This is a genomic window from Sphingomonas sp. SP6 (assembly GCF_058313435.1).
Genome location: NZ_JBZFLG010000002.1, coordinates 1 through 57,671, shown reverse-complemented (window position 1 = coordinate 57,671; position 57,671 = coordinate 1). Strand labels below are relative to the sequence as shown.

The following is a 57,671-nucleotide window of genomic DNA, read 5'->3' as shown; positions in this document are numbered from 1 at the left end:
AAGGCGGCAAGGACCGCGACGACACGTTCGCGGGCGGCGCGCGCGCAGACACCTTCTGGTTCGATCCCCTCGACCTCAACGGCGGCGACAGCATCGTCGGCGGGGATGGGAAAGCGATCGACACGCTGCGGTTCACGACCGCGGGCGCGATCGGCGTCTCCACGCTCCTGCACGTCTCCGGGATCGAGCGGATCCAGCTGGCGGACGGGAGCGCGAACAGCCTGGTGCTGACCGACGCCTTCGTGTCGACCGCCAACGGCGGCCGCGTCCAGGTGCTGGGCGGCGCGAGCGACGACTTCGTCTATGCGCCTGGCCTGGCCGGCGCCGATGCGCTCGACTTCGTCTCAAACGGCGGCATCGACAGTGTCTTCACGGGGAGCGGCGACGACACCTTCACCTTCGATCTCGGGAACCTTGACGCGGACGACACGGTGGTCGCCACGTCCGGCGACGACATGGTGCGGCTGACCGGCGCGGGTGCGGTCACCGCCGCCATGCTGGCCGGTATGCGCGGGATCGATGCCATCGTGCTCGGCGACGGCGGTGTGTCGGTGACGCTGAACGACGCGGTGGTGCTCGCATCCGATGATCGCGCGATGACGGTGACCGGCGGCGCGGCGGCCGACCGGATCGACGCCAGCACCGCAGCGGGCTTCGGGGTGGGGGGCCTTAACGCCTTGATCCTTTCCGGTGGTGCGGGGGATGACGTGATCCTGGGCGGGATCGCCTACACCCAGGTGATCGACGGGGGGGCGGGGTCGGACACGATCGTCGCTCCGGTCGGCTCGGTGGTCTATGATGCGTTCGACGTCTCGGCGACCTCGTCGGGCGGCGCGCTCCTGATCCGCGCCGCGGCGTCGGTCGACCTCACGCGCGACGACGACCAGACGCTCGGGGACGCCAACGTCGTCACCGGCTTCGCGACGGCCGACGCCTCGGCGAGCAAGGGATCCGTTTCGTTGACCGGCGGAGCGGGCGACACGCTGATCGGCGGCGCGGGACGCGACACGATCACGGGCGGGAGCGTCATCGCGGGAGGGCGCGGCGCCGACACGTTGACCGGCGTCAGCGGCACGAGGTTCATCCTCCAGGACAGCGATTACGCGCGCGGCGAAGTGATCCGGGGCGATCACAGCCTGCTCCAGGCGTTCGGCACGAACGATCTGCGCCTCGGCACCATCGCAGGCGTCACCGGCATCTCGTTCGGTGATTTCGGCCATCAAGGCGGCCACCACCTCACCGCCTTCTCCTCGCAACTCGCGGACGTGACGGCGATCTTCGGCTATGGCGGGCTGTTGACCGTGATCATGGACAAGCCGGGCACGGTCCTGCCGCTGTTCACCTACGACGGGGGCAGCACGGTCTCGATCGACGTCACCGGCACGAAGGGGAACGACACGATCGCGGGCCACTTCCGCGAGGTCCACGCCGGCGCCGGCAACGACATCGTCGCGGCGGCGGGTTCCGTCTATGGCGAGGACGGGAACGACCGGATCACCAGCCACCTGTCGACGATCGGGACACTCTCCGGCGGCGCCGGCGCCGACACGCTGATCGCGACCACCGATTATTACGATTATTTCTACAGCAAGGAGGTCGTGATCGACCTCTCGCACGCGAGCAACCAGATCAAGTACGGCGCGCTGGTCATGACGGGGTTCGAGAACGTCGATCTGAGCGGCGTGTTCGCTTATTACGACATGTCGGTGACGCTGCGCGGCAACGATGACGCCAACCTGCTGACCGGATCGGGGAACGGCGACGTGATCAGCGGCGGCGGCGGTGATGACGTGATCGACGGCGGCGCAAATGGCGACAAGCTGATCGGCGGCGCGGGTGCGGACCATTTCGTCTGGTCGGCGCTCCTCGGCCAGTTCGACGATGGCATTCCCGATCTGCTCGCCGATTTCACCTCCGGTGAGGACACGCTCGTGTTCGCCCGGAAGGATGGCTACGGCAACGCCGCCTTCGACTTCAACGGCGCGCATTTCGACACACTGGTCGAAGCCGACAGCGCGTCGACCGACCTGAAGGGCGCCGATCTGGTGCTTTATACCGCCGGGAAGCTTGGCGGCGTCGACCAGCTGGCGACCTGGCTTGAGGCCAACGGAACAGCGGCGGCGGGTGAGGGGCTGTTCGTGGTCGCCGAGAACGACGCGCACCACAGCGTGCTTTATTTCGTTCCGGACCCGACTGCTTGGGACGTCCTCTATTCCACCGTCGCCGTCGCGGACCTGGGGGCGATCGCTCCCACCCAGGTCTCGCTTTCCGACTTCGCTTTCATCTAAGCGACAGCATCGGCTAGGCAGGCGGGCGGTGCGGGGGTCTCCCGCGTCGTCCGCTTCGCCAAGGATGCCTTCTCCCGATGCTCCGTTTCCCCGTCGCGCTGCTCGCCGCCACCGCCTTCGTCTCGCCCGCGCTCGCCCAGGTGGCGCCCAGGCCCGCGCCGGTCGCCGAACTGGTCAAGGCGATCGACATCCCGTTCGAGACCTTCACGCTGGCGAACGGGCTGCGCGTCGTGGTCCATACCGATCGCAAGGCTCCCGTCGTCGCGGTCAGCGTGTGGTACGACGTCGGCTCGAAGAACGAGCCCGCGGGCAAGACCGGGTTCGCGCACCTGTTCGAGCATCTGATGTTCAACGGCAGCGAGAATGCGCCGGGCGACTTCTTCCAGCCGCTCAAGGAGGTCGGCGCGACCGACCTCAACGGCTCGACCTATTTCGATCGCACCAATTACTATGAGACGGTGCCGACCGCCGCGCTCGACCGCGCGCTGTTCCTCGAGAGCGACCGGATGGGGCATCTGACCGGCGCGATCACGCAGGCCGTGCTCGACGAGCAGCGCGGCGTCGTCCAGAACGAGAAGCGGCAGGGCGACAATCAGCCCTACGGCCTGCTCCAGTACAAGCTGATCGAGGGACTGTTCCCCAAGGGTCATCCCTACGGCCACACGACGATCGGCTCGATGGCCGATCTCGACAAGGCGAGCCTGGCGGACGTGAAGGGCTGGTTCCGCGACCATTACGGGCCGAACAACGCGGTGCTCGTCCTTGCCGGAGACATCGACGCGCGAACCGCCAGACCGCTGGTCGAGAGGTATTTCGGCGCGATCCCGCGCGGAGCCAAGAACGCGCTGCCCGCCGCGCCCGTCCCGACGCTGCCCGCGCCGGTGAACGACGTGATGAAGGACCGCGTCGCGGCGACCTTGGTGATGCGCGCCTGGGCGGTGCCGGGGATGAAGAGCGACGACGCGAACGCGCTCGACGTCGCCGCCTCCGTGCTGGGCGGGCTCGCCAGTTCGCGGCTCGACAATGCGCTGGTCAAGCGGGACAAGCTCGCGGTCCAGGTGTCGGCGGAGAACGAGACCTTCTCGCAGCTCGGCATGTTCTCGGTGACGATGATCGTCCGCCCCGGCGTTGACGTCGCGACCGCGACGCGGCGGCTCGACGCGGTGATCGCCGACCTCGTCGCCAAGGGCCCCACCGCGGACGAGGTCCAGCGCGCGCTCACGACGCAGGTGTCGCGGAATCTGTCGGGGCTCGAGTCGGTCGGCGGCGGCGGGGGCAAGGCGGTCGCGCTCGCCGAGGGCGAACTCTATGCGGACGATCCGGGCTTCTACAAGAAGGAGCTGGCCGAGACCGCCGCGCAGACGCCCGCGACCGTCACCGCGGCGCTCAGGCGCTGGCTGTCGCGCCCGGCCTACGGCCTGACGATCGTGCCGGGCGAGCGCGACCGATACGACGAGGCGATCGCGCCGGCCGCCGCGGCGGTGACCGCGGCGCCCGAGCCGACGGTCAAGGGCACGCGCGGCGCGATTCCCGGGGTCGGCGCGCCGTCGTCGCTCAGCTTCCCCAAGGTCGAGCGCGCGCGGCTGTCGAACGGGATCGAACTCGTCTATGCCCGCCGCGCCGTGGTGCCGCAGACGCAATTGGTCGTGAGCTTCGATGCCGGCACGGCGGCGGACGTGCGGGGCAGGCTCGGCACCCAGGCGTTGACGCTGGCGATGCTCGACGAGGGGACCGGCCCGCTCAACTCGGTCCAGATCGCGGAGGCGAAGGAACGGCTCGGTGCGGACATCGGCACCAGCTCGTCGCAGGACCGGACCACCGTGTCGCTGCGCACTCCGAGCGCCAATCTCGCGGGCGCGCTGGCACTGTTCGCCGACATCGTCCGCCGTCCCGCCTTTCCCGACGCCGAGCTGGCGCGCGTCCGCGATCAGCAGCTCGCCGGCATCGCGCAGGAGCTGACCGACCCCGAGGAACTCGCCGCGCGCGTGCTGCCGCCGCTGATCTACGGCGCGAACAGCCCCTACGCCAAGGCGTCCGGCAGCGGCGATCCGGCGGCGGTCGCCAAGCTGACCCGCGCCGATCTGATCGCGTTCCAGCAGGCGTGGCTGCGTCCCGACAAGGCGAAGGTGTTCGTCGTCAGCGACCGTCCGCTCGCCGAGGTGCAGGCGGCGTTGGAGCGAGCGTTCGGCGACTGGACGGGCGTCGGCGCGGCGGGGACCAAGCGCTTCGCCGATCCGGGCGCGCCGTCGGCCCCCAAGATCGTGCTGGTCGACCGGCCCGATTCGCCCCAGTCGCTGATCCTGGCGGGCGCGCCGACGCCGCTGGTGGGCACCGACGATCTGCTGGCGGCGCTGACCGCCAACGACGCGCTCGGCGGCGACTTCACCGCGCGGATCAACATGGACCTGCGCGAGGCGCGGCACTGGTCTTACGGCGCCTACGGCGTGTTCCGCCGCGCCGAGCAGGCGACGCCCTATTGGATCAGCGCACCCGTGCAGGCGGACAAGACCGGCGCGTCGATCGCGTCGCTGCGCGACGACATCGCCGGGTTCGTCGGCGCGAAGCCGATGACGCAGGCCGAATACACGCTGAGCGTCGAGGGTTCCGTCCGCGAACTCGCCGGTCAGTTCGAGACATCGGGCGCCGTGCTCCAGGCGATGCAGACCAACGATCTCTACCGCCGCCCCGACGATTATTACGCCACGCTGGCGGCGAGATACCGGATGCTGACGCGACCCGCGGTCGACGCCGCGGCCAAGGCGGCGATCGACCCCGGACGGTTCGTGTGGGTGGTGGTCGGCGACGCGAAGGTGGTGCGGCCCCAGCTTGACTCGCTCGGGCTCCCGGTCGAGGTCGTGCCCGCGGCGTCCGTGGCGGGCGCCTCTCAGGAGAGCAAGTGATGGCCGATGTCGACGGCACCTACGACGTGGTGGTGAAGAGCCCGCTTGGCGACCAGAAGTCGACGCTGACGGTGCGCAGCGACGGTTCGAACTTCTCGGGCACGAACGCGGGGGCGACCGGATCGGACGACGTCTCCGGCCAGGTTTCGGGCAACACGCTGACTTGGAAGCAGTCGATCACCGTGCCGATGCCGATGACGCTCGACATGACCGCGACGGTCGAGGGCGATTCGATCAGCGGCACGGTCGGCGCGGGCGCGTTCGGCAGCTTTCCGCTGACGGGAACGCGCGTCGCGTGAGCCTTTCTCCCCTTCCGCTTGCGGGAGGGGAGCCTATTCCGCCGCGATCTGCGCGGGCGGCGCGACGGCGTCCGCCATCGCCTCCGCGATCGCGCGTTCCAGACCGACGAGCGTGTAGGGCTTGCGCAGGACATGGCGGCCGCCGAAGTCGCCGCCTTCCCCCGCGAACCCGGTGACGTAGAGCACGCCGACATGCGCGTGGCGGGGATCGAGCGCGGCGATCATCTCCGGGCCGGTGCAGCTGGGCATCAGCACGTCGGTCACGATCAGGTCGATCGCCGGTCCGGAATCGAGCAGCGCGGGGGCGGCGAGCGGATCGTCGCAGGCGACGACGGCGTGGCCGAGCTCCTCGAGCGCGCCGACCGTCGCCGCCAACACGCGGGGATCGTCTTCGACCACCAGCACCGACAGCGGCCCGCTCGCGACCGCGACCGGCGCCGCGGCGGGCACCAGCTCAAGCGCCGGCGCGGCGGCGAGGTCGCGCGGCAGGACGAGGGTGATGGTGCTGCCGACCCCGGGAGTCGATTCGATGCGGACGTCGCCGCCCTGCTGACGGACGAAGCCGAAGATCTGGCTGAGGCCGAGCCCGGTGCCCTTGCCGATCGCCTTGGTGGTGAAGAACGGTTCGAATGCCCGCTCGATCACCTCGGGGGCCATGCCGCAGCCGGTGTCGGTGACCGCGAGCGTCAGATAGTCGCCGGCGCCGCATCCGCCCCGATCGTCCTCGCCCAGCGTCGCCGCGGCCGCCGCGATCGTCAGCACGCCGCGCCCGTCCATCGCGTCGCGCGCATTGACCGCGAGGTTGAGGACGGTGTTCTCGAGCTGGACGCGATCGGCCCGGACGTGCCAGCCCCGGCTCTCGTCGACGACCTCGACCACCACGCCGTCCCCGAGCGTGCGATCGAGCAGATCGCGCATCCCGGCGATCAGGTCGCTCAGCGCGATCGGTTCGGGATTGATCGCCTCCTCGCGGGCGAAGGCGAGCAGGCGGCGGGTGAGCGCGGCGGCGCGGTTCGCGCCCTCGGTCGCGCTCTCGATGTGGCGGACGACATCGGCCGATCCGGCGCGGGCGCCGCGCTGCGCCAGCTCCAGCCCGCCGATCACGACCGCGAGCATGTTGTTGAAGTCGTGCGCGATGCCGCCGGTCAGCTGGCCGACCGCCTCCATCTTCTGGACCTGTCGCAGCCGCGCCTCCTGGGTCCGCAGCGTCTCGGTCGCCTCGGCGACGGCGCGGGCGAGGTCCTCGGCGCGCTCGCGCTCGGAATCGGCCTCGGCCTGGGCGATGGCGCGCTCGCGGGTGGCGTGGACCGTCAGCCAGCCGAGCACGATCGCGGCGAGCGCGAGCGCAGCGCCGAAGATCGACAGCACCCGCGCCGCGCGGGTCGAGCTCGCGACCGTCCCCATCGCCACCGCGGTGCGGGCGTTGAGCAGGGTCCGCTCGCGGTCGCCGATCGCGTCGAGGAGGCCGTTGAGCTCGACCAGCACCGGCGCCTTGCCCGCGGCGTAATAGAGCGACAGCGCCTGGTTGTTCTTGCCGTAGTTGGTCGAGAGCGCGGTGAGCGACAGCTCCTTGCCGCGCGTCTCATAGGCGCGGCGCAGCCGATCGATCCGGCGCTGCTGCTCGGGGCTGTCGAACGTCAGTTGGTCGAGCCGGTCGATCTGGTCGCCGGCGAGTTGCCAGTCGTCATAGTAGAGCCGCCCGAGCTGCCGATCCCCCGAGATGACGTACCGCCCGAGCGACGCCTCCGAGCGCGCGATCGTCCCCGACAGCGTGCGCGCGAGCACCATCACGTCGTAGCTGTGGCTCTGCAGGCGAAGCGCGCGGTCGCGCTGGCGGTTCGCCTCGCCCAGGGTCGTCATCAGCGCCACGAGCACCGCGACGCCGAGCAGCGCCACCACCACGAGCGTGATGGTGCGCCAGGCCGCCGCCAGGCCCCCACGGGGCGTCGCGCCCTCGATACCGTCCACGCGCGAAAGGTAGCTCACCAAACGACTCGTGAAAAGGTGCGGTTACAAAAGCGTTATCGGATCACCCCGGTGGCGCGTCCCGCCGCCGCGAACATCGCGATCACCCGCTCGATCTGCTCGGGCGTATGCTCGGCGCAGACCGAACAGCGCAGCAGGAAGACGCCGGTCGGGGTGGCCGGCGGACGCGCGACGTTGACGTACAAGCCGCCTTCCAAGAGCGCCTGCCACATGCGGACGGCCTGGTCCTGATCGTCGAGCAGCACCGCGACGATCGCCGATTGCGGCTCCTCGGTCGACAGGCTGAAGCCCAGCGCCTTGAGCCCGGCGTGAAGCCGGCGGACGTTCGCCCACAGCCGCGTGCGCTTGTCGGTCGCGGTCATGAGCTTGCGGATCGAGGCCGTCGCGGTCGCGACCACGGCGGGCGGCAGGCTGGCGGTGAAGATATAGGGGCGACAGACGAAGCGCAGAATTTCGAATTGCGGATGGTTCGAGACGCAGAACCCGCCGACCGTGCCGACCGATTTGGAGAAGGTGCCGACGACGAAGTCGACCTCCGCCTCCAGCCCCTGCTCCTCGTACACGCCGCGGCCATGCTCGCCGAAGAAGCCCATCGAGTGCGCCTCGTCGACCAGCACCATGCAGCCGTGTTTCTTCGCGACCGCGACCATCTCGCGTAAGGGCGCGACGTCGCCGAGCATCGAATAGACGCCTTCGAGCACGACGAGCTTGCCCGGCTCCTTGGGCAGCCGGCCGAGGCGCTTGTCGAGGTCCTTGACCGAATTGTGGCGGAAGCGCACGACTTCGGCATTGCCCATCGCGCAGCCGTCGTAGATCGAGGCGTGGCTGTCGGCGTCGAGGATGATGTACTCGCCGCGCCCGGCGATCGCCGAGATGATCCCCAGGTTCGCCTGATAGCCGGTCGAGAAGACGATCGCGCCCGCCATGCCGTAGAAGTCGCGCAGCGCCGCCTCGACCTCGACGTGGTCGTGGAAGGTGCCGTTGAGCGCGCGGCTGCCGTTGGTGCCGGTGCCGAAGCGGTCGTAGGCCGCCTTGCCGGCGGCGATCACGTCGGCGTCAAACGTCATTCCCATGTAATTGTAGGTGCCGAGCAGGATCGTCTCGCGGCCCTTGATGACGGCGAGGGTCGGAGACTTCACTTCCTCCATCACGATCCCGAACGGATCGCGCGCGCCGCTGTCGAGCAGCGCCTGGCGCTCGGCGACCAATGGCGCGAACTTGTCGAACAGATCGCGCTCGGGCGCGATCGCCGGCGGATCGAGCGGGAGCGCTTCGGGCTGGAGGCCGGTTTCGGTCATGGGGTCAGGGTTCCAAATCCCGTTGGTGTCGAGCGCAGTCGAGACACAGGATCCCTCGACGTCGCTCGGGACGAACGGATTACGCCTTCAACTTCGCCACGGCGTCGGCGAGCTGGCCGACGGTCTCGATCTCGGCCTGCATGTTCATCGTGATGATGATGTCGAACTCGTCCTCGATCGCCGCGACGAAATCCATGACCGTCAGCGAATCCCATTCCAGATCGCGCTGGAAGCTGGTCGCCTCGGTGATCGCCACGCCCTTCTTGTTGAACGGTTCGATCTGGCGCGTGATCGTGTCGAGGATGGAGGCGCGGTCGCTCATGGGACAGTCCTTGGCCGGAGAATGCGGCGGGACCGGGGCTATAGCAGGCCGTTCGCGCGATACCATGCGGCCGTGGCGGCGAGACCGTCGTCGAGGGCGATACGGGGACGCCAGAGCGCCGCGGGCGGGCGCTTGGCGGGATCGGCGGTCCAGTCCGGGTGCGAGAGGTAGCCGACGCGGTCGAGCGTCAGCTTCGCGCGCGCCCCCCGAAGCCGCATGTCGGCGCGCGCGGCAAGACGGAGCGCCGCCTTGGGAACGTGCGCCGCCCGCACCCGCCGCCCGACGGCGCGGCCGATCGCCTGCGCGAGCTCGGCATGGGTGACGCCGCGACCGCCGTCGTCCGCTTCCAGGATCGTCTTCGGCCCGCCCTCGGTCGCGAGCGTCAGCAGCAGGCGGGCGAGGTCCTCCACCGCGATCAGCGACACTTGGCCCCGCGGCGGCAGGAGCATGACGCCGCGGCTCGCCATCCTGAACATCTCGCGGAACTCGGTGTCGCGCGGGCCATAGACGCCGGTCGGACGGACGATCGTCCAGTCGGCGGCGCTCGCCTCGACCAGCCGCTCGCCCTGCGCTTTCGACCAGCCATAGGCGGAGAGCTGCGGCTCGCGCGCGGCGAGCGAGGAGACGTGGACGAACCGGCGCGGTCCGCTCGCCGCGAGGATCGCGCGGGTGCCCGCGATGTTGGCGTCGGCGAAGCCTTTCCGCGATGCGTTCACGGACCCCGCGACGTGAACCACCGCGTCGCTGCCTGCGACGAGTTCGGCGAGCGCGGCGTCGTCCGACAGCGCGCCCGCGATCCAGGTCACCCCCGCGCGTTCGCGCTGCGGGCGTCGCGCGAGGGCACGGACCGCGTGCCCCGCCGCCAGCGCCTGATCGAGCAGGTGGCTGCCGACGAACCCGGTGGCGCCGGTCACCGCCAGGATCATACGAGCACCATGTGGTTGCGGTGGACCAGCGCGGTGCGCGGCGCGTGGCCGAGGATCGCGGCCTGTTCGTCGCTGCGCCGACCGAGGAGTCGGCGGACGTCGGCGGCGTCATATTCGGAAAGGCCCCGCGCCACCGCGCCGTCGGGGCCGGCGAGCGTGACCAGATCGCCGCGCGCGAACCGTCCCTCGACCGCGGTCGCCCCGGCCGCGAGCAGGCTGGCGCCGCTTCGGAGCGCGGCGGCAGCGCCGGCGTCGACGGTGATCGTGCCTTTGGCGGCCAGCCGCCCCGCCAGCCAGGCCTGACGAGCCGGCGAGACCCGGCCGGGGGCGAACAGCGTGTGCCGTGCCTCGGCCGAGAGAGGACGGTCGATGCGGCCGTTCGCGATCGCCAGCGCGATCCCGGCGTCCGCCGCGATCCGCGCCGCGGCGAGCTTCGACGCCATCCCGCCCGATCCCATCCCCGAAGCCGAGCCCGTATCCGCCATCGCCAGCGTCGCCGCGTCGACCCGCACGACATGCGGGACGTGGACCGCGCCGGGCAGTGCGGGATTGCGGTCGTACAGGCCGTCGACGTCGGACAGCAGCACGACGCCGTTCGCGCCCGCTGCCTGCGCGACGCGGGCGGCGAGGCGATCATTGTCGCCGAAGCGGATCTCCTCGGTCGCGACGCTGTCGTTCTCGTTGAGGATCGGCGCGACGCCCAGCGTCAGCAGCCGATCGAGCGTGGCGGCGGCGTTGAGGTAGCGGCGGCGGTCCTCGAGGTCGTCGAGCGTGACCAGCATCTGCGCGGCGGTCAGCCCCTCGCCGCCGAGCACCTCCGCCCAGGTGCGGGCGAGCGCGATCTGGCCGACGGCGGCCGCCGCCTGCGCGTCCTCCAGGCTCGCCCGTCCGCCCTTCGCCAGCGCCAGCCGCCGCGCACCGAGCGCGATCGCGCCCGAGGAGACGATGGCGACCTGCTGTCCCTTGCGGCTGCGGGCGGCGATGTCGCGCGCCACCCCCTCCAACCAGCCTCGCCGAACCGCGCCGTCCGGATCGACGAGCAGCGCCGAGCCGATCTTCACGATCAGCCGCGGGCAGGAGGCGGGCGGGAACAGCATCCGCTGGAGCGTTAGCCCGGAGCCGCTCGGCGGAACAAGCTGCCCCCTGGTGCTTGCAGCCGGCGAAGTGTTGCGCCGCAGCAACGGCTGCGTCTGTCACACGGCTGTCACCGAAGTGTCGCCGATCCTTCGCGTAATTAAATTAGGTGGGTGCCGGGTCCGGTCAGAGACCGCCATTTAGGGAAACAGCATGTTGTACCGCGTCACGGCGAGTTCGCTCGCCGCGCTTTCGTTCGCCCTCGCCTCCAGCGCCTTCGCGCAGGATGCCGCCGCGCCGCAGCCGACCACCGACGCCGCCGCTCCGGCCGCGACCGCCGATGCGAGCGAGTCCGGCATCCAGGACGTCGTCGTCACCGCGCTCCGCCGCGAGACCAACCTCCAGAAGACGCCGATCGCGATTTCGGTGATCACGCCCGAGACGATCAAGGATCGCCACGTCCAGAGCCTGCTCGATCTTGCGGACGGCGCGGTGCCGTCGCTCCGGGTCGCGACGTTCGAGGCGCGCCAGTCGGCGCTGACGGTCGGGATCCGCGGCATCGTGCCGTTCGACGCCAACCAGACCGCGCGCGACCAGGGCGTCGGCGTCTATATCGACGGCGTCTATCTGGGCCGCCAGCAGGGCCTCAACGCGGCGCTGTTCGACGTCCAGCGGATCGAGGTGCTGCGCGGGCCGCAGGGCACGCTGTTCGGCCGCAACACCGAGGGCGGCGCGGTCAGCATCACCACGGTGCAGCCGTCGAACGAGTTCAGCGCGCGCGTACTGGGCGGGATCGCCAATTACGGCGGCTACAACGGCGAGGGGCACATCAACCTGCCGATCACCGACACGCTGGCGGTGAAGTTCGACGGCGTCGTCCAGCATCAGGGCGCGCTGGTCGACAACCCGCTCGACGGCAATGAGGGCTGGGGATATTATCACCGCGTCGGCGGCCGCGTGTCGGCGAAGTGGGAGCCGATCGACGGCCTCACGATCACCGGCTCGTACGACCGCTCGCGCGACGAGAACACGCCGTTCTACAGCCAGCTGATCGACTACAACCCGCGCGGTCTGCCGGTCGCGACGCTGGCGCAGATCAACGCGAACGGCGGCAAGCTGCCGTCGGGCACGATCGCCCCGCTGTCGCCGCTGGTGGTGGTGAGCGGCGACAAGCGGATGGACACGGCCGATATCGGCGTGCCGCAGCAGCTCTCCGTCGATGACGCCGAGGGCTATTCGGCGACGATCAAGTACAAGGTGTCACCCGCGCTCGAGCTGCGCTCGATCACCGCATGGCGCGGCGTCAACACCGCGCAGTGGGACAATTCGGGCGGCGCGCACCGCACCGTGTTCCTGCCCAATGCGAAGTTCAGCCGCTATTCGCTGTCCGATCTGGTCCAGAACCAGTTCAGCCAGGAGTTCCAGGCGGTCGGCAGCATCCCCCAGCTCGATTACGTCGCGGGGCTCTACTATTTGAACGAGCATGCGTTCGAGGCTGCGGCGACGCCGTCGAGCAATCAGTGGAATGCGGACGGCAGCGCCTACACCGTGCTGAGCCCCAGCGTCACCGGGCCGATCACCTCGTCGAACCAGGGCTGGGATCGCGATTCGCGCTTCGTCCAGCGCGCCAGCCGCGCCAAGGCGAAGAGCTACGCCGCGTTCGCGCAGGCGACCTTCACGCCCGATGCGTTCGACACGCTGCACCTGACGGTCGGCGGGCGGTACACCAAGGACAAGCGCGACGGTGTGCTGTTCACCGTCCAGGGCAAGCCCACCGATTTCGGCTTCAAGTACGACGCCGACCGGTTCGATCCGATGGTGACGCTGGCCTATGACGCGGCGCCGGGGATCAACCTCTACGCCAAGTACGCGACGGGCTACCGCGCGGGCGGCGCCAACGACCGGTCGCAGACCTTCGCCTCGTTCGGCGCGGAGACGGTGAAGTCCTACGAGATCGGGGCCAAGACCGAGTTCCTCGACCGCCGCGTCCGGCTGAACCTCGCGGGCTATATCATGGACCGCAAGGGCACCCAGATCGACTTCGACAACGTCGACACCAACCCGAACAGCCCGACCTTCAACCTCCACACCGAAGAGACCCGCAACGCGCCGGGCACCTCGCGCATCCGCGGCGTCGAGGCCGAGCTGACCGTCCGGGCGACCGACGCGCTGACGCTGGGGGCGGGCTATGCCTACACCTACACCCACGTGCCGGCGACGCCGAACCCGTTCCTGAACAATGCGCTGTACCAGGTGTACGTCGTCTATACGCCGCCGAGCGCGGCGAACGCCTACCTCGACTACGTGCTGCCGATCGCGTTCCGCGACGGGAAGGTGCGGTTCCACATCGACGGCAACTATGCCGACGCGCAGTACAGCTTCCAGAACGAGCCGGTGAAGACCGAGAGTTCGTTCATCGTCAACGGCCGCCTCGCGCTCGCCGACTTCTCGATGACCGACAGCGCCAAGGCGACCGTGTCGGTGTGGACGCGCAACCTGTTCGACGAGACGCACATCTACCGCCGCTCGAACGCGAACGCGCTGGTGCTGGGCGACTACGCCAACTTCAACCCGCCGCGGACCTTCGGCCTGGAGGTCAGCGTCGCGATGTGACGTGAGGGGCGGGCGGGTGCGAAAGCGCCGGCCCGCTCAGCGCGCGAATATTTCTGCATGCGGTAGCGTGACGCCGAGGGACGGCAAGGTGACGTCGACCGCCTCGTCATAAGCCTGCTCGTTCCAGCCGTTCGGACCAGTCCGCTGAACGATACGCACCCGCTCGGTCGCGCTATCTACGAACACGATGGTGTCAACGCTAGGCAGCGCCTTGTACTCGGGCAGTTTGGTCCGCAGGTCGGTGCGCGCGGTCCCTGCTGAGAAGACTTCGAAAAGGACGCGAGGATCGTCGAACGCCTTGCGTTCGTCGTCTTCGGGCCCGTCGTGCCCACAGAAGACGGTCACGTCCGGATAGCGGATCGAGAGGTCGTGTGTCTGCGTCGCCATGTCCGCGTTGTACGGAGTGCAGCCCGATCCCTCCAACCGATTGCCAAGCGCGCGATAGATGTTGCCGGCAACGCGGTTATGCCGCGCTCTCGCGCCCGCCATCATGCGGATGACGCCGTTGTCGAGCTCCGCCTTCTTGTCCCCGAAGTCGATCTCCAAGAACTCCTTGGCGGTCAGCAGCGGGTATTCGGGTTGAGTCGCCATGCAGCGACCCGTACCATATCCTCACACCGGCGACCATTCGACGACGTCCTCGCCCTCGTCGTCCTCCGCGACGTGGCCCGGCTCGGGCGGGAGCGCTTCGAGGAGCCGGTCGAGCACCCAGTCGACGCCGGTGCCGCCCACGCCCGACAACGGGATGACCTCGGCGCCGCTCGCCTCCTCCAGCTCGGCGGACAGAGCGGCGATCAGTTCGTCGTCGAGCGTGTCGATCTTGTTGAGGCCGACGACGACGGGCTTGTCGACCAGCCCGGCGCCATATGCCTCCAGCTCGTCGCGCACGATGCGGTAGCTTTCGGCGACGTCCTCGTCGTTGGCGTCGACGAGGTGGAGCAGCACGCGGCAGCGCTCGATATGGCCGAGGAAGCGATCGCCGACGCCCGCGCCGTCGGCCGCGCCCTCGATCAGCCCGGGGATGTCGGCGACGACGAACTCGCGGCCCTTGTGGCGCACCACGCCCAATTGCGGACGCAGCGTGGTGAAGGCGTAGGCACCGACCTTGGCCTGGGCGTTGGTGACTCCGTTGATGAAGGTCGACTTGCCGGCATTGGGCAGCCCGACCAGCCCGGCGTCGGCGAGCAGCTTGAGCCGGAGCCACACCCAGGCTTCCTCGCTCGGCCAGCCGGGGCCGTGCTGGCGCGGCGCGCGGTTGGTCGACGTCTTGTAGCTGGCGTTCCCGCGCCCGCCGTCGCCGCCCTTGAGGAACAGCTCGCGCTGACCGGGCTGCGTGAGGTCGAGGAGCAGGGTCCGCTCCTCGTCGTCGGCGAGGACCTGGGTGCCGACCGGGACCCGGATGACGAGATCGTCGCCGCCCCCGCCCGTGCGGTTCGATCCCGAGCCGCCCTGACCGCGCGGCGCGCGAAAATGCTGGGTGTAGCGGAAGTCGATCAGCGTGTTCAGCCCGGCGACGGCCTCGAAGATGACGTCGCCGCCCTTGCCGCCGTTGCCGCCGTCCGGCCCGCCATATTCGATGAACTTCTCGCGGCGAAACGAGACCGCACCGGGGCCGCCGGCGCCCGAGCGGCAGAAGATCTTGGCCTGATCGAGAAAATGCATGGCGCGCTGGTAACGCTTTCGCGCAGCTAAAGCGACCATCGCGCGCGCGCACCCCGCCCTCGGGCCAGGACCGGCGGTGCGGCCTCGCCGCGGCGCCCGCGTTGACTCCGGCCGATCCGACTCCTAGCCTCAAGTCAGTCGATCGACTTAGCGTCGTCGCCGCGACGGGAGAGGGCGAATGGCCCAGGACACCTACGACGTCATCATCATCGGCGGCGGCATCGGCGGGTCCGCGCTTGCCGCCGTCCTCGCCGGCGCAGGGCGATCGGTGCTGCTGCTCGAGCGATCGACCGCGTACGAGGACCGGGTGCGGGGCGAGTGGATCGCTCCGTGGGGCGTGGCCGAGACCAAGCGGCTGGGGCTGTACGAGGCGCTGGTCGCCGCCGGGGGCCATCACCTGACGAGCCACGTCACCTACGACGAGACGCGCGATCCCGGCGCGGCGGAAGCGACGGCGCTGGCGCTCGGCATCTTCGTCGCCGACGTGCCCGGGCCCTTGTGCATCCGGCATCCGGTCCACTGCCAGACGCTGTTCGACACGGCGGTCACGGCCGGCGTGACCGCGCTGCGCGGGATCGAGGTCGAGACGATCGAGCTGGGAGCCGCGCCGCGCGTCGCGTACCGTCACGAGGGCAGGCGGCACGTCGCCCGCGCGCCGCTGGTCGTCGGGGCGGAGGGGCGGCAGTCGGCGGTGCGCCGCGCCGCCGGGCTGACGCTTCACCAGGACAAGCCGCATCACTGGTTCGCCGGGCTGCTGGTCGACGGCGTGGAGGGCTGGGACGAGCAGCGGCAGGCCATCGGCACCGAGGACGATTTCGCCTTTCTCGCGTTCCCGCAAGGCGGCAGCCGGGTGCGCGTCTATGGCGGCTGGTCGCTTGCCGAGACGCGGCGTTTCGCGGGCGCGGACGGGTCCGCGCGGTTCCTGGAGGCGTTCCGGATGCGGTCTGCGCCGGACAACCACCGCATCGCGGGCGGCGCGCCCGCGGGGCCGCTGTTCGCCTACCACAACAATTCCAGCGTGGTGGCGCGGCCCCATGCGCCGGGCGTGGTGCTGGTCGGCGACGCGGCCGGGTGGAACGATCCGATCCTCGGGCTGGGGCTGTCGATCACCTACCGCGACGTGCGGCTCGTCTCGGACATCCTGCTCGCGACGCCGCCGGGTGCGACCCCGGACTTCGCGCCTTATGCCGAGGAGCGGGCCGAGCGGATGCGGCGGCTGAAGATCGCCGCCGAGATGCAGGCGGCGCTCGACATGGAGTTCGGGGAGGCGGCGCGCGCTCGCCGCCGCCGCTATCACGAGGCCGGGGCGGCCGATCCGACACTGGGCATGCACGGCGTCGCGACGCTGGCCGGGCCGGAGATGGTTCCGGCGGAGACCTTCGAGGCGGCGCATGTCGCCCGGGTGCTGGGGTGACTATGGAGATCGAACGCTACAACGCCGACTGGCTCGCCGCCTGGACCGCGAAGGACGTACCCGCGCTGCTCGGTTACTATGCCGAGGACTGCACCTTCCAGGACCCGCAGAACCCCGCCGGGATCACCGGCCATGCGGCGCTCGAGGCGTATCTCACCCACCTGTTCGCCTCGATGCCGGCGATGACCTACACCCCGGACACGGTGTGGCCGATCCCCGGCGGCTTCTGCGGACGCTGGTATTGTGACGTCGAGGGCGGGGGGCGGCTGCGCGGGTTCGACCTGGTGCTGCTGACCGGTGAGCGGATCGCCCACAACGAGGTGTATCTGCACCAGCTGTGAGGGGGCATCGCCTGCGCGGACCGCGCAGGCGATATCCGGTACGCCGTCCGCCGTATGCCCAGCCCCCGTGGCTCTCACCTCAGAGCCGCAGGCCCGCTTTCTATCCCGCGCGGTCCTTCAGCAGCATCGCCCGCGCCAGTTCGCGTGCGCGCCCCTGCGGCAGCCCCAGCGCGCGCGCCATCGGTGCGCCGAGGAGCGCGTCGCCCAGCGCCATCAGCACCAGCTGAAGCGTCTCGTCATGGATCGGCGCGTCGGGGAGGTCGCGGGCGTGGACCTCGTCGGCGAGCTCCTCGACGAGATCGTGGATCGCGGTCAGGATCGGATCGAGCGAATCCTCGTCGCCGTTCAGGATCATCCAACCGGCGAGCGCCCCCGCGCCGCCGCGGCCGAAGGCGTCGAAGGTCAGATCGACCACCTCGGCGGGGTCCTGCGCTTCCCGGCTGCGGATCACCGCGTCCTTGATCGTGCCGACGATCCCCGCCGCCATGCGGGCGATCAGCGCCTTCTGCAGCCCGGCGGCCGAGCCGAAGTGGTGAAGCAGATTGGCGTGGGTGCGCCCGATCCGCGCGCCGACGGCCTTGAGCGTCACCGCCTGCGGGCCTTCCTCGACGAGGAGCGCGCGTGCGGCGTCGAGCGCGGCCTCGCGCGATTCCTCGGGGGACAGGCGGCGGCGGACGGGGAGGGGGGTGACGGACACGCGCGACCTTTCTTCCAGCCTCGCTACGCTGGGCGACCCTGTCCCGGCAAGCGGTGAGAGGGACTTGGCGCGACGGGCGGCGAACGGTGGAATACCGCTACGCCGCCATCGCCTGGGCGCAGTCGCCGTCCAGCGCCAGCGCCATCACCGCGCACTCGACGTCGCGGCCCTGCGCCAGGCTGAAACGGGGCTCGCGCCCGACCTCGCGGAAGCCGAGCTTGGTCAGCACGCGACGCGACGCGGCGTTGTCGAGGTGGTGACTGGCCTCGACGCGGCGTGCGGGGAGCGCATGGCGCGCCATCTCGATCACCACCCGTCCCGCCTCGGTCGCATAGCCGCGGCCCCAGGCGCCGGGAGTGAGCCAATAGCCCAGCTCGTAGACGCCGCGCCCGAGCGGACGGAGCCCGATGCCGCCGATCATGTCGGGGATGCGCGTCTCGTGCGACAGGATCAGGAAGCGCGCGTCCTCGGCCCCGCGCGGCACGGCGAGGAACGCCTCGGCGTCGCCGACCGCATAGGGCCACGGCAGGCGCGCGAGCGTCATCGCCACCGCCTCGTGCGCGATCGTGTCGGTCAGGACCGCTGCGTCCTCCGGCCAGCCGGGGCGCAGCGTCAGTCTCTTGGTGCGAGCGAACATCCCTTTGCCTCCCATCGCGGGCGAACCGCCGCCGTGTGGCCCACGGCGACGACGCTGGTGTGAAGGGAGCAAAGAAAAAGGGAGCCGGGACGGGCCCGGCTCCCTTGTCTGACTGGGCCTCCTTCGCGGAGGCACCGGGCTCGCCCTGTGGGCGACCCGGCTGGTCACCCGATGTTATTCGGCGGCAATCGCCTGCATGTCGACCGAACAGAACTTTCGCCCGAGCTTGCCGTCGTGGAACACGACCTGGCCGTCGATCAGTGCGAAGAGCGTGTGGTCCTTGCCGATGCCGACGTTACGGCCCGGGTAGAACTTGGTCCCGCGCTGGCGCACGAGGATGTTGCCGGCGACACACGCCTGGCCGCCGGCCTTCTTCACGCCGAGACGACGCCCTGCCGAATCGCGACCGTTGCGCGACGAGCCGCCTGCTTTCTTATGTGCCATGGTTCAGCTGCTCCTTACGCCTGGGCGCCGATGGAGTTGATCTTGAGGATGGTGTGCTGCTGCCGGTGGCCGTTGCGACGGCGGTAGTTGTGGCGGCGGCGCTTCTTGAAGACGATGACCTTCTCGCCCTTCTGCTGCGCGACGATCTCGGCGGCGACGGTCAGTCCCTCGACCGAGCGAAGCTCGGAGCCCTCGCCCGCGAGCAGGATATCGCCGAGCGTGACGGCGGCGCCCGCCTCACCCTCGATCTTCTCGACGACGATCTTGTCTCCGGCGGCGACGCGATACTGCTTGCCGCCGGTGCGCACGATTGCGAACATGGCTCGGTCAACTTCCCAATGGTTCTTGGCCCCGCACGGGGGCGGACCCCGGCAGGAAGAACGGCGCGCCTACCCAGCGGGGCCGCGGCTGTCAACCGGCGTCAGTGCCGATAATGGCCCTTGAGCGCGTAGCGGGACCCCTCGCGGTGGGTGAACATGCCCGAGATCGCGGGATGATCGACCTCCTCGTCGCTGTCGTCCACCACCAGGTTCTGCTGGCTGACATAGGCGACGTAGGTCGATTCCATGTTCTCGGCGAGCAGATGGTAGAAGGGCTGATCCTTGCGAGGGCGGATCTTCTCGGGGATCGCTTCATACCATTCGTCGGAGTTGTTGAAGACCGGATCGACGTCGAAGATCACTCCGCGGAAATCGAACATGCGGTGGCGCACGACGTCGCCGATCGCGAAGCGCGCGGTGGCGACCGGCGGTGCGACCGGATCGCCTGAGTCGGTGACGGTGGGAAGGGTGGTCATGCACCCGAATCTAATGGCTCCGGCGGCGCGCACAAGCGCGGGGTTGCACGGCGCTGGCAAGATCGGTAGGAGCGCGCGCTCGACCGGCCGGGGACGCCCATCAGGGCGTCGTTTCGACCTTCTGCGGAGAGGTGGCAGAGTTGGTCGATTGTACCGCACTCGAAATGCGGCGTGCCCTCGCGGGCACCGTGGGTTCGAATCCCACCCTCTCCGCCAGAACCTTCCTAACCGATTGTTCGCCCTCAACTCTCCCGCGAATCGTCGCCTTTTCACCGTCCGGGTGCTACGAAGTGCTGCTACAAAATGCGCTCGATGGCGCATGTCCGAAGGACAAGTGACGGCGGGTTCGAGGTTCGGCCGACTTTGCTCGTCTGTGTCGTCGATCATGCTCGTCCCTTCGTTCAGCGGGCTGATCGCTACGGTCGTCGGTCGTCTCAAGGTCGGGCGGTGTAGAGCGCGTGGTGCGTGAGGATCAGCAGCGTCCGACCGTCCTCGCCGCCGAACAGCAGCTGAAGCGGACGATCGGGGACGAGGATGCGTCCGATCTCGCCGCCGTCGGCGGCATAGACGAACACGTCGCCGTTGGCGACGAAGACGCGCCCGTCCGGCCCGGCGACCACGCTCTCGCCGCCGCGCGGGGCGAACACCCGCAGGTCGGTGATGACGCCGCGCGGGCCGACGACGCCGCTGTAGGTCCGGTTCTCCGAGGCGTTGGCGACGTACACCCGCTCGCCGATCCGCGCGCCTACGAGGCCGTAGGCATCCAGCGTATCGGAGAAGCGCCAGCCGCGATGATCGGCAGGACCCTGCGACCACACGCGGACCGCGGGAAGCACCAGGCTGCCGTCGGGAGAGGCATATTCGCGCGCCTTCGGCGCGCCGACGGCGCGGGCGAACATGTCGGCGAGGGTCGTGAAGCGGTCGGTCGCGGGGTCGTACTGATCTTGGAACTCACCGTTCACCCAGATGCTTGCAGGCAGGAGCACCCGGCCGTCCTCGCCCGCAACTGCCGGACGCGGCTCCAGCACCCGGATCGCCGACGGCAACTTAAGATCGAGGCTGTAGACGGTCGCGGCAGGCCCCGCTGACGACAGCACGAGAAGTTTACCGGAGGCGTCGACGGCCAGGTTGACGGGGTCGGTCGGCGCATCGGCGATCACCGTCACCCCGCCGCGCGCGCTCCAGGCGTGGATGCGCGCCATCGGCCGGTCGACGAAATAGAGCTTTCCCTCGCGATCGACCGCTCCGCCGCCGAGCGCCTGGAAGCCGTCGGCGACGCGCGTGACGGGGGCGAGCGTCGACGGTGCGACGGACGAACCGTCCGTCACATCCAGGACGGCGAACTCGCGCTCGCGCACGTCCGCTCGCCGGGTCACGTCGCGGACGGCGTTCTCGAACGGATATTTGCTCGCGCGCAGATAGGTGCCGCAGCCTTCGTCGTCGCAGGCTGCGAACCCGCTTTCTGCGTTTACGTGGACGTTGCGGAAGCGGATGTTCGTCGAAGCGGTGAGCGTGATCGCGGCGGAAGCGACGCCGCGCGAGCGGGTGACGCGGTAATAATGGCCGTTGGCGAACAGGATGTCACGCGAGTTGCGCACCTCGACCGCGACCGCGTCGCGGCTTTCGCCCGCCTCCTCCTCCGTCTGCGGAGCGAGGAAATCCCAGTTCCGGACGCCGTCGAGGACGATCTCGGCGCGGCGATGATGTTCCGCCGACAGCTGATAGACGTGCCCCGGGGTCGCGGTGTCGGTCACCATCAGTCCTGCCTGTGCGTAGGTGTTCGGGGTCCACAGGCCGTTGAACGTCCCGCCGCCGCCGTCCGTGACCCACAGACTCGCGTACTGGCCGTCCCATCGCCGTGCCGGATCGGCATCGCCGGTCTGGTCGGCGTCGTAGGGGTGGGTCGGCGCGCCGTCCGCGAGGAAGGTCCCGTGGCCGCCCTGGAACTTGACGTCGTCAACCAGCGAGCGTGCGCCCGCGCGCCACAGCAACGCGGTCGCGCGCGGATTGCGGCCCCCCGTGGCAAGACCAAGCCCCGAGACGATCGCGTCGCCGCCGCGCGCGCTTTCGATCAGCGCGCGCGGCGCGCCGACGCCGCGGAAGGCCGGGCTGTCGTCGACCAGGACGATCTGGGTCAGGCTGGGATGCAGCCCGATCAGCACGCTGTCCGCACGGAGTCTGAGCGTGTCGGTGACGCGGTAGAAGCCCGCCGGGAAATAGAGGACGGGGTGCGCGTCGATCGCACGCTGGAGCGCGGCGGTGTCGTCGGCGGCGTCGTCGCCCTTCACGCCGAGGGCGCGGACATCGACCCATTGCGAGACCGGCGGCAGGGCGCGGATCGCGGGCAGCGCGACGGGCGCGGGTCGGCCGAGCGGCGCCGCGTCGATCCGCGTCTCGAAGCGGCCCGCGGGCAAGGTCAGCCCATAGGTGAAGCTGCGGACGCGGTAACGCGCTCCGGCGCCGGCCACGGTGCGACCGCTGTCGCGGAAGCGCGCGAACACCGGCGTGCGATCGGCCACCGCGTCCTCGAAGCCGATCTGGGTGTAGGTGCTGCCTTCGTTGCTGACGATCACCCCTGCGTGCGTCACGCTTTCGAACCGGACGCCCTTGCCCCACAGCCAGTCGCCGTAGCCGCGGTCGATCTCGATGCCGACCGGGACGTTGCGGATGGTCGTGTTGACGAGCGTGAGCCCGGCCTCGTGCTCCCGGATCGCGGCCACGCGCTGGCCGTCGAACGTCGAATCGAGCAGGGTATATTGCCAAGCGGGCGAGGTCTTCTCGGTCAGGATGCCGTAGCGGCCGCCGAAGAAGCGCAGGCGGCGCCCGAGATTGCCGACCTGATAGATGCCGGCGAGCGCCGAGCCGAGCCGGAAGTCGATGTGGCTGAGATAGGCGTGCTGGGCGACGTGGGCGCGCACCGCGGCCGCGCCGGAATTGCCGTCGCCGATCTCGAAATCGACGTTGGCGAGTGCCGAGTAGAAGGTGCTCGAGGTCGCATCGGCGATGGCGGGATCGAACGGGACGCTGGTGGGCGGCGGCACCGGCACCCGCGGCCCCGGCGCATCCCCCGGCCGGACCGGCAGGGTCGCGGTGAAGAACACGAGGGTCGCGACGCCGCGGTCGAAACCCGGGGTGTTCGGCGCAAGATAGAGCACCGGGCGCGTGCGACCCACGCCGAACAGCCGGACGCCCGGGCGGATGTAGAGCGTGCGGGTGAGACGATATCGGCCCGACGGGAGGAACACGAGGCCGCCGCCACCCTGCGCCGCGATCCGGTCGATCGCCGTCTGGAGCGCCGGGCCGTCATCGGCGATGCCATCGCCGCGCGCGCCGGCGACGGTCACCGCGCGGGGGTCAAGCGGCGCGGTGGCGTAGAGCGAGGCGGCCGGGGACGCGGCGAGCGCCGGCCCTGCCACCAACAGTAGCGCCGCCAACGTCGCCGCACGGCCGATACCGGTGAACGCGGCCATCGTTCGAACTCCTCCATTCGTTTGCGCCCGCCGCGCGGGCCGCCCGCGCGGTACGGGAGCGGCGGACGCGCGCCGACCGCGACAAAGGTCGTATGGCCAAGCGGACGGCCGGGCCATAGCGTTCGGCGACCGGCTTGACGGGGACACGGATGCAGCGGCCATTGGGGATCGTCGTCATGGGCGTGAGCGGCAGCGGCAAGTCGACGCTATCGGCGCGACTCGGCGCGGCGCTCGGCTGCGAGGTGCTGGAAGGCGACGCCTTCCACTCGGCGGCGAACGTCGCCAAGATGCGGGGCGGACAGCCGCTGACCGACGAGGATCGCTGGCCGTGGCTCGACCTCGTCGGATTCGCCACGGGCACGGCGGCGGAGCGCGACGGCGTCGCCGTGGCGGCCTGTTCGGCGCTCAGGCGCAGCTATCGCGAGCGGCTGGCTGCGGCGTCGCCGGCTCCGCTTGTGTTCGTGCTGCTCGAGACCGGCGAGGCCGAGATCGCGCGTCGGATGCGGGCGCGTGCAGGACATTACATGCCGCCCAGCCTGCTCGCGAGCCAGCTCGCGACGCTCGAGCGGCCCGCGTGCGACGAGCCGGCGTTGGTGCTGGACGCGGCGCTCCCCGTCGACACGCTGGTCGCGCGGACGCTGGCCTGGCTGGACGCCCCGAACGGCTGACCGTCACGGCATCAGCCGCTTGCGCCCTTGCGACAAGTGCCAGCGCATCGCCAGTGCCGCTCCGTCGGCGTCATGCGCGCGGATCGCGTCCACGATCGCGTCATGCTCCTCCATCATCGCGCCGATGACGTGCGGCGGCCGGGCCCGCGAGATGTCGACGCCCGCGCGCAGGATTCGCATCACCTCCTCGCCGAGCTGATCGTAGACCGGCGGGAACGCGGAATTGCCCGTTGCCTCGGCGATGGTGCGGTGGAGCCGCCAGTCCTCCTCATGCGCGGGCGCGCTGGAGAGCAGCGCCCGGCGCAGCTCCTCGAGTGCATGCTCGATACGGCCGAGTTGCTCCTCGGAGCGCCGGAGCGCGGCCAGCCGCGCCGCTTCCGCCTCCAGCACGAACCGCACCTCGTAGGTGCCGAGCGTTCCTGCCAGCGAGGCGAGCGGCATGTGCGAGCCGAGCCGGTCGGAAGGCCGGCGCTTCACGTAGGAACCGGCGCCGCGGCGCGCCTCGGTGATCCCATCCGAGGCCAGCCGGGCCAGCGCCTCGCGGACGATGGTGCGCGATATGCCGAACGACGTCGCCAATTGCGCCTCCGCCGGCAGCCGGTCGCCGGCGGCGAGGCCGCGTTCGGTGATAATCTGTACGATCGCGGTATAGGCGCGGTCCGCGAGACGACCTTCCATGCTGCCGCCTCCCTTCGGATCAGACCAGGTAGCTGAGCGCCACGATCAGCGCGAGGGCCACCACCGAGATCGCGGTCTCGAGCAGCGACCATGTCCGGAACGTGTCTGCGGTGCTCGTGCCGACATAGCTTTTGACCAGCCAGAAGCCGGGATCGTTGACGTGGCTGAAGAACACCGATCCCGCGCCGATCGCCAGCACCACCAGTTCGGGCGACACGCCCGAGCGGGCGACCACCGCCGGCATGATCCCGACCGCGGTGATCGTGGCGACGGTGGCGGAGCCCGCGGCCAGCCGGATGCCGACCGCGACCAGCCAGCCGAGGAGCAGCGGCGAGATCTGATAGGCCATCGCCAGCCGGGCAAGCAAATCGGACAGTCCCGCACCGACCAGCACCTGCTTCAGCGCGCCGCCCGCGCCGATCGCGAGCAACACCGCGCCCGCCGCGCCGGTCGTCTGGCTCCAGATCGCGTCCTGCACGTCGGCGTCGCGCAGCCGGCGTCCGAACAGCAGCGGCAGCGCGAGCAGGTTGGTGAGAAGCAGGGCGATCACCGGATTGCTCGCGGCGACGAGCCAGGCCGAATCGGCGTAAGCCGTCCGCCCGAGCTCCCCGGTCGCGATCAGCAAGACCGGCAGCAGGACGATCGCCAGCGACACGCCGCGCCCGGGCGTCGGCAGCGTGAACCGCTCGCGGATCGTCACGGCGGGGGTGAGGCGGACGCCAGGAGTCACGACGCGCGCGAGCAGCGGGCCGGCGACGATCGCGGTCGGGATCGCGACGGCCAGGCCGTAAAGCATCGTGCGACCGAGGTTCGCGTCCAGCGCCGCCACCGCGAGCAGCGGGCCGGGATGCGGCGGCACGAGCGCGTGGACCACGCCGAGCCCGGCGAGGGCGGGCATGATCAGCCGCAGCTTGGTCGCATCGCGCGCCGCTTCGTCCTCGCCGGCGGCCATCGCCTCGGCGGCGGCGACGACGATCGGCAACAGCAGCACCAGCCCGGTCTCGAAGAACAGTGGCAGGCCGATCACGATCGCGATCGCCAGCGTCGCCCAGGGCGCGCCGCGGGCGCCGGACAGGCCGAGGGCTCCTGCCGCCAGCGTGGCTGCGGCTCCCGAGAGGTGGAGCATCGCGCCGAGCGAGAGACCCAGCGTCACCACCAGCCCGGTGCCGCCGATGATGTCGCCCACGCCCTTGGTCACCGCCGCCGCGGTCTCGGCGAGGGGCAGCCCGGCGAGGAGGCCGACGGCGAACGCGCCGCACAGGAGCCCCATGAACGGGTGGAGCCGACCCCGCACGATCATCAGCACCGCCAGCGCGATCCCCGCCAGCGCGGCGGCGACGAGCCTCAGGTCCGCGCCCGTCATGCCGCTCCCTTGCGCAGTCGCATCCCGCTCTCCCCATGCCGTCGCAACGGTGATCGAAAGTTGTAGGACAGGTTTCGCCGAAAGCAACAAAAGAGGGCTTGATGTTCGGCGCGCGTCGCGATCATACTCCAAACCTGTCCAACCGGCGTACCGCAGATGGTGGGCAAGGGAATGGGGACGGGGTGTCGGCACAAGCCGGCGTTCGCCCGTTCGGACACAGAGGGGATCTCATGGACGCCGCTTCGACGATCGTGGGCCCGGCGGTGCCGGCATTGACCCCGGCCCAGCTCAAGGTCCTGCACGGGGTCCGGTCCGGACTGCTCAACAAGCAGATCGCCTTCGACCTCGGCATCGCGGAGGCGACGGTGAAGGCGCACATGACGGCGTTGATGCGCAAGCTCAACGTCCGCAACCGCACGCAGGTCGCGCTCAAGGCGCAGTCGCTGACATCGCACGCCCGCTGATGTGCTCGCTCGTCGAGCAGACGACGCGATGAGGTGGTTGCCGCCGTTCGTCGCCGCAGCCGTGCCAAGCCCAAGGTCCGCGACGGCCGGCGCGGCGGCCGAGCGGAGCGCCTCGGAAACGGGCGCTGCTCCGCACGGCCCGCCACCTCGCGATGTGGGCGCGGTGGGGTGGCCTCGGCGCGCCGTCCTGAGCGCCGGGCTGGCGGTGCTCGCCACCCCGGCCCTGGGCCTGACCCATGCCGTCGCTCCACGGGTGCGCCGGTTGTCGCCGATGCTCGACCGGATGATCGCGCCGGGGACCGAGCCGGAAGTGATCGCCACCGGCATCCGCTGGGCAGAGGGGCCGGTGTGGGTACCGGACGGCGGCTACCTGCTGTTCTCGGACCCGCCTGCCAATCGCGTGCGGCGGTGGCGCCGCGGGGCGGGGGTGTCGACCTTTCTCGATCCGTCGGGCGCCGCCGGGACCGACCCCAAGCTGGTGCGCGAGCCCGGCGCGAACGGGCTGGCGCTCGACCGGAGCGGCCGGCTGCTGATCGCGAACAGCGGCGGGCGCAGCATCGATCGGCTCGACCTGCGGACCGGCCGGCGCGTCGTACTCGCCGGCCTATATGACGGCAGGCGGTTCAACAGTCCCAACGATCTGCACGTCGCGCGCGACGGTTCGGTGCTGTTCACCGATCCGCCGTACGGCCTCGCCGACGGCGACGGCTCCGCCGTCAAGGAGCAGCCGCGCAACGGGGTCTATCGCCTGGGGCGCGACGGCGGCGTGACGCTGCTCGTCGGCGACCTGACCCGGCCGAACGGGGTCGCGCTCGCTCCCGACGAGCGGCGACTCTACGTCTCGGTCTCCGACGAGGCGAACCCGCGCATCATGGCCTATGATCTTGATGAGCGAGGCATGTGCCGCGGCTCCCGGGTTCTGCTGGATGCGCGCGCGATGAAGACGGCCGGCGGTCCAGGCCTTCCCGACGGGATGAAGGTCGCCCACGACGGCACGATCGTCTGCTCGGTCCCCGGCGGGATGATGCTGATGACGCCCGAGGCGGAGCCAATCGGCCTGATCGAGAGCGGCTCGGCGATCGCCAATTGCGCGTTCGGCGAAGGCGGGAGGGCCCTCTTCCTCACCGCCGACGACCGGGTGCTGCGCGTCGCGCTGCGCCCCGGCTGGCAGGGCTGACCGCCGCCGCTCAGCGGACGGGCAGCTTGGTTCCGAGCAGGACCGGCCGCGTGCCGCCGACACCGAACCAGTGCGGCACGCCCGTCGGGATCAGCATGACGACACGACGCACGAGCGTCCGGGTGACGCCGGCCTGGATCCGGTCGCGCTCGATCAGGTCGGCGCGACCCGCGCGGTGATCGCGGCGGCGTCGGCCACCTCGGCCGACGGCGGCCCGCGTCACGCCGCCGCGCTCAGCCGGATCGTGCGTCCTTCGCGCGCGGACCGATAGATCGCCTCGACGATCCGCATGTCGCGCAGGCCCTCCTCGCCCGACACGATCGGCTCGCGCCCGCTCCGAACGCACAGCGCCAGATGGTCGAGCTGTCCGGCGAACTGGGTCGGCGCGGGGCCGGGCGGCGGCGTGACCGCAGTCTCGCGCCCGTCGACGCCGGTCCACATGCGGTTGCCGTCGTAGCGGGTCGCAGGCTCCAGCTCGATCCGGCCGGTGTCGCCCATCAGCAGGATGTGGTTCTGGTTGGCGCTGTACATCGACTGGCAGGAGGCGAGCGCACCCGACGGGAACTCCAGCGTCCAGTCGATGATGTCCTCGACCTCGGCGAAGCGCGGATCGCGCCGGTCGGTCGACTCGCGCGCGGTGACCGCGACGGGTTCCTCGCCGGTCATGTAGCGTGCGGCCTGGAGGCTATAGACCCCCATGTCCATCAGCGACCCGCCGCCCGAGAGCGCGCGCTTCAGCCGCCATTTCGAGGGATCGCGCTGGACGAAGCCGTGTTCGGACCGGACGTAGCGGATCCGCCCGGCCGCGCCCGTCCGCGCCAGCCGCATCGCCTCGAGATTGAACGTCTCGAAGTGGCAGCGATACCCGATCATCAGCTTGCGGTTCGCGGCCTTGCACGCCGCGATCATCGCCTCGCATTCGGCGACCGAGACCGCCATCGGCTTCTCGCACATCACATGCTTGCCGGCCCTCGCGGCGCGGATCGTATAGTCCGCGTGCATGGAGTTCGGCAGGCAGACGTAGACGATGTCGACCGACGGATCGTCGCGGATGCGATCGAACGAATCATAGGAATAGATCGAACGTGCGGGCAGCCCATGGTCGGCGGCGACCCGCGCGGCCTTCGCCCGATCGCCGCTTACCACCGCGGCGAGCCGGCTGTGCGCGCAATGGGCGAATTGCGGGATGATCACCCCCAAGCCGTAGGTGCCCAGGCCGACGATCGCATATCCGAGCGGCCGATCGCCGCGTCCCCGCGCCACGGCGCGGGGACCCAGCGCGAGCGCCGCCGCGGACAGGATCACGTCGCGTCTTCCGAGCTCCATGGGATCTCCTCTCTTGCTTGCAGCCGGGCTAAGAGCGGGGGCAGCCGCCGGCAAGCGTGCCGTCGGGGACTACGACTGCGGTCGCAGAGCGCGCGGCGGCCGGAGCCTTGCCGTCAAACCGCCGGGGGAGGTCGCTCACGCCGGCTTCACTAGCCCGTGCATCGTCAGCCAACGAACGAACTCGTCGAACCAGCCGGTGCTCGTCGTCGTCTTCGGGTACATGCCGAAACCATGACCGCCCTGTTCGAACAGGTGGAACTCGACCGGGCGTTTCGCTGTGCGCCAGCTATCGATCAGTCCGAAGCCGCCGCCGCCGAACAACGGATCGTCGGCGGCCAATGCGACGAACAACGGCGGAGCGTCGGGCGGGACCCTTGCCGGGGCGAGCGGGCCATAGATGGTCCCGATGAAGGCAGGCCTGGCGTCGCCGCCCGAAAGCGTCGTCGCCAAGGTCAGCATCGCTCCGGCGGAGAAGCCCACCATGCCGACCCGGTCCGGGTCGACGTGCCATTCGGCCGCACGCCGACGAACGAGCGCGAATGCGGCCCGCGCATCGGCGATCTGTGGGGCGATGCCCTTCATCATTTCCTCGGCCGACGGCCGCACGATCGGGCTATGGCCCGAGAAGCGCTCATGTTGCTCGCTCTCATAGGCTGCGAGATCGGCCGGTGTCGGGTTGAGACGGTATTTGAGCACGAACGCGGCGACGCCCGCCCGCGCGAGCGCCCGTGCGACATCCCAGCCTTCGTTCTGCATCGACAGCGTGGTGAAGCCGCCGCCGGGCGCCACGATAACGGCCGCGCCGCTCGCGCGGGCGGGATCCGGGAGGAAGGGCGTCAGCGTCGCCATGCGGACGTTGCGCGCGAACCGGCTGCCGTATTGGCTGTGCCAGCTCTCGGGCGCACCCTTGGCCGGCAGTTCGCCGGTGCCGAGCGAGATCGTGCCCGGCTGTGGCGGAAGGGCGATCGGCCGCATCCGATCGTCCTGCGCCGCTGCGGGGGTGCCCGCGATCCCCAGCGCCAGTGCCGCGAGCAGGAACTTCGATCGAATCATGCTGACCTCTCCGGGAGATCTGATATGGTATCGCTAACAACAGGGTCGTCAAGCACCCCGTCGCGTTGGGAGGATGGATCACATGAAAGCCAAGGTTGCGATGCGGCTCCGAGTGGCGATGGCTCCGCTGCTCATGATCGCGGCTCGGGCGACCGCGGAAGATCCTGCTCCCGAGCGCCCGCCGGCGATCCCGACCGTTCTGCTATGGCCCGGCGGGGCGCCGGGAGTGTCCACCCGGGCCGCCGAGCCCGAGGTCGGTCGTGATTACTGGGTCAGGAACATCCACCGCCCTTCGCTGCTCGCCTTTCCCGCGAAGCCCGAGCACAACACGGGCGCGGCGGTCGTGATCTTCCCAGGTGGCGGCCACAAGCTGCTGGTCTGGACGAACGAGGGCGCGAAGGTGGCGACGGCCCTCAACCGCATGGGCGTTTCGGCGTTCGTCCTGAAATATCGCCTCGCGAACGAGGATCGGTCGCCATATTCGGTCAAAGGCGATGCCGCCGACGACGCCCGCCGCGCGATCCGCTGGGTCCGCGCGCACGCGGCCGAGTATCGCATCGATCCGCACCGGGTCGGCGCAATGGGCTTTTCCGCAGGAGGAGAGCTGGTATCGTTGGTCGCCGACAACCCGGAGCCGGTCGGTCGAACCAAGAACGACGCCATCGATCGGGAGAATGCGAGGCCGGACTTTCAGGTCCTGGTGTTCCCCGGCCCGCTCGGCATCCCCGGGACCGCCGTCCAAGGCGCTCCCCCGGCCTTCATCGTTGCGGGCAGCCTGGACCAATGCTGCGCCGCGCCGTCGGTCACGCTCTACGAGCAACTTCGCAAGGCCAAGGTCTCCGCCGAACTGCATATGTACGCGGACAGCGACCACGCCTTTAATCTCGACGAGTCGAACCGCATCTCGGTCCTCCACTGGCCCGATCGCCTTCACGACTGGCTTGCTGATGGCGGCTGGCTTGAACCACGGCATGACGCAACCCGGTGACATCATCCCGGACCGGTCGCGCGACGGGGTGAACGGCAGCGCGAGGGCTGCGAAACCAACCGCGATATGGGTCTTTGGAATGGCGCGTGGGCCGACCTTCAGGCTGACGGATCGTCAAAGGTGGGCCGATGACGCTTGCTCGTGAGCCGGACGTCCGGACGCTGGTCTCACAAGGACTGGCTCATCATCGAGCGGGGCGATGGGCGGAGGCCGAAGGCCTGTATCGCTCCGTCCTGCGCGCCGAGCCGCGGCAAGCGGACGCCTTGCACCTGTTGGGCGTGTTGTCGCATCAGCGTGGCGACCATGCCGACGCGGCTCGGCTGATCGAGCAGGCGATCGCCGCCAATCCCGCGGTGCCGAGCTACCATGCCAATCTTGGGAATGCCTTGCTCGCGCAGAACGCCCTCGTTCGAGCCGGCGCCGCGTTCGAGCGGACGCTGCAACTGAACCCCGATCATCCGCACGCGCTCGCCGGCTTGGGCACGGTCCTTGCCAAGCAGGGCCGGTATGAAGAGGCGATCGGCACGCTGGGCGCGGCGCTCTCCCGTCGCCCCGACGATGCCGGGACGCTCACCAACCTCGGCAATGCGCTTCGTTCCGCGCGACGAGGCCAGGAGGCGGAGGCAGCGTATCGGCAGGCCTTACGGCTACTCCCGAGCGCAGCCGAGGCGGCGTACAACCTCGCCCTGCTCAGGCTCGAGCGCGATCCCGAAGAGGCGGCCGCGCTGTGCCGGCGAGCGGTCGCATCCCGGCCGGGCTATACGGACGCCTCCGTCCTTCTGGCCGCGGCGTTGCGCGAGCAGGGGAGGGTAGCTGAGGCGCAGGTCGTCTGTCGCGACGCCCTCCGCATCGCCCCCGATCATGCCGGCGCGCGGCTGAGCCTTGCCATCGGGTCCGTGCCGGTGGCCGTGCAAACAACCGGGGAGAGCGCCGCGGTCGTCGCGGAGTTCGAGCGTGCGTTGCACAACCTCGCCGCGTGGAGCGAGGGCGATCCGAAGCGCCTGGGCGGGGCGGTCGGAGGGGCGCAACCGTTCTACCTCGCCTATCGGCCGTACGATGTGACGCGACCGCTTGCTCGGTACGGCGATCTGATCAGCGCGGCGGCGCGGGCGCACTTCGCGCCCGCGGAGGCCCTCTCGACGCGGTGCGCGACACGCAGAAAGCCGCTCTTGGGCGTGGTCAGCGGGCAGGTACGACGGCATCCCGTCTGGGACATGATCCTGCGCGGGATCGTGTCGGAGCTCGATCGGACCAAGTTCGACCTGGCGATCTTCCACACGGGCGCGCTGGTCGACGCAGACACGGAGTGGGCGCGCAGCCGGGCCGACACGTTCGTGCAAGGGCCGATGCCGACAGGGGCGTGGATCGCCGCCGTCGCGACGATGCGGCCCGACATTCTCTTTTTCCCGGAAGTCGGCATGGATCCGACGGCGGCGCTGCTCGCGTCCCTGCGCCTGGCACCTGTCCAGGTCGCGGCTTGGGGACATCCGGTCACGACCGGACTGCCGACCATCGACATGTACATGTCCGGAGACCTGCTGGAGCCCGTCGAGGGCGAGCGGCACTACCGCGAACGGTTGCTCAGACTTCCTGGAACCGGCGTCTGCACGCTCCCGGCGGACGAGCCCACGAGAGCGTGGAACGATCCCGGGCGACGTCCCGGCGTGGTCCGGTTCGCCCTCTGTCAGCAACCGGCCAAGTTCGATCCCGGCGACGACGCGCTCATCGTGGAGATCGCGCGGCAGGCGGGCGAGTGCGAGCTGTGGCTGGTGACGTCCCGCAAGCATCGCTGGGCGAGCTCGGCATTGGCTGACCGGCTGTCTGCGGCGCTGACGTCCGGTGGCGTGGATCCTGTCCGCGTGCTGCGTCAGGTGCCCTGGCTGGATCGAGACGTCTTTCCCGCCTTTCTCGACGCGGTGGACGTCTTCTTGGATTGTCCAAGCTTTTCCGGCTACACCACCGCACACCAGGCGCTCGCCCGCGGGTTGCCGCTGGTGACGCTGGAAGGGCGTTTCATGCGCCAGCGTCTTGCGGCCGGGCTGCTGCGTCGGATCGGCATGACGGAGACGATCGCCGCCGACCGCGCCGATTTCGTCGCCAAGGCGGTCGCCGCGGCCGAGCGCTGCAGGGACCCGAGCGACGGCCCCGCATGGCGGGCAACCATCCGGGCGGCCGCCCCGCGAGCGGATGAGGACCGACAGACCGTCAGGGCTTTCGAAGTGGCGATCACCAGGGAGCTCATGCGACGATCGGGCGCGTGAGCAGGCCGGCTCGATTGCGGGCTCGGCGACCGGCGGGTCCGGCGGTTCGGTCGCGAGAGCCGGGCTGTCATCATTCCGGCGAGGGTCACGGGATCGCCGTCAGGCCCTGCCGTGTCCTACCGTTCTCGGCTCGCGGCGATCCCTGCGTTGGCGGCGAGGATGTAGGCCGAGGTGGTCGAGACGGTGTATTCGTTCTCGAACCACAGGAACGGCCAGTCGGTCTTGAGCTCGGGGAAGTCGGGTTTGACCACCAGCACGCCCGGCACCATCCCGCCCGGAATGAAGCTGTAATCGGCGCGGTTGTGGCCGTAGCCGATCAGCTTCGACTGAGTGCCGACCGTCGACACCAGCGACAGGTTGTTCACCGGGTGCCGCCCGAGCACATAGTCGAGCGCGTTGAGCGTGTACTCGCGGCCGACGATCTCCGGAAACGCCTGATGGAGCAGCCACATCCGAGTGCCGAAGGTCGCGACCTGGTTCGCGCCGGCCCATGACCCGGTGCTGATCGGCACGCCGAACGGGTTGGCCGCGACTGTCGTGTCGGCGCGTTTCTTCTCGGCGGCGGCGAACCCGGCGATGCGGGCGCGATAGGCCGCATCCATCAGCGGCAGCGCACGCACCGCCGCGCCCGCGAGCCAATCGAAGTTGCGGCCGATCACCGGCACCTGCCGCTTCAGACTCGCGGCATAGCTCGGATCCTTGGTCGCGAGCAGCAGTTCGACCGTGGCGATGACGTTGGCGACATCGGGCGAGCGCGAGCCGAAGCCGTTCTCGCGCGCCGCGTCGTTGTCGAGGCGGCGCGCCTGCTGCTTCGCCCACATCGCCTTGGCGGCGGCGAGCGCGTCGGCGGCGAGCGCGGGATCGGCGCTCGCGAGCGTCCGCGATGCGCCGGCGAGCGCGCCCGCGACATAGAGGTCGGTCGCGGGCAGATCGGTGGTGAAGGCCCAGCGGTCGTCGCCGTTCGCATCGGCGTCGACGCGACCGTCGGTCTGCGAGCCGGCGTCGCCGAGGTGCGCGTACTGCCGCAACTTGGGATCGATGATCCCGACGATCGCGTGGCCGAACACCTTGTACTGCGCGAGCAGCTGGAGCGTGCCGTGGCGGATCTGCTGGAGCACGTCCGTCTGGCCGTCAGGCTTCCTGATCTCGACCGCGCGCGCCGCCTCGTCGATTGAGGTCTGGTCCCAGTCGAGCCCGAACAGCTCGCGGCCCCAGACCAGGTCGCGCACGACCCATGCGTTGTCGGGGGTCTGGATGTCGTAGTCGCCCGCGTCCTGCCAGCCGCCGACCGCGAGTCCAGGGATGTGCTCGCCCGGCTTGAACGGCGAGTCGAGGTTCGGCCCCATCTTGTAGCCGTCGAAGTGGACGTGGTTGGGCGGCGCCTGCCGCGCGTCGTCGAGGTGCGAAGGCGAGGACCAGACGCGGTACTGCTCGCGGATGCCGACGTGATCCATCTGCGCGGCGAGGAAGGTGTCGAGCGAGGTCTGCCAGATGTGGTCGTAGGCGTCGGGCGCGATGCGGAACGGGTTGGTGGTCTGCCCTGCGTAGCGGATCGCATAGACGCCGGGCTCGCGCACGCTCGAGAAGTCGAAGGCGGCGTAGGCGTAGCGGGTCCAGCGCCCGCGCGGCCGGATCGGCGCGCTCAGCACGGGCTTCTGCGTCCCGTCGCCCTCCAGCCGGACCAGCTCTGCCTCGGGCGGCGCGGCGAAGTTCGGGTCGAGCTCGATCATCGCGACCTTGGGCCGCTCGGGCGTGTAGCCCGCCTGGTTGAACGACACGACCGGCGCGCGCGTCCAGCCGGGGACGATGTTCGGCCGGACATGCCAAACCACCGCGTCCTCGGTCGCGCCTGCGGCGATCAGCGAGCGGACCACGAACCAGCCGTTCTGCGCCCGCGCCCGCGCGTCGTAGAGCGCGAGCGGCGCGGAGTCGGAGGTGATCGTGACGCGGTTCAGCGGGTCCTCGGGCGCGAGCGTGATGGTCTTCGCGCCGCTCGCGAGCGGCAGCGGATCGCCCGAGCCGTCGGTCGCCATCGCGCCGGTGGGATGGCGGGGGAACAGCCCGGAGGCGTCGCCGGCGAGATAGGTCTTGCCGAAATAGGCGCTCGGCAGGAAGTCGAGGTTGAACCCCGCCTTGCCGACGAGATCGGGCGAGAGCGGTTTGTCGAGGTCGACCGCGATGCGGAAGCCGTCACCCTCCGCCGTCACCTTGACGCGGTAGCTCAGCCCCTTGTCGGCATAGGTCGAGCGCACGACGACCTGCCCCGGCTCCGTCCCGAGCGCGCGGCTGACGAAGGCGGGGACGGGGTGCCATTGCTCGGGCGTGGGGTTGAGCCGGACCTCGCCGTCGGTCGCGATCCGCTCGCCGTGGAGGACGAGCTGGATGCCGCCGTTCTTCTCGTCGAAGAAGATCGGGCTGAACGGATTATGCTCGACGATGACGCTGACGCCGGGCCCTTCGAGCGTCTGCTGCGGGCTGACCTGAAGCGTCTGCGCACCGACGCCGGGGGCGACGAGGGCGGTCACGAGGAGAAGGGCGCGAAGAGTTTTGGGCATGGCTCACCTTTCCGGTCCCGCGCCGCGCGCGGGCCGGTTCATGGGACGACGGCGATCGGCGGTGGCGGGGTTCAGCCCGCCACGCGGTTGAGGATGTTCTCGAGCCGTTCCTGCTTGCCGGAGCGGTGGCGCGGGTCGAGATTGCGCGAGACGGCGAGGTCGGCGATGTCGGCGAGGCCGGTGCCCTCGCGGTGGATCAGCTGACCCAGCTCGCCGTCCCAGCCGGCGTAGCGCTTGGCCTTGAACGCATCGAGCCGGCCGTCTTCGATCAGCGCGGCGGCGTTGAGCAGGCCCTTCGCAACCACGTCGATCGCGCCGACATGGCCATGGAACAGGTCGTCGGCGTCGACTGACTGGCGGCGGACCTTGGCGTCGAAGTTGAAGCCGCCGGTGGTGAACCCGCCCGCGCGGATGATCTCCAAGTTGGCGAGCGTCAGTTCCTCGACCGAGTTCGGGAATTGATCGGTGTCCCAGCCGTTCTGCGGATCGCCGCGGTTGGCGTCGATCGAGCCGAAGATGCCGAGCGCGGCGGCGGTCGCGATTTCATGCTCGAAAGTGTGCGAAGCGAGCGTGGCGTGGTTCGCCTCGATGTTGACCTTGACCTCGTTCTCGAGCCCGTAGCGCTTGAGGAAGCCGTACACCGTCGCGGTGTCGAAGTCGTACTGGTGCTTGGTCGGCTCGAAGGGCTTGGGCTCGATCAGGATCGTGCCGGCGAAGCCGATCTTGTGCTTGTGCTCGACGACGAGGCTGAGGAAGCGGCCGAAATTGTCGAGCTCGCGCTTCAGATCGGTGTTGATCAGCGTCTCATAGCCCTCGCGGCCGCCCCACAGCACGTAGTTCGCGCCGCCGAGCCGGTGCGTCGCCTCCAGCGCCGAGCGGACCTGGAGCGCCGCCCAGGCATAGACCTCGGGGTTCGGGTTGGTCGCCGCGCCTGCGGCGTAGCGCGGGTCGGAGAAGCAGTTGGCGGTGCCCCACAGCAGCTTGACGCCGCTCTCGGCCTGGAGTCGCTCGAGATCGTCGACCGCCTCGCCGAAGTAGCGCTGGTATTCGGCGACGTTGCTGGCGTGCGCCGAGACGTCGACGTCGTGCCAGCAATAGAAGGGCACGCCCAGCCGCTGGACGAAGTCGAACGCGATCTGCCGCTTCACCGCCGCGCCTTCGGGCGTGTGCGCGTGCGCCTCCCACGGACGGTTGAAGGTGCCCGGGCCGAACACGTCGCTGCCCGGCCAGCAGAAGGTGTGCCACATGCACACCGCGAAGCGCAGATGGTCCTCCATCCGCTTGCCGAGCACGACCCGGTCCTTGTCGTAATAGCGATAGGCCAGCTCGTCGGCGGTGTCCGGACCCTGGAAGCGGATCGCGGGGATATCGGCGAAATAGTCGGTCGGCGAGGACATGATCAGGCTCTCTTCGGTGTGATGCGGGGGTAGGCGGCGCGGAACGCGGCGAGCTTGGGGGCGAGCCGCTCGACCAGTTCGGGTTCGGGGTCGACCGTGCGCGAGATCGGGGGGGCGGTGCAGATCGCGACCGGATCGCCGCCGTCGACGGCGACCTGCGCCAGCCGAGCCACGCCGAGCGCCGGGCCGACCTCGCCGCCCTTGAGATAGACGAGGGGGGTGTCGAAAGCGGCGGCGATGATCCGGCCCCAATAGCTTGATCTCGCGCCGCCGCCGATCACCGCCAGCCGCTCGACCGTGGTGCCCGCGTCGCGCAGCTCGTCGAGCCCGTCGGCGAGGCCGAAGGCGACGCCTTCGAGCACCGCCTGGGCGAGCTTGCCCGGATCGGTCTCGTTGTCGAGGTTCAGGAACGCGCCGCGAACCAGGGCGTCGTTGTGCGGCGTCCGCTCACCCGAGAGGTAAGGAAGGAACAGCTCCGGTCCCGCAGCGGGACCCGCGGCCTCGGCCAGCGCGAACAGCTCGGCGGCGCCCGCCACGCCGGTCAGCCGCGCGACCCAGTCGATGCACGAGGCGGCGGACAGGTGGACGCTCATCTGGTGCCACGTGTCGGGCAGGCAGTGGCAGAAGGCGTGGACCGCGCGTGCCGGATTGGGGCGGAAGCGCTCGGTCGCGACGAAGATGACGCCCGACGTGCCCAGCGACAGCAGCGCGTCCCCGTCGCGGACCACGCCGACACCGACCGCGCCCGCGGCATTGTCGCCGCCGCCACCGGCGACGGGAACCGCCGGCATCCCCCACAGCTGAGCGACCTCGGGCCGCAGGCGTCCGGTGACCTCGGTCCCCTCGACCAGCCGCGGCATCTGATCGACCGAGAGGCCCGTCGCGGCGAGCAGCGCATCGCTCCAGCGACGCGCCGCGACGTCGAGCCACAGCGTCCCCGCGCTGTCGGACACGTCCGAGACCTTCTCCCCCGTCATGCGCAGCCGGACGTAATCCTTGGGCAGCAGCACGGTCGCGACCTGCGCGAAGACCTCGGGCTCGTGCGTCCTGATCCAGGCGAGCTTGGGCGCCGTGAAGCCCGGCATGACGATATTGCCGCCGATCCCCCGGAAGTTCGCCGCCGCCTCCAGTTCCTCGCACTCGGCAAAGGAGCGGCCGTCGTTCCACAGGATTGCCGGTCGAAGCGGACGGTCGTCCGCGCCGAGCAAGGTCGCCCCGTGCATCTGCCCGGCGACGCCGACCCCACGCACCGAGCGCCGCACCGCGGGATCGATCGCGTGGACCGCGGCGGTGGTCGCCTGCCACCACGCCTCGGGCGGCTGTTCGGACCAGAGCGGCGCGGGGCGCGAGACGGTGAGCGCCGCCGTCCCCTGCGCGACGACCGCGCCGGAAGGATCGAGCACGACCGCCTTGACCCCCGAAGTCCCGATATCGATGCCGAGGAACATCAGACAGCTGATCCCGGCGCCGGCTCAATCCCGTTCGCCCCGAGCGAAGTCGAGGGACAGGTCGCGGGCGTGAGGAAGGTATGTCTCGACTTCGCTCGACACGAACGGGGAGAGGCGCTCGACATCAGCCGACGAAAGGGTCGATGGTCGGGATCGAACCATCGGCGGCGAAGTTGAGCTCGGTCACCTTGACGTTGCGCAAGTGGTTCTTGTTCGACATCTGGGTGTCGGCGTAGAACAGCCACCACTTGCCGCCGTGTTCGACGATCGAATGGTGGCTGGTCCAGCCCTGCACCGGTTTGAGGATATGCCCGCGGTAGGTGAACGGGCCGTAGGGGTTCGTCCCCGTCGCATAGTTCAGGAAATGCGTGTCGCCGGTGGAGTAGGTGTAATAATAGGTCCCGGCGCGCTTGAAGACCCACGAGGCCTCGAAGAAGCGCTTTTCGTGGTCGCCGGTGAGGACGGGCTTACCGGTCGCGGGGTCGAGGATCACCGCGTCGCGCGGCGCCTCCGCGAAGGTCTTCATGTCCGGGTTCAGGCGCGCGATCTTGCCCGACAGCGCCGGCCGATCGTTCTGCCCGAGGTCGGTGTCCGAGCCGTTCGGATCGAACGTGCCGGTCGCCCAGCGCTGGAGCTGGCCGCCCCAGATGCCGCCGAAATACATGTAGGCCTGGCCGTCGGCGTCGGTGAACACCGCCGGGTCCATCGAATAGCTGCCGGGGATCGGCTGCGGCTCGGCCTCGAACGGACCCATCGGGCTCTTCGAGGTGGCGACCCCGATGCGGAAGGTGCCGAGTCCGTTCTTGTCCAGCTGCCGGTCGCGGGCGGGGAAATAGAGGTAATAGGTCCCGTTCTTATAGGCGGCGTCGGGGGCCCACATCTGCTTCGACGCCCAGGGCACGTCCTTCACGTCGAGCGCGACCGGGCCGACCGTGACGGGGCCGCCGACCCGGTCCATCCGCAGCACACGATAATCGTGCATGGCATATTGATTGCCGAGGTCATCGTCGGGCGTCTCGGTCGGCACGTCGTGCGACGGATAGACGTAGATCTTGCCGGCGAAGACATGCGCGGAAGGATCGGCGGTGAAGATCGCGGTGGTCAGCGGCGGCGACAGATACCGGCGGCCGTCGGGGGAAGTGGTGGGAACGGGCTTTCCCTCCGGCGTCGTCGGACCGGCGGCGGCGATCGTCGCGGCACCGACGGCGGCGATCGCCACCAGCGCGGGCAGTCGGAAACGAGTCATCAGGCGATCTCCCAAGGCCGTCCTTCTGGCGAGGGTGGCCGCTAAGTTAGCGGTACCATAACTGCTCGGCCTCCCCGTCGCAAGCGCGGCTTGTGCGGGACACGGGGGTGGCGCATGAGGCCGCCTGCAAGAGTGGAAGGGGTGTGACGCGCGTGAGCGAAAGGGTCAGCCGACGCGGGGCCGGGCCGACGATTGCCGACGTCGCGCAGCAGGCGGGCGTGTCGCCGATGACGGTGTCGCGGGTGATCAACGGCGAGACCAACGTCCGCCCCGCCACTCGCGACCGCGTCAACGCGGCCATCACGGACCTGCGCTACAAGCCCAATCCGGCGGCGCGCAGCCTGGCGGGCGCGTCGCTCACGCGGATCGGGCTGCTCTATTCGAACCCGTCGCCGGCCTATCTGAGCGAGCTGCTGTTCGGCAGCCTCGACCAGGCGAGCCGGATCGGCGTCCAGCTGATCGTCGAGAAGTGCGAGCTGGGCGATCATGAGATCGAGGTGGCGCGTCACCTGATCGGCACCGGGATCGACGGGATCATGCTGCCGTCGCCGCTGTCCGATTCGCCGCGCCTGATCGAGGAGATCGCGGCCGAGGGGCTGCCCGCGGTCGTGGTCGGCAGCGGCGCGCCGTCGGAGAAGATGCTGGCCGTCAGCATCGACGAACATGCCGCCAGCGTCGCGATGATGCGCCACATCATCGCGCTCGGCCATCGCCGCATCGGCTTCATCATCGGCAGCCCGGCGCAGGCCGCGAGCGCGCAGCGGCTCGACGGCTATGTCGAGGCACTGGCGGAGGCGGGGTTGCCGCACGACCCGACGCTGATCGCGCAGGGTCAGTTCACCTACCGATCGGGAATGGCGGCGGCGGAGCAGTTGCTGGCCCTCGCCGAGCGGCCGACGGCGGTGTTCGCCAGCAACGACGACATGGCGGCCGCGACGGTGGCGGTCGCGCACCGCCGCGGCCTCGACGTGCCGGCAGACCTTACCGTTTGCGGGTTCGACGACACGACGCTGGCCACCGCGATCTGGCCCGAGCTGACCACTATCCGCCAGCCGATCGCGGAGATGTCGCGCGCCAGCCTGGAACTGCTGGTCGCGGCGATCCGCCACCAGTCGCACGAGGCGACGCACCAGCTGCTCGACTTCGAGCTGGTCCGGCGTCAGTCCGATGCGGTCCCCAAACGGCGCACCCGCGCGCGTCGCGCTTGACTTGCCGCCCGGCTTCTTATTGGTAGCGCTCTCAATTGCGGGCGCGAACCCGCGGGGAGGGACTGAATGGCTACGCAGGCGCCGCACGAGCGCGTGAATTACGGCTTCATCGCCGCGATCGTCGCCGCCGCGACCATCGGCGGCTTCATGTTCGGATATGATTCCGGGGTCATCAACGGCACCCAGAAGGGGCTGGAAGCGGCGTTCGACCTCGGCCGGCTCGGCATTGGCGTCAACGTCGGCGCGATCCTCGTCGGCTCGTCGATCGGCGCGTTCGGCGCGGGGCGGCTGGCCGACCGGATCGGGCGGCGCAGCGTGATGATGCTGGCGGCGGTGCTGTTCCTCGCCTCCGCGCTGCTCGCGGGGGCGGCCGGATCGTCCGCGATCTTCATCGTCGCCCGGATCATCGGCGGGCTGGGGGTCGGCGCGGCGAGCGTGATCTCGCCGGTCTATATCTCCGAGGTGACCCCGGCGCACGTTCGCGGCCGGCTGTCGTCGGTCCAGCAGGTCATGATCATCAGCGGGCTGACCGGGGCGTTCGTCGCCAACTATTTCGTCGCCAAATACGCCGGCGGCTCGACCGCCGACTTCTGGCTCGGCGAGGAGGCGTGGCGCTGGATGTTCTGGCTCCAGGCGATCCCGGCCGCGATCTATCTGCTCGCGCTCCTCAACATCCCCGAAAGCCCGCGCTATCTGGTGGTCAAGGGCCACGACGAGCGTGCCGAGGCGGTGCTGGCCAAGCTGTTCGGCCCCGCGACCGCGCGCGCCAAGGTGGCCGAGATCCGCGCCAGCCTGGCCGCCGATCACCACAAGCCCAAATTCAGCGATCTCGTCGACAAGACCACCGGACGGATCCGCCCGATCCTGTGGACCGGCATCGGGCTCGCCGTGTTCCAGCAGCTCGTCGGCATCAACGTCGTCTTCTATTACGGCGCGACGTTGTGGGAAGCGGTGGGCTTCGACGAGAATTCGGCGCTGCTCACCAACATCCTGTCGGGCGGCATCTCGATCGTCGCGTGCCTGCTGACCATCGCGCTGGTGGACAAGGTGGGCCGCAAGCCGCTGCTGCTGCTCGGCTCGGCGGTGATGGCGGTGTCGCTCGCGACCGTCGCCTACGCCTTCTCGACCGCGGTGACGGCGGCGGACGGCTCGGTGTCGCTGCCGGGCAACTACGGCGTGATCGCGCTGGTCGCGGCGATGACCTACACCTTTTTCTTCAATCTCAGCTGGGGCCCGATCATGTGGGTGATGCTGGGCGAGATGTTCCCCAACCAGATCCGCGGTTCGGGGCTGGCGGTGTCGGGGTTCGCGCAGTGGATCGCCAATGCGGCGATCTCGGTCAGCTTTCCGACGCTGGCGGCGTCGCCGGGGCTGTCGCCGACCTATTACGGCTACGCCTTCTTCGCGGCGGTCTCGTTCTTCTTCACCCGTGCGATGGTCCACGAGACTCGCGGGCGCGAGCTGGAGGACATGACGGGCTGAGAGCGGGGGCGGGGCGGGGGCTCGCTCCCGCCCCTCGCCGGTCACCGCCAGCCGGCGTCGACCCAGTAATTGTGGCCGGTGCAGAAGCGCGCGTCGTCGGAGGCGAGGAACAGCGCCATCGCGGCGATATCGGCGGGCTGGATGCGGCCGTCGAGGCACTGGGCGGCGACGATCTCCGCCTCGCCTTCGGGCGAATACCATTTCATCTGCCGCGGCGTCTGGACGTTGCCGGGGACGATCGTGTTGACGCGGATGCCGTAGCGCCCGAAGTCGCGCGCGAGGCTGCGCGTCAATCCCTCGATCGCGGCCTTCGCGGTCTGGTAGAGGACCAGTTCCTCGAGCGCGAGGTGCCAGCTGATCGAGCCGAGGTTGAGGATGACGCCCCGCTGCTGCGCGCGCATCGCGGGGGCGACCGCCTGGGCGGCGAAGAACAGGTGGCGCAGGTTGGTCGCCATCCGGTCGTCCCAATAAGCGGGAGTGACCTCCTCCACCGTGTGCCGATCATCGTTGGCGGCGTTGTTGACGAGGACGTCGACGCCGCCCAGCCGCGCCTGGAAGTCGGCGAGCGTCGCCTGCAACGCCGACACGTCCTTCAGATCGACGTGCGCGAACAGCAGCTGCGCGCTGGCACCGGGGCGGAGCCGGGTGGAAAGCTCGTCGGCGGCCGAGGCGTCGATGTCGACGAACGCGACGTGCGCGCCCTGGCCGACGAACGCCTCGACCAGCCCCGCGCCGATCCCCGAGCCGCCGCCGGTGACGATCACGCGCTTGCCGGCGAGACTGGGATAGACGGCTCGCGGATCGCCGGAGTGGGGGGTGGTCAAAGCGAATACTCCGGTCAGGCGTTGGAGAGCAGGCCGCGCGCGGCGAGATTGCGCATCAGCGCGCCGATCCCTTGCGTCCACGGCGCGGCGAGCTTCGACGTGGTGACGGCGTTGACGAGCCGGCCGAGCGACGGGGTGGCGATCGTGACGATGTCGCCGGGCTTGTGGGTGAAGCCGCGGCCCGGCTCGTCGCGGTCCTGCGTCGGCGCGAACAGCGTGCCGAGGAACAGGACGAAGCCGTCGGGATAGTCATGCTCGCTCATCGCCTGGCGGGCGAGGTCCTCGGGATCGCGGCTGATCTCGCGCATCGAACTGGCGCCGTCGAGCACGTAGCCGTCCTTGCCCTCGATCCTGAGCGACACCTCCGCGGCGCGAACGTCGTCCATCGTGAAGCGGTCGTCGAACAGGCGGATCAGCGGGCCGATCGCGGTCGAGGCGTTGTTGTCCTTCGCCTTCGACAGCAGCAGCGCCGACCGGCCCTCAAAGTCGCGCAGGTTGACGTCATTGCCCAGCGTCGCGCCGATCGGGCGGCCCTCTGGCGTGCAGAGCAGCACCACTTCGGGCTCGGGATTGTTCCAGGTCGAGTCGGACCGGACGCCGATCTCGGCGCCCCAGCCGAGCGCGGCGAGCGGCGGGCATTTGGAGAAGATCTCGGCATCGGGGCCGATCGCGACCTCCAGATACTGCGACCACATCCCGTCCTCGATCAACGCCGCCTTGAGCGCCGCGGCGTCGGCGGAGCCGGGCTCGACACTGCGCAGCGAGCCGCCGATCCGCTCCTCGAGCCGCGTGCGGACGGCGGCGGCCTGGCGCGAGTCGCCACGCGCGCGCTCCTCGATCACGCGCTCGAGCGCCGACACGGCGAAGGTGACGCCGGCGGCCTTGACGCATTGCAGATCGATCGGCGTCAGCAGCTGCATCGCCGCGTCCGCGCCGACCCCCAGGCCGAGCGCATCGAGCGCGCCGAGCGGCACCCCGCTTCGCGCATCCAGCCGTCCGTCCGCGACCAGCAGCGAGACCGTCGGCGCCACCGCCGTCATGTCGAACGCCTCGCCGTCCTCGACCAGGATCGGGGTCGGCCCGTCGCCGCGATCGATCCGGCCGACGAACCGCGCCTCTCGCCAGTCGGCGGAAAGGTCGCGGTCCGGCGCGAAGCTGTGGGTCATCCTTGCGTCCTTCGTCGCCGCCCGCGGTGCGCCGCCGACGGTGCAGGTGATGGTAAGGTCGAGCACGCGCGTGCGCCATGCGGCCCGACCGATCAATAGTCAGAGTAATGCTGTGAAAGCCGCGGTGTGCGGCGCTGCGGCAGCCTCGCCGCGCCGCTCCGACGCTGTCGCCTTCGCCCCCTTCGATCCCTCTCCCATTCGTCTGCGTTACCGCTATCATAAGCGAGCCGGGCCCGGCAACAGGCTGTTGCAGCATCGGGTTTTCACGGGGCGCGAACGAAGGAGGACGCGGTGAGGACGAGCGGAGCTTGGCGGCGTGGACCCACGGCGGCGCTGGCCGCGCTCGCTTTGACCGCGGCCTCCGCGGGCGAGCCCAGCGTGCCATCGGTCCGCTTCGGCTGGTTCGACTATCGCGGGCACGAGCCCGCAGCGGCGTCGGGACCGGACCGATACCGCAACCCGGTGCTTCCCGGCTTCTATTCGGATCCCAGCATCGTGCGGGTGGGCGCGACCTTCTATCTCGTCACCTCGACCTTCGGCTGGTTCCCGGGCATCCCGGTGTTCGCAAGCCGCGACCTCGTCCACTGGCGGCAGATCGGCAATGCGATCGACCGGCCGTCGCAGCTCAATTTCGGCCGGCTCGGGCTGTCGCGCGGCGTGTTCGCACCCTCGATCAGCTTTCACGAGGGGCGCTTCTTCATCGTCAACACCTGCGTCGATTGCGGCGGCAACTTCGTCATCACCACCACGAACCCCGCCGGACCGTGGAGCGATCCGGCGTGGCTCAAGGATGTGGAGGGGATCGATCCGTCGCTGTTCTTCGACGACGACGGCAGCGCGTGGCTGGTCAACAACCGCTCGCCGGCAGGGCCGCCGCAGTACGAGGGCCACCGGGCGATCTGGCTCCAGCGGTTCGACCCCAAGCGGCTGACGACCATCGGGCAGGCGACGATGATCGTCGACGGCGGCGTCGACATCGCGAAGAAGCCGGTCTGGATCGAGGGCCCGCACATCTTCAAGCGCGGCGGCCGCTATTATCTGAGTTGCGCGGAAGGCGGGACGAGCGTCGCCCACAGCCAGGTGATCTTCGCCGCCGACCGGGTGACCGGGCCGTACCGGCCGGCGCCGGCCGATCGCGAGCCGATCCTCACCCAGCGCGATCTCGATCCGTCGCGCCCCGATCCCGTCACCTCGGCGGGCCATGCCGACATGATCGACATCGGCGGGGACCGATGGTGGGCGGTGTTCCTGGCGACGCGGCCGTACCGTCACGATCTCTACAACACCGGGCGCGAGACGTTCCTGCTGCCGGTGACATGGCGCGGCGGCTGGCCGACGATCCTGCGGCGCGGCGAAGCGATCCCGATGGCGGCCAAACGCCCGCCGCTGGCTCCCGCACCCGTCCCCGTTCCGCCGGCGCGCGACGAGTTCGCAGGGAGGGCGCTCGCCTCGACCTGGCTGATGATGCGCAATCCTGCCGGTCGGTGGTGGCGTGTCGGCGGCGGCGCGCTGTCGTTGCAGGCGCGACCGGTCGGGCTGGGCGACATGGGCAATCCCAGCTTTCTCGCGCGCCGTCAGCAGCACCGCGACGCCGACGTCTCGATCGAGCTGACGCCGAGCGCGACCCCGGGGGTCGTAGCCGGGCTCGCGGCGCTCCAGAACGACGAGTTCTTCCTGACCGAGCTGGTGACCCGGAGCGGCGGCGGGTTCCGGATCGAAGTCCGCCGCCGGGCAGGGGCGAGCGATCCGAAGGAGGGCAGACTGGTCGCGGAGGCGCCGTTGCCCATCGCGCGCGGCGCGCCTGTCCGGCTGCGCATCCGAGCGCGCGGCGGGACCTATGCGTTCGACTGGGCGCCGGCGACGGGAGCCTGGCGCACGGTCGCGGCGAACGTCGACGCCACCAATCTCAGCACTGAAAAGGCCGGCGGGTTCGTCGGGACGATGATCGGACCGTACGCCGTGAAGCGCTAGCGCCTGGGCGCGAGCGCCGCGGCGGCGTTGACGAGTTCGATCCAGTGCGCGCCGGCGTCGATGACGTACTCGTTCTCGCCCCAGAAGAACGGCCAGTTCTCCTTGTTCTCGGGGAGGTCGGGTTTCAGGATCAACTCGCCCGGGACGACGCCGCCGGCTATGAAGCTGAAGTCGGCGCGGTTGTTGCCGTAGGCGACCTCCTTCGACCGCGTCCCCACCGCCGAGACGAACGAGATGTCAGAACCCGGGTGGTTGCCGGTCAGATAGTCGACCGCGCGGAACACCGCTTCCGGCCCGACGATCTCGGGAAAGGCGCGGTGCAGCGCGGCAGTGTCGAGCCCGTAGCCGAGCACCGCGCCGTTGCCGGCCCAGCCGCCGGTCGTGATCGGGACGCCGAACGGATTGCCGGCGACCATCGCGTCGGTCTTCGCCTTCCATTCGCGGACCGCCGGCGCGACCGCGGTGCGGAAGCCGCGCGGCATCAGCGGCAGCGCCTCCGCGACCGTCTGCACGTTGCGGAAGAACACCGGGACGACCTGCGGCCACAGCGCCGCGACGGTGCGCGCATAGCGGGGGTCGCGCGTCGTCTTCAATAATTGCACCGCGGCGGCGAACTGCGCGTCGATCAGCGGGATGCCGGTCGTGTTGCCGTGCTGGAAGATGTCGGGCGCGTGGCTCTGCTCCTTCGCCCAGACCGCCTCGGCGAGCCGCCGCGCCTTGGCGGCGAACGCCGGGTCGAGCGTGGCGAGCGCGCGCGAGGCCGCGGCGAGCGAGGCGACCGAGCCGTAATCGAGCGCGCTCGACTTGCTGGTGAAGGCCCAGCGATCGTCGGGCCAGCCGCTACGCCCGTCCTTCTCCTCGCCGGGCTTGAGCGTGGAATCGAAGATCAGGCCGTCGGTCTTGCTCGCGGCGTCGCCGAGGTGGGTGTATTCGCCGACCTCCGGCTCGACGATGCCGTTGATGGCGTGACCGACCGCATCATATTGCGCGATCAGCTGAATCGCGCCGTGGCGGATCTGCTGGAGCAGATCGGGCGCGCCGTCGGGGACGTGGATCTCGGTGCGGCGCAGCGCCTCGTCGATCGCGGTCGTGTCGCGGTCGAGCCGGTACGCCTCCCAGCTGCGGACGAGCGAGTCGACCACGGCGTGGTGCGTCTGCGTGCGGATGTCGAAGTCGCCCGCGTCGAACCAGCCGCCGACGTTGAGCCCGGGGATATGCTCGCCCGGCTTGAAGCGATCGTCGGTGGTCGGTCCCTGCCGGTAGAGGTCGATATGCTCGTGGTTCACCGGCGCCTGGAGCGCGTCGTCGCGGTGCGAGTCGCCGTGCCAGACGCGGTACGCCTCGTTGACCCGCAGATGGTCCATCGCGACCGGCAGATAGACGTCGAGCGTCGGATGCCAGGCGTCGGCGTAGAGGTCGGCCGCGATCCGGAAGGGCGCGGTGCGGACCTGGCCATATTCGAGCACGTAGAGGCCGGGGTCACGCACCTGCGAGAAGTCGGCGCGGCGATAGCGATAGCGCAGATAGCGCCCGGCATCGGTCGTGGCGCCGATCTCAACCGGCGCCAACGCGCCTTCGGCGCCGACGCGGAGCAGCCGGATCGCCGCGTCGTCGGGCGCGTCGCGGTCCAGCTCGACCGTCGCCACCTTCGTCGCGACGGGCAGATAGCCGAGCTGCGAGTGTGCGATCGAGGGGGTGCGGGTCCAGCCGGGCACGCTGTTCGCCGCGACGGTCCAGCGCAGCACGGTCCCGGTCCGGCCGGCGGGGAGCATCGAGCGGAGGACGTACCAGCCGTTCTGCGCCTGGTTGCGCCCATCGTAGAGCGCGATCGTGCCCTCCGCCGACGCGACGGTGATCCGGTGTGCGGGGTCTTCGGGCGCCATCACGAAGCGCTTGCCCTCCGCGATCGGCAGCGGCTCGGCCCCCGGCCCCTCGCTCCGCCCGCTCGCCAGGTTGCGCTCGGGCGTCGCCGCCATCGCGCTCGCCGGATAACGGGGGAAGATGCCGGTCCTGTCGTCGGCCATGAAGCTCTTGCGGAAATAGGCCGCGGGCAGGAATTCGAGGTTGAATCCCGCCTTGCCGGCCAGCGCCTTCGGCAGCGCGGCGGGCAGTTCGACGCCGATCTCCACGCCGTTCGCGACGGCGCGCGCGACCACGACGTAGCGGAAACCTGAATCCGGATATCGAAGGGTGGTGCGGACGGTGCCGGTGGCGCGGTCGACCGTGCGCGAGACCACCTGCGCCGCCGGATCCCACTGGCCGGGCGTCGCAGACAGCCGCACGTCGCCGTTGGTGACGGTGCGCATGTCCTGCTGGATGATCTCGATGCCGCTGATCTTCGCGTCGGCGAACAGCCCCTCGTTGACGTTGCTGAACGCGAGGACATCGACGCCGGGCGCCTCGAACACCTCCCGATCGCTCAATTGATAGGTCTGGGCGCCGGCGGGCGCGGCCGCCAGCACGAGCGCGGCGAGCGAGACGGAAAGAAGGCGGAACACGGACGGCCTTTCGTGTGGGGAGCGGCGATCCGGGGTCAGATCGCCTGCATGCCGTGTTCGACGACACGGCGGATCAGGTCGCGGTGGCGCGGCAGGCTGGCGCGCAGCCGCTGCGTGCGGGCCGCATTCTCGCGGAACGCGCGCTCGGCGGCGGTCACGTCGCGGTCGAGCGCGCCGGGCTGGACTTCGCTCCGGAAGCCCATGCCGTAGAGCACATATTGATAGCTCGCGGCGGGGAAGACCTCCTCGACGCGGTCGAGCTCCTCATGAAACCACGGGCTGTTGTAGCGCCAGAGCGACAGCAGGTTCTGCAGGCGATCCGGGACCGAGTCCGGGCGCACGGTGTCGCGCCAGAAATCGGTGTCGGTGCGCTGGGTCAGGACGTAGTGGAGCTTGAGGAAGTCGATGATCCGCCCCCAGCGGTAGAGCGTCGTCGCGTTGAAGCGCGCGGCGACGACGTCCATCACCTCGCGGCACGCGGGCAGCTGCTCGGCGATCAGCTTGGCGGAAAGTTCTATCAGGACGATCGCGCTCGCCTCCAGCGGCTCGAGGAAGCCGGCGGCAAGGCCGACGGCGACGCAATTGCCCTTCCAGAACTGCTCGCGGTGGCCGGCGCGGATCGCGAGCTTGCGGACGGGCAGGTCCTTGCCCGCCGGGCCGAGATAGGCGCGCAGCTCGCGCTCGGCCTCGTCGTCGCTGATGTGGCTGCTCGAATAGACGTGGCCCGTGCCGCGGCGCGTGGGCAGGCCGATGTCCCAGATCCAGCCGGCGGACTGCGCCGTCGAGATGGTGTGCGAGGCGATCGGCGCGTCGGGCGTGTCGTAGGGGACCTGCACCGCCAGCGCGGTATCGCAGAACAGCGTGTCGGCGCACGAGCGGAAGGGGACGCCCAGCGCTTCGCCGAGGAGGAGCGCGCGGAAGCCGGTGCAGTCGACGAACAGGTCGCCCTCGATCCGCCCGGCCTGCTCGGTCTCGACCGCGGCGATATCGCCCGCTTCGTCGACGTCCACCCGGCGCACGTCGGCGAGGACGTGGCGGACCCCCAGCGTCCCGGTGCAATGGCGGCGCATGAAGTCGGCGAACTTGCCCGCGTCGAGATGGTAGGCGTAGTTGGCGACGCCGTCATATTCGGGGGTCGTGATCGTCTTGGGCGCGAGCCCGGCGTCGCAGATCGCCCCCTGCGGCGACACCGCGTCGCAGAAGCTGCGGTCGTGATCGCCTTCCAGCCAGTGCGGCGCGAGGTTCACCTGCGCGAAGCCCTGCGGCAGCATCAACGGGTGGTAATAGCCCTCGTCCGCCTCGCCGGTGGTCCAGCGGTTGAACCGCGCGCCCTGTTTGAACGCGGCGTCGCATTCGCGGAAGAAGTCGGTCTCGGAGACGCCGATCGCCGAGAGCGTGGCGCGGAGCGTCGGCCAGGTGCCCTCGCCGACGCCGATGATCGGGGTCGTAGGGGACTCGATCAGCGTGACGGAAAAGCCGTAGGGGGCGCGACTCTGGTGCCGCGCTGCGATCACCCCCGCGGCGAGCCACCCGGCGGTGCCGCCCCCGACGATGACGATGCGCTGGATGGGCCGCATAAGAGAAAGGTGTACCAAAAGACGGGGGGTGTCGAGCGAACGCGACACCCCCCCAGGGGAGGACCGTCAGAAGCGGAAGCGCACACCCGCCTGGTAGCGCCGCCCGTAATCGAAGACGTCGAGCAGCTGGTTGGCGAAGCGGCCATGCGTGCTCTGCTGGTTATTGTTGACGTTCAGGATCTCGCCGAAGACACTGAAGTTCTCGTTGATGTCGTAGCTGCTGGTCAGATCGACCTGGAGACTGGAGTCGACGAAGGTCGGTTCGGCGCCGAACTGACCGGTGTTCTGCGCCTGGCCGAACTGGAGCAGATATTCGTCGCGCCAGTTGACGGCGGCGCGGAACTGGAAGCCCTTCTTGTCGTAGAAGCCGACGAAGTTCGCCGAATTCGCCAGGCCCGTGACCGCGAAACCGGTCTGCGAGATGTCGGTGGGGTCATAGGGCTTGTTGGTGTCGACGAAGGTGGCGTTCGCCTGGAAGCCGAAGCCCGTGTCGCCGAACACCTGCTGCCAGGCGATCTCCACGCCGCGGACGGTCGCGTCGGGGCCGTTCACCTGCCGCGTGACCGCGAACGAGGCGAGCGTGCCGGTCGTCGGGTCGATCACCCCGTTGATCGCCTGGCGGGTGACGCCGCCGACGATGAAGTTGCTGACGTTCTTCAGGAAGAAGTCGACCGACAAATAGGAATTGCGCTTGTAATACCACTCTGCCGCGACGTCGAAATTGTCGGCGAGGTAGGGCTTCAGATCGGGGTTGCCGCCACTCGCGGTCAGCGCACCGATGCGCTGCCCGTTGCCCACGTTGAGCACGGGCGAGAGCAGGCTCAGACCCGGCCGGGTCAGCGTGCGCGACGCATCGAAGCGCAGTTGCAGGTTGTCCATCACGCCAAGCCGGACATCCAGCGACGGCAGCAGATATGAGTAGCTGCTCTTGTTCGTCACCGGCTGGATCGGCGTGTAACCGTCGTCGGGGATCGAAAGCAGCGTCGGATCGGCCGCACTGGTATTCAGGACCAGCGGAAGCCGTCCCTGGCCCGACGAGGTCAGATGCGTGTTCTCGTTGCGGACACCCCCGGCGATGGTGAGCGGCATGCCGGCGACGTCGGTCTTGAACGCGAAGCTCAGGTACAACGACCAGGTCTTCTCCGTGATGTCCTGAACGCTGCCCGGATCGACCGCCTGGTCGAAGGTTCCGGTAAACCCGTTGACCTGGGAGTAGTTGAACGCCGGGATGTTCTGCGCCTGCGGGTTGCCGAGGCTGGTGAGAAAGGCCTGATAGGCGGCCGCGTTATATTGGATCAGCGACGGCGGCAGCGAACCCTTGAAGCCCGGAATGAAGTTGTCGCCGAGCGGGATGGTACCCTGAAACAGGCTCGCGGGCAGCGGATTGACGCCGGTCGCCCCGCCAGAGGGCGCTCCGTAGCCCGCATAGGCTTGCCAGAAGTTGTTGGTGAAGGTGCTCTTGTTGCGAAGGCTGAAATTGTCCTCGAGATACTGGCCGCCCGCCTTGATGGTCAGATCATCTTGCTTCCAGACCGCGGTCAGCCGTGCCTGCTTCAGCTCGTCCACGTTGTTCTGGGTCTGGTTCACCGTCACGTGCGACCCGATCAGAGCGGTATTCGCATAGTTGGCGGCGTCGCCGTTCGGCCCATAGGTGGTCAGGACCGGGAACGCCTCGTTGCTGTTGCCCAGGATCTGCAACCCGGTGGTGACGCCCAGCGCCCCGCCGTAGCCGATGTCGCCGTTCTGACTGCCGATCATGTCGTCGTCCGGATTAAGCCAGCTCTTGGCGTAGCTGACGTCCCCCTCGAACGTCAGATTGTCGTTGACGTCCCACTTCACGTTGCCGCCGATCTGGTTGGTCTGCAGCACCTGAGTGTTGAGCGTGGCGCCGAAATCGGTGGGGGTGCCGGTCTGGATGAAGTTGACGGCCTGGCCGTTCTTGTCGAGTTCGACCTCGCGCAGCGCACCCTGGTTGAACCAGAGGCCGACATTGTTGATATCGGTCTTGACCGTCTGACGCGAGAAGTTGTCGTCGATGGTCAGCATCAGGTCGTCGGACGGATGCCATTGCAGCGCGATGCGCCCGTCATAGCGCTCGTCCTTGGTCGATTCCTTGTTGATCAGATATTGTTGCGGGAAGAACCCGACGACGGTCTGACGGTTGTTCGGATCCGCGTAAGCGTCGGCCTTGGGATCGCTGGTCGGCGAGCAACTGGTGCTCGCGGAGCCCTTGAGCTGGCAAGGCGCGTAGAAGCCGCCCGGCCAGCCCTGGACCGAGACGCGGTTCGTGTCGGTGTCGCGGCGGGTGTAGATGAAGCTGCCGAGCACGCCGAGGGTGTCGTCGGCGAAGGTGTCGCTCAGCAACACGCCGACGGTGGGCACGACGTGACCCGATCGGTCCTGGATCGAGCCGGCGGCGCTGGCGGCGGCCCGGAACCCCGGATGGTCGAACGGCTTCGGGAACTCGATGTTGACGGTCGCCCCGATCGAGCTGGCGGTCAGCGTCACGTCCGGCGTCTTGAGCACGCTCAACTGGCCGATGAAGTCGGACCCGACGGTCGAGAAGTCGATCTGACGACCGCCCGTGCCGGTCGAGATGCGCCGGCCATCGTACAAGGTCGTGTTGAAATCGCCGCCGAAGCCGCGGACGGTGATGCCCGTCGCCTCGCCGCGGGTGCCCGCGCGCTGGATCGAGACGCCCGGCAGGCGTTGGAGCGAGGCGGCGACGTTCGAATCGGGGAATTTTCCGATGTCCTCGGCCGAGATCGCGTCGACGACGCCGACCGCCTCGCGCTTGATGTCGAGGTTACGCTGGAGCGAGCCGCGCAGGCCGGTGACGATGATGTCGCCCGAACCGTCGTCGACCGAATTGCCCGCGGCGGCGGTGGGCGAGGTCACCGCATCCTGCGGCTGACCCGCCTCGCTGGCACTGGTGGTGTTCGCGGTGGCGGGGACGGCCGGCTGGACGGCCGCGCCGGGATCCGCCTGGCTGTTCTGCGCGCTCGACGGATCCGCCTGCTGCGCCAACGCGGGCGTCGCGAACGCGAGCGCCGCCAGGCTGGGCGCCGCGATCAGCGCCGCACGGGCGCGGCGGATGTTGGTCGAATGGATTGCGGTCGAACGATCAGGCACGTCGGTTACCCCCTCCTCATTGCCCCTTCGGTATCGATCCGAAGTCAGGCAGCTGAACCGTCAGCCGCTGGCCGACCGCGGCAACGGCGCCACGACCCGGCCATCCGGCGAAAACGTCGAATGTAGCGCTACCATATCCACCGATTCGTGTGGCAGCAAGCGCGAATTGTAGCGCAAACATTTCGGCCATACTGTTCGGCGCGGGTCGTTTCGCTTAATCCTGTTCGGCCGAAAGCCGGGCCGCGCGTCGAGAAGGAGAGAGCCGTTGGAATTGCTGAGCGCCCAGGCGCATCGTCATGTGCGCGCGAAGCCGGCGAGCGGAGCGGGGCGCCATTTCGTCCAGGTCGTGCCGGCGGAGATCCCGCGGATCGCGACGCGCGCGCCGATCCTGATGACCAAGCATCCCGACACCGGCGCCTTCTATCTCGGCGCGGTGTTCGGCTTCTCGCCGGGCGAGAACCTGCTGGTCGACCGCGACGGGATGCTGGACGCGGCGACGCCGCTCGACTGGGAGCGCGAGGGGTTCTTCGTCGAGGGCGAAGCGATCGCGATCGACCCCGTGCATCCGCGGCTGAGCGGCGGCGAGGGCCGCGCGCTGTTCGACGCCGACGGCGAGCCGAGCGACGCCCTGCACCGTGTCCGCCGCGCGCTGGCGCTGCTCGACGCGGGGCTGCGCGACTCGGAGGCGTTCGTCGCGGCGCTGCTCGCCGCGAAGCTGGTCGAGGCGATCGACGTGTCGCTCAGCTTCGACGACGGCGAGCGACTGGCGCTCGAGGGGCTCTACACGATCAGCCGCGATGCCTTGTCCGAACTGCCCGATGCCGAGCTCGTCCGGCTGTTCCGCGGCGGACATCTCCAGCTCGCGCTGACGATGATCGACTCGCTCAATCAGATCCCGCTGCTCGCGCGCCGTCGCAACGACCGGCTGACCGCATGAGCGAGGCCGCCGGGATCGTCGCGGTCGAGGCGGGCGAGGTCGCCGTCCCGGCCGAGTTCCGGGCGCGCATCGTCGAGCGCTGCGCCCCGGCGGTGATCCGCGGACTGGTCGCCGACTGGCCGGTCACGCGCGCGGCGGCCGCGTCCGCGCGGTCGGCGGCGGAGTATCTGGCGTCGTTCGATTCGGGCCACAGCGCGGAGGCGTTCGTCGGCGAGCCCGCGATCGAGGGCCGCTACGCTTACGCAGAGGGGCTTGCCGGCTTCAACTTCGCGCGCGAGACGACTGGGCTGAGCGCGGCGCTGCGCCGGATCGTCGATCCGGACGAGGGCCGGTCGATCTATCTCGGCTCGCTGCCCGCCGACGCGCATCTGCCCGGCTTCGCCCAGGCGAATCCGGCGCCGTGGCTGCCGCTCGGCGTGCGCCCGCGGGTCTGGGTCGGAACCGCGTCGGCGATCGCGTGCCACCACGACAATGCGGACAATCTCGCCTGCGTCGTCGCGGGGCATCGCCGGTTCACATTGTTCCCGCCCGATGCGATCGGCGATCTCTACGTCGGCCCGATCGACCACACGATGGCGGGCCAGCCGATCGGCCTCGCGGTCGGGGCGGAGGACGACGTGCGCTATCCCCGGTTCGCGGCGGCGCGGGAGCGGGCGCTGGTGGTCGACCTTGGTCCCGGCGACGCGCTCTACCTGCCCAAGCTCTGGTGGCACCAGGTCGAGGCGATCGGGGCGTTCAACATCCTGGTGAACTTCTGGTGGGACGCCTTCGCCGCGGGCGACGCGCCCTATAGCGCGATGCTGCTCGCCGCCGCCGCGATCGCGGAACGGCCGATCGCGGAGCGAGCGGCGTGGCGCGCGTTCTTCGACCATTATGTCTTCCGGCCCGACGGCCACCCGCTCGCGCATCTCCCGCCCGAGCGCCACGGCATCCTCGCGCGCGGCGCGGGAGGCAAGCTGCGGGCTCTCGCGATGAAGCTGCTGCGCGGCGGTTAGCGGACGGGGGTCTCGAACGGCCCGGCCGGCAGCCCCGCCGCGTCGACCAGATTGACCACCGGGTCGTCCGCCCAGGCGTAGCGGACGCGGGTCGCCGGCTTACCATCGGCGGCGAGGATCACGCTGTCGCCCTGCGGCGCGGCCGCGGCGTAGCGGCACGATCCGACACCTGCGTCGCACAGCTCGAAGCCGAGCGCACGGTCGGAACTGCGCGCACCAAGCTCGCCGGTCACGTCGGCGAAGCGCACCGCGATCGACCCATCGGGGCCGCGCCTCGCCTCGACGACGCGAGGCCCGGACGGCGGCGCGGGCGCGCGATAGGCGAGGCTCGCCACCGCGCGCGCGAGCCGGCGACCGACCTCGTGCTTCTCGCCCGGATGGATGTCGTACGGATCGCCCAGGTCGAGCGTGATCGCGACCGCGGCATGTCCGTCCGCCTCGGCGACCCGTCGCTGCGTATCGCGGATATACGCCCACCCGCTTTCGCCGGGCGCGGTGGCGGGCGGCCCGAAGGCGGAGAGCGAGGCGATCGCGAACGGCAGATCGGGCCGGCCGAACTGCGTCCGCCACTCGGCCATCATCGCCGTGAGCCGATCGGCGTAGCCCGGCAGCCCGGTGTCCGATTCGCCCTGATACCAGGCGACCCCGGCCAGCGCGGTGCGCCCGAGCGGCGCGATCATCGCGTTGTAGAGCGTGCCGGAGCCGGTGATGTCGCCCCACGGCACGCGCGGCGTGGTGCCCGGGTCCCGGTCGACCAGCGCATAGCGCCAGCCGGTCGCCAGCGGCACGACCGAGCCGTCGGCGAGCGTCAGCCGCATCGCCTCGGCGGGACCGGCCAGGCCACCATTGGCATAGGCGTTCTGGACGTTCACGACGAGGACGTTGCGGCCGGGCGCGAGTACGCCCGCCGGGACCGAGTAGGTCCGGGGCGACCAATTGGCGGTGCCGCCGATCGGCGTGCCGTTGATCCAGGTCTGATCGGCGTCGTCGACGAGCCCGAGCTCGAGCGTCCCGCCGCCCTTCGCCTGTTCGGGCGTCAGCGTCACCTCGAGCCGGTACCAGAGCATGCCGAGCCACGCCGCGAGCTCGGGATCGCCCCAATCCTCGTAGAAGCCGATCTTGGGCACGGGGCGCCACGCGAGCGTCGCATCGGGTCGCCACGGCTCGCGACCGACCGCGTCGCCCGACTTCGCGCGCCACCATGTCTCCCACTGCCGCGCCGCCGCGAGCGTCGCCGCCGCCGGGTCGCGCGCGTAGAGCCGCAGCAGGTCGGCCTCGCGCGTCCGCCCCGCGGCGCGCTGCGCATCGTCTCCCATCCAGGCGGCGATCTGCGACCCGCCCCAGCTCGAATGGATTGCGCCGATCGGGACCTTGGCGGTCTTGCGGAGCTCCTGGACCATGTAGAGGCAGGCCGCGGAGAAGGACGGGGATGTCCTGGGGCCGGCGGCGGCCCAGACGGGCTGATGTTCGAAGCGGCGCAGGGGAGTCAGCGCGGTCGCCTTCTCCACCGTCAGCAGGCGCAACTGGTCGTCGCCGGGGCCGGTCTGCGCGGCGAAGCTGTCCTGCATCCGCTCGACCGGCATCTCCATGTTGCTCTGGCCCGAGCAGAGGAAGACGTCGCCGATCAGCACGTCGTGGAGCACGGTCGCGCCGCTCGGGGCGGAGATGGCGAGGTCATAGGGTCCGCCGGCCGGGGCGGCGGGCAAGGTCAGGTCGAAATGCCCGGTGCGATCGGCGCGGCCGGAGACGCCGACGCCGTGGAAGGTCGCCGTCACCGCCTCCCCGGGGCGCGCCTGGCCGGAGACCATGACCGGCCGGTCGCGCTGGACCACCGCATGGTCGGAGAGCACACCGTCGAGGGTCGGCGCGGCGACCACGGGAGCCGCGGCGGCGGCCCATGCGTTCGCCGCCAGGGCGATGGCCTTGCTCGTCATTCCTCTTCCTTTTCGTTCCGGGCTGCGCCGGCTCCTCAGTGATTGTCCCGGGGCAGGCCCTGGGTCTGGGCGATGCGCTGGTATTTTTCGGCACCCTCCAGGATGGCGCCGGTGTTCATTTGGCCGACGAGCGCGCGCTGGATCTCCTGCCAGGGG

General features: G+C 69.9%; 44 protein-coding genes and 1 tRNA gene (1 of these 45 running past the window's edge). 17 read left to right on the top strand and 28 right to left on the bottom strand.

All coding sequences use genetic code 11. The features are described 5' to 3' along the window. The 3 genes from AC4GYY_RS06005 to AC4GYY_RS05995 form a co-directional block, all read left to right on the top strand. Positions 1–2,288 carry the 3' portion of a hypothetical protein gene (locus tag AC4GYY_RS06005; protein ID WP_491119358.1) on the top strand. Its footprint begins 13 nt before the window's first position, so only the last 2,288 of its 2,301 coding nucleotides appear in the window; the start codon falls outside the window, past its left edge; its stop codon occupies positions 2,286–2,288. 77 nt (positions 2,289–2,365) lie between these two features. Continuing rightward, entirely contained in the window at positions 2,366–5,188 is a 2,823-nt protein-coding gene (locus AC4GYY_RS06000) for a M16 family metallopeptidase (RefSeq protein ID WP_491119357.1), read from the top strand. Beyond that, entirely contained in the window at positions 5,188–5,487 is a 300-nt protein-coding gene (locus AC4GYY_RS05995; protein ID WP_491119356.1) for a hypothetical protein, read from the top strand. The genes AC4GYY_RS06000 and AC4GYY_RS05995 overlap by 1 nt, the downstream gene beginning before the upstream one ends. Positions 5,488–5,520: 33 nt before the next feature. Here AC4GYY_RS05995 and AC4GYY_RS05990 read toward each other — a convergent pair whose 3' ends face one another. The 5 genes from AC4GYY_RS05990 to proB all read right to left on the bottom strand — a co-directional run bounded on the left by AC4GYY_RS05990 (position 5,521) and on the right by proB (position 11,116). After that, complete coding sequence (locus AC4GYY_RS05990) at positions 5,521–7,455, bottom strand: ATP-binding protein (RefSeq protein ID WP_491119355.1); 1,935 nt, start codon at positions 7,453–7,455, stop codon at positions 5,521–5,523. 53 nt (positions 7,456–7,508) lie between these two features. Next, positions 7,509–8,771, bottom strand: a complete 1,263-nt coding sequence (gene spt, locus AC4GYY_RS05985) for a serine palmitoyltransferase (protein WP_491119354.1) — start codon at positions 8,769–8,771, stop codon at positions 7,509–7,511. 79 nt (positions 8,772–8,850) lie between these two features. Continuing rightward, a complete protein-coding gene (locus tag AC4GYY_RS05980) occupies positions 8,851–9,093 on the bottom strand; it encodes an acyl carrier protein (protein WP_491119353.1) in 243 nt (80 codons plus the stop codon). A 38-nt stretch (positions 9,094–9,131) separates the two neighbouring features. Next, positions 9,132–10,019 carry an NAD-dependent epimerase/dehydratase family protein gene (locus AC4GYY_RS05975; protein ID WP_491119352.1) on the bottom strand — a complete coding sequence of 296 codons (888 nt, stop codon included), beginning with the start codon at positions 10,017–10,019 and terminating at the stop codon, positions 9,132–9,134. Further along, positions 10,016–11,116: a glutamate 5-kinase gene (proB, locus tag AC4GYY_RS05970; protein ID WP_491119351.1), complete on the bottom strand. Its 1,101-nt coding sequence runs from the start codon at positions 11,114–11,116 to the stop codon at positions 10,016–10,018. Before proB ends, AC4GYY_RS05975 begins: the two co-directional genes overlap by 4 nt. 190 nt (positions 11,117–11,306) lie before the next feature. On the opposite strand from proB, the gene AC4GYY_RS05965 reads away from it, so the two are divergent. Next, a complete protein-coding gene (locus AC4GYY_RS05965) occupies positions 11,307–13,706 on the top strand; it encodes a TonB-dependent receptor (protein WP_491119350.1) in 2,400 nt (799 codons plus the stop codon). A gap of 36 nt (positions 13,707–13,742) precedes the next feature. Here AC4GYY_RS05965 and AC4GYY_RS05960 read toward each other — a convergent pair whose 3' ends face one another. Both AC4GYY_RS05960 and obgE read right to left on the bottom strand, forming a co-directional pair. Beyond that, positions 13,743–14,252: a Uma2 family endonuclease gene (locus tag AC4GYY_RS05960; protein WP_491119349.1), complete on the bottom strand. Its 510-nt coding sequence runs from the start codon at positions 14,250–14,252 to the stop codon at positions 13,743–13,745. A gap of 66 nt (positions 14,253–14,318) precedes the next feature. Then, positions 14,319–15,368 carry a GTPase ObgE gene (gene obgE, locus AC4GYY_RS05955; protein ID WP_491119348.1) on the bottom strand — a complete coding sequence of 350 codons (1,050 nt, stop codon included), beginning with the start codon at positions 15,366–15,368 and terminating at the stop codon, positions 14,319–14,321. 178 nt (positions 15,369–15,546) lie between these two features. Here obgE and AC4GYY_RS05950 point away from each other — a divergent pair, with 178 nt between their 5' ends. Then, positions 15,547–16,782: an FAD-dependent oxidoreductase gene (locus AC4GYY_RS05950; RefSeq protein WP_491119347.1), complete on the top strand. Its 1,236-nt coding sequence runs from the start codon at positions 15,547–15,549 to the stop codon at positions 16,780–16,782. Between the two features lie 2 nt (positions 16,783–16,784). Then, positions 16,785–17,123, top strand: a complete 339-nt coding sequence (locus AC4GYY_RS05945) for a YybH family protein (protein ID WP_491119346.1) — start codon at positions 16,785–16,787, stop codon at positions 17,121–17,123. A gap of 100 nt (positions 17,124–17,223) precedes the next feature. Here AC4GYY_RS05945 and AC4GYY_RS05940 read toward each other — a convergent pair whose 3' ends face one another. The 5 genes from AC4GYY_RS05940 to hspQ form a co-directional block, all read right to left on the bottom strand. After that, positions 17,224–17,820: a TetR/AcrR family transcriptional regulator gene (locus AC4GYY_RS05940; protein ID WP_491119345.1), complete on the bottom strand. Its 597-nt coding sequence runs from the start codon at positions 17,818–17,820 to the stop codon at positions 17,224–17,226. 97 nt (positions 17,821–17,917) lie between these two features. Then, positions 17,918–18,457, bottom strand: coding sequence for a GNAT family N-acetyltransferase (locus AC4GYY_RS05935; RefSeq protein ID WP_491119344.1), 540 nt, complete (start codon positions 18,455–18,457; stop codon positions 17,918–17,920). 174 nt (positions 18,458–18,631) lie between these two features. After that, positions 18,632–18,901, bottom strand: a complete 270-nt coding sequence (gene rpmA / locus AC4GYY_RS05930) for a 50S ribosomal protein L27 (protein ID WP_491119343.1) — start codon at positions 18,899–18,901, stop codon at positions 18,632–18,634. A 14-nt stretch (positions 18,902–18,915) separates the two neighbouring features. Further along, positions 18,916–19,221 carry a 50S ribosomal protein L21 gene (gene rplU / locus AC4GYY_RS05925; protein WP_491119342.1) on the bottom strand — a complete coding sequence of 102 codons (306 nt, stop codon included), beginning with the start codon at positions 19,219–19,221 and terminating at the stop codon, positions 18,916–18,918. A 101-nt stretch (positions 19,222–19,322) separates the two neighbouring features. After that, entirely contained in the window at positions 19,323–19,697 is a 375-nt protein-coding gene (gene hspQ / locus AC4GYY_RS05920) for a heat shock protein HspQ (protein WP_491119341.1), read from the bottom strand. Positions 19,698–19,822: 125 nt separating this feature from the next. On the opposite strand from hspQ, the gene AC4GYY_RS05915 reads away from it, so the two are divergent. Beyond that, positions 19,823–19,913 (top strand) — tRNA-Ser (locus tag AC4GYY_RS05915). A 218-nt stretch (positions 19,914–20,131) separates the two neighbouring features. Here AC4GYY_RS05915 and AC4GYY_RS05910 read toward each other — a convergent pair. Then, the gene (locus AC4GYY_RS05910) at positions 20,132–23,167 is read right to left on the bottom strand and encodes a glycosyl hydrolase family 28-related protein (protein WP_491119340.1); all 3,036 of its coding nucleotides are present in this window, start codon (positions 23,165–23,167) and stop codon (positions 20,132–20,134) included. Between the two features lie 149 nt (positions 23,168–23,316). Between AC4GYY_RS05910 and AC4GYY_RS05905 the strand changes: the two genes are divergently transcribed. Continuing rightward, a complete protein-coding gene (locus AC4GYY_RS05905; protein ID WP_491119339.1) occupies positions 23,317–23,835 on the top strand; it encodes a gluconokinase in 519 nt (172 codons plus the stop codon). Between the two features lie 3 nt (positions 23,836–23,838). Here AC4GYY_RS05905 and AC4GYY_RS05900 read toward each other — a convergent pair whose 3' ends face one another. Both AC4GYY_RS05900 and AC4GYY_RS05895 read right to left on the bottom strand, forming a co-directional pair. After that, positions 23,839–24,513, bottom strand: a complete 675-nt coding sequence (locus tag AC4GYY_RS05900; protein ID WP_491119338.1) for a FadR/GntR family transcriptional regulator — start codon at positions 24,511–24,513, stop codon at positions 23,839–23,841. Between the two features lie 19 nt (positions 24,514–24,532). Further along, the gene (locus AC4GYY_RS05895) at positions 24,533–25,876 is read right to left on the bottom strand and encodes a GntT/GntP/DsdX family permease (protein ID WP_491119337.1); all 1,344 of its coding nucleotides are present in this window, start codon (positions 25,874–25,876) and stop codon (positions 24,533–24,535) included. Between the two features lie 230 nt (positions 25,877–26,106). Here AC4GYY_RS05895 and AC4GYY_RS05890 point away from each other — a divergent pair, with 230 nt between their 5' ends. Both AC4GYY_RS05890 and AC4GYY_RS05885 read left to right on the top strand, forming a co-directional pair. Next, positions 26,107–26,340, top strand: coding sequence for a helix-turn-helix domain-containing protein (locus AC4GYY_RS05890; protein ID WP_491119336.1), 234 nt, complete (start codon positions 26,107–26,109; stop codon positions 26,338–26,340). 163 nt (positions 26,341–26,503) lie between these two features. Then, positions 26,504–27,517: an SMP-30/gluconolactonase/LRE family protein gene (locus AC4GYY_RS05885; RefSeq protein ID WP_491119335.1), complete on the top strand. Its 1,014-nt coding sequence runs from the start codon at positions 26,504–26,506 to the stop codon at positions 27,515–27,517. 10 nt (positions 27,518–27,527) lie between these two features. Here AC4GYY_RS05885 and AC4GYY_RS05880 read toward each other — a convergent pair whose 3' ends face one another. The 3 genes from AC4GYY_RS05880 to AC4GYY_RS05870 all read right to left on the bottom strand — a co-directional run bounded on the left by AC4GYY_RS05880 (position 27,528) and on the right by AC4GYY_RS05870 (position 29,896). Further along, complete coding sequence (locus tag AC4GYY_RS05880; RefSeq protein WP_491119334.1) at positions 27,528–27,740, bottom strand: hypothetical protein; 213 nt, start codon at positions 27,738–27,740, stop codon at positions 27,528–27,530. Then, complete coding sequence (locus AC4GYY_RS05875) at positions 27,737–28,843, bottom strand: Gfo/Idh/MocA family protein (RefSeq protein WP_491119333.1); 1,107 nt, start codon at positions 28,841–28,843, stop codon at positions 27,737–27,739. Before AC4GYY_RS05875 ends, AC4GYY_RS05880 begins: the two co-directional genes overlap by 4 nt. Positions 28,844–28,978: 135 nt before the next feature. Beyond that, positions 28,979–29,896, bottom strand: coding sequence for an alpha/beta hydrolase (locus AC4GYY_RS05870; RefSeq protein ID WP_491119332.1), 918 nt, complete (start codon positions 29,894–29,896; stop codon positions 28,979–28,981). Positions 29,897–29,978: 82 nt separating this feature from the next. Between AC4GYY_RS05870 and AC4GYY_RS05865 the strand changes: the two genes are divergently transcribed. Together AC4GYY_RS05865 and AC4GYY_RS05860 are read left to right on the top strand one after the other, a co-directional pair. Beyond that, positions 29,979–30,884, top strand: coding sequence for an alpha/beta hydrolase (locus AC4GYY_RS05865; protein ID WP_491119330.1), 906 nt, complete (start codon positions 29,979–29,981; stop codon positions 30,882–30,884). Positions 30,885–31,012: 128 nt separating this feature from the next. Further along, on the top strand, positions 31,013–33,145 hold the full coding sequence (locus AC4GYY_RS05860) for a tetratricopeptide repeat protein (protein ID WP_491119329.1): 2,133 nt from the start codon (positions 31,013–31,015) through the stop codon (positions 33,143–33,145). Positions 33,146–33,261: 116 nt separating this feature from the next. On the opposite strand, the gene AC4GYY_RS05855 is transcribed toward AC4GYY_RS05860, so the two are convergent. From AC4GYY_RS05855 to AC4GYY_RS05840, 4 genes are all read right to left on the bottom strand, one after another. Then, positions 33,262–35,700: a glycoside hydrolase family 9 protein gene (locus AC4GYY_RS05855; protein ID WP_491119327.1), complete on the bottom strand. Its 2,439-nt coding sequence runs from the start codon at positions 35,698–35,700 to the stop codon at positions 33,262–33,264. Positions 35,701–35,771: 71 nt separating this feature from the next. Further along, on the bottom strand, positions 35,772–37,097 hold the full coding sequence (gene xylA / locus AC4GYY_RS05850) for a xylose isomerase (protein ID WP_491119326.1): 1,326 nt from the start codon (positions 37,095–37,097) through the stop codon (positions 35,772–35,774). Positions 37,098–37,099: 2 nt separating this feature from the next. After that, complete coding sequence (gene xylB, locus AC4GYY_RS05845; protein ID WP_491119325.1) at positions 37,100–38,545, bottom strand: xylulokinase; 1,446 nt, start codon at positions 38,543–38,545, stop codon at positions 37,100–37,102. A gap of 124 nt (positions 38,546–38,669) precedes the next feature. After that, positions 38,670–39,791: a glycoside hydrolase family 43 protein gene (locus AC4GYY_RS05840; RefSeq protein WP_491119324.1), complete on the bottom strand. Its 1,122-nt coding sequence runs from the start codon at positions 39,789–39,791 to the stop codon at positions 38,670–38,672. 152 nt (positions 39,792–39,943) lie between these two features. Between AC4GYY_RS05840 and AC4GYY_RS05835 the strand changes: the two genes are divergently transcribed. Further along, entirely contained in the window at positions 39,944–40,999 is a 1,056-nt protein-coding gene (locus tag AC4GYY_RS05835; protein WP_491119323.1) for a LacI family DNA-binding transcriptional regulator, read from the top strand. 66 nt (positions 41,000–41,065) lie between these two features. Continuing rightward, positions 41,066–42,481 carry a sugar porter family MFS transporter gene (locus AC4GYY_RS05830; protein ID WP_491119322.1) on the top strand — a complete coding sequence of 472 codons (1,416 nt, stop codon included), beginning with the start codon at positions 41,066–41,068 and terminating at the stop codon, positions 42,479–42,481. A 41-nt stretch (positions 42,482–42,522) separates the two neighbouring features. On the opposite strand, the gene xylB (AC4GYY_RS05825) is transcribed toward AC4GYY_RS05830, so the two are convergent. Both xylB (AC4GYY_RS05825) and AC4GYY_RS05820 read right to left on the bottom strand, forming a co-directional pair. Then, complete coding sequence (gene xylB, locus AC4GYY_RS05825; protein ID WP_491119321.1) at positions 42,523–43,305, bottom strand: D-xylose 1-dehydrogenase; 783 nt, start codon at positions 43,303–43,305, stop codon at positions 42,523–42,525. A gap of 14 nt (positions 43,306–43,319) precedes the next feature. Then, positions 43,320–44,471 (bottom strand): fumarylacetoacetate hydrolase family protein, encoded by a 1,152-nt coding sequence (locus AC4GYY_RS05820; protein WP_491120223.1) that lies wholly within the window; start codon positions 44,469–44,471, stop codon positions 43,320–43,322. Between the two features lie 291 nt (positions 44,472–44,762). On the opposite strand from AC4GYY_RS05820, the gene AC4GYY_RS05815 reads away from it, so the two are divergent. Next, positions 44,763–46,442 (top strand): glycoside hydrolase family 43 protein, encoded by a 1,680-nt coding sequence (locus tag AC4GYY_RS05815; RefSeq protein ID WP_491119320.1) that lies wholly within the window; start codon positions 44,763–44,765, stop codon positions 46,440–46,442. On the opposite strand, the gene AC4GYY_RS05810 is transcribed toward AC4GYY_RS05815, so the two are convergent. The 3 genes from AC4GYY_RS05810 to AC4GYY_RS05800 all read right to left on the bottom strand — a co-directional run bounded on the left by AC4GYY_RS05810 (position 46,439) and on the right by AC4GYY_RS05800 (position 53,649). Then, on the bottom strand, positions 46,439–48,940 hold the full coding sequence (locus AC4GYY_RS05810; protein ID WP_491119318.1) for a glycoside hydrolase family 9 protein: 2,502 nt from the start codon (positions 48,938–48,940) through the stop codon (positions 46,439–46,441). The two genes, AC4GYY_RS05815 and AC4GYY_RS05810, sit on opposite strands and share 4 nt — an antisense overlap. A gap of 35 nt (positions 48,941–48,975) precedes the next feature. Then, on the bottom strand, positions 48,976–50,517 hold the full coding sequence (locus AC4GYY_RS05805; RefSeq protein WP_491119317.1) for a tryptophan halogenase family protein: 1,542 nt from the start codon (positions 50,515–50,517) through the stop codon (positions 48,976–48,978). A 66-nt stretch (positions 50,518–50,583) separates the two neighbouring features. Then, positions 50,584–53,649, bottom strand: coding sequence for a TonB-dependent receptor (locus AC4GYY_RS05800; protein WP_491119316.1), 3,066 nt, complete (start codon positions 53,647–53,649; stop codon positions 50,584–50,586). Between the two features lie 265 nt (positions 53,650–53,914). Here AC4GYY_RS05800 and AC4GYY_RS05795 point away from each other — a divergent pair, with 265 nt between their 5' ends. Together AC4GYY_RS05795 and AC4GYY_RS05790 are read left to right on the top strand one after the other, a co-directional pair. Next, complete coding sequence (locus AC4GYY_RS05795) at positions 53,915–54,586, top strand: SapC family protein (protein ID WP_491119315.1); 672 nt, start codon at positions 53,915–53,917, stop codon at positions 54,584–54,586. Beyond that, entirely contained in the window at positions 54,583–55,581 is a 999-nt protein-coding gene (locus AC4GYY_RS05790) for a cupin-like domain-containing protein (protein ID WP_491119314.1), read from the top strand. Before AC4GYY_RS05795 ends, AC4GYY_RS05790 begins: the two co-directional genes overlap by 4 nt. Here the strand turns inward: AC4GYY_RS05790 and AC4GYY_RS05785 are convergent. After that, on the bottom strand, positions 55,578–57,515 hold the full coding sequence (locus AC4GYY_RS05785; RefSeq protein ID WP_491119313.1) for a sialate O-acetylesterase: 1,938 nt from the start codon (positions 57,513–57,515) through the stop codon (positions 55,578–55,580). The genes AC4GYY_RS05790 and AC4GYY_RS05785 overlap by 4 nt on opposite strands. Positions 57,516–57,671 lie beyond the last annotated feature (156 nt).

Coding starts and splice junctions, on each gene's coding strand:
- AC4GYY_RS06000 (WP_491119357.1), top strand. CDS start 2,366: ATGCTCCGTTTCCCCGTCGCGCTGCTCGCCGCCACCGCCTTCGTCTCG.
- AC4GYY_RS05995 (WP_491119356.1), top strand. CDS start 5,188: ATGGCCGATGTCGACGGCACCTACGACGTGGTGGTGAAGAGCCCGCTT.
- spt (WP_491119354.1), bottom strand. CDS start 8,771: ATGACCGAAACCGGCCTCCAGCCCGAAGCGCTCCCGCTCGATCCGCCG.
- AC4GYY_RS05980 (WP_491119353.1), bottom strand. CDS start 9,093: ATGAGCGACCGCGCCTCCATCCTCGACACGATCACGCGCCAGATCGAA.
- AC4GYY_RS05975 (WP_491119352.1), bottom strand. CDS start 10,019: ATGATCCTGGCGGTGACCGGCGCCACCGGGTTCGTCGGCAGCCACCTG.
- proB (WP_491119351.1), bottom strand. CDS start 11,116: ATGCTGTTCCCGCCCGCCTCCTGCCCGCGGCTGATCGTGAAGATCGGC.
- AC4GYY_RS05965 (WP_491119350.1), top strand. CDS start 11,307: ATGTTGTACCGCGTCACGGCGAGTTCGCTCGCCGCGCTTTCGTTCGCC.
- obgE (WP_491119348.1), bottom strand. CDS start 15,368: ATGCATTTTCTCGATCAGGCCAAGATCTTCTGCCGCTCGGGCGCCGGC.
- AC4GYY_RS05950 (WP_491119347.1), top strand. CDS start 15,547: ATGGCCCAGGACACCTACGACGTCATCATCATCGGCGGCGGCATCGGC.
- AC4GYY_RS05945 (WP_491119346.1), top strand. CDS start 16,785: ATGGAGATCGAACGCTACAACGCCGACTGGCTCGCCGCCTGGACCGCG.
- AC4GYY_RS05935 (WP_491119344.1), bottom strand. CDS start 18,457: ATGTTCGCTCGCACCAAGAGACTGACGCTGCGCCCCGGCTGGCCGGAG.
- rpmA (WP_491119343.1), bottom strand. CDS start 18,901: ATGGCACATAAGAAAGCAGGCGGCTCGTCGCGCAACGGTCGCGATTCG.
- rplU (WP_491119342.1), bottom strand. CDS start 19,221: ATGTTCGCAATCGTGCGCACCGGCGGCAAGCAGTATCGCGTCGCCGCC.
- hspQ (WP_491119341.1), bottom strand. CDS start 19,697: ATGACCACCCTTCCCACCGTCACCGACTCAGGCGATCCGGTCGCACCG.
- AC4GYY_RS05910 (WP_491119340.1), bottom strand. CDS start 23,167: ATGGCCGCGTTCACCGGTATCGGCCGTGCGGCGACGTTGGCGGCGCTA.
- AC4GYY_RS05905 (WP_491119339.1), top strand. CDS start 23,317: ATGCAGCGGCCATTGGGGATCGTCGTCATGGGCGTGAGCGGCAGCGGC.
- AC4GYY_RS05900 (WP_491119338.1), bottom strand. CDS start 24,513: ATGGAAGGTCGTCTCGCGGACCGCGCCTATACCGCGATCGTACAGATT.
- AC4GYY_RS05895 (WP_491119337.1), bottom strand. CDS start 25,876: ATGACGGGCGCGGACCTGAGGCTCGTCGCCGCCGCGCTGGCGGGGATC.
- AC4GYY_RS05890 (WP_491119336.1), top strand. CDS start 26,107: ATGGACGCCGCTTCGACGATCGTGGGCCCGGCGGTGCCGGCATTGACC.
- AC4GYY_RS05875 (WP_491119333.1), bottom strand. CDS start 28,843: ATGGAGCTCGGAAGACGCGACGTGATCCTGTCCGCGGCGGCGCTCGCG.
- AC4GYY_RS05870 (WP_491119332.1), bottom strand. CDS start 29,896: ATGATTCGATCGAAGTTCCTGCTCGCGGCACTGGCGCTGGGGATCGCG.
- AC4GYY_RS05865 (WP_491119330.1), top strand. CDS start 29,979: ATGAAAGCCAAGGTTGCGATGCGGCTCCGAGTGGCGATGGCTCCGCTG.
- AC4GYY_RS05860 (WP_491119329.1), top strand. CDS start 31,013: ATGACGCTTGCTCGTGAGCCGGACGTCCGGACGCTGGTCTCACAAGGA.
- AC4GYY_RS05855 (WP_491119327.1), bottom strand. CDS start 35,700: ATGCCCAAAACTCTTCGCGCCCTTCTCCTCGTGACCGCCCTCGTCGCC.
- xylA (WP_491119326.1), bottom strand. CDS start 37,097: ATGTCCTCGCCGACCGACTATTTCGCCGATATCCCCGCGATCCGCTTC.
- xylB (WP_491119325.1), bottom strand. CDS start 38,545: ATGTTCCTCGGCATCGATATCGGGACTTCGGGGGTCAAGGCGGTCGTG.
- AC4GYY_RS05840 (WP_491119324.1), bottom strand. CDS start 39,791: ATGACTCGTTTCCGACTGCCCGCGCTGGTGGCGATCGCCGCCGTCGGT.
- AC4GYY_RS05830 (WP_491119322.1), top strand. CDS start 41,066: ATGGCTACGCAGGCGCCGCACGAGCGCGTGAATTACGGCTTCATCGCC.
- AC4GYY_RS05820 (WP_491120223.1), bottom strand. CDS start 44,471: ATGACCCACAGCTTCGCGCCGGACCGCGACCTTTCCGCCGACTGGCGA.
- AC4GYY_RS05805 (WP_491119317.1), bottom strand. CDS start 50,517: ATGCGGCCCATCCAGCGCATCGTCATCGTCGGGGGCGGCACCGCCGGG.
- AC4GYY_RS05790 (WP_491119314.1), top strand. CDS start 54,583: ATGAGCGAGGCCGCCGGGATCGTCGCGGTCGAGGCGGGCGAGGTCGCC.
- AC4GYY_RS05785 (WP_491119313.1), bottom strand. CDS start 57,515: ATGACGAGCAAGGCCATCGCCCTGGCGGCGAACGCATGGGCCGCCGCC.